This is a genomic window from Pseudomonas sp. NPDC047961, from assembly GCF_050272435.1.
Classification (GTDB): Bacteria; Pseudomonadota; Gammaproteobacteria; order Pseudomonadales; family Pseudomonadaceae; genus Stutzerimonas.
Map to the genome: position 1 here is coordinate 399,041 of NZ_JBNNMD010000004.1, position 56,362 is coordinate 455,402.

At 60.6% G+C, this 56,362-nt stretch carries 54 protein-coding genes (3 of these 54 running past the window's edge); 28 read left to right on the forward strand and 26 right to left on the reverse strand.

Features of this window, described 5'->3' with window-relative positions; all coding sequences use genetic code 11:
* From ACQKIK_RS16090 to ACQKIK_RS16100, 3 genes are all read right to left on the reverse strand, one after another.
* Positions 1 to 135, reverse strand: partial view of a MerR family transcriptional regulator gene (locus ACQKIK_RS16090; RefSeq protein ID WP_499136668.1) — the 5' end (the start) only. The gene continues 807 nt to the left of window position 1, outside the view; 135 of the gene's 942 nt are visible here — the first part of the coding sequence; it begins with the start codon at positions 133 to 135; the stop codon falls past the left edge of the window.
* Position 136: 1 nt separating this feature from the next.
* Entirely contained in the window at positions 137 to 1,099 is a 963-nt protein-coding gene (locus ACQKIK_RS16095; protein WP_499136669.1) for a YbgA family protein, read from the reverse strand.
* Positions 1,100 to 1,239: 140 nt separating this feature from the next.
* The gene (locus ACQKIK_RS16100; protein ID WP_064482340.1) at positions 1,240 to 1,455 is read right to left on the reverse strand and encodes a TIGR02450 family Trp-rich protein; all 216 of its coding nucleotides are present in this window, start codon (positions 1,453 to 1,455) and stop codon (positions 1,240 to 1,242) included.
* Positions 1,456 to 1,635: 180 nt separating this feature from the next.
* On the opposite strand from ACQKIK_RS16100, the gene ACQKIK_RS16105 reads away from it, so the two are divergent.
* Both ACQKIK_RS16105 and hemH read left to right on the forward strand, forming a co-directional pair.
* The gene (locus ACQKIK_RS16105; protein ID WP_499136670.1) at positions 1,636 to 2,535 is read left to right on the forward strand and encodes a TIGR01777 family oxidoreductase; all 900 of its coding nucleotides are present in this window, start codon (positions 1,636 to 1,638) and stop codon (positions 2,533 to 2,535) included.
* A 72-nt stretch (positions 2,536 to 2,607) separates the two neighbouring features.
* Positions 2,608 to 3,633, forward strand: coding sequence for a ferrochelatase (gene hemH, locus ACQKIK_RS16110; RefSeq protein ID WP_499136671.1), 1,026 nt, complete (start codon positions 2,608 to 2,610; stop codon positions 3,631 to 3,633).
* A gap of 36 nt (positions 3,634 to 3,669) precedes the next feature.
* Here the strand turns inward: hemH and ACQKIK_RS16115 are convergent, their stop codons facing one another.
* The 5 genes from ACQKIK_RS16115 to ACQKIK_RS16135 all read right to left on the reverse strand — a co-directional run bounded on the left by ACQKIK_RS16115 (position 3,670) and on the right by ACQKIK_RS16135 (position 8,919).
* A complete protein-coding gene (locus ACQKIK_RS16115) occupies positions 3,670 to 6,306 on the reverse strand; it encodes an EAL domain-containing protein (RefSeq protein ID WP_499136672.1) in 2,637 nt (878 codons plus the stop codon).
* A 216-nt stretch (positions 6,307 to 6,522) separates the two neighbouring features.
* Positions 6,523 to 6,969: a PAS sensor domain-containing protein gene (locus ACQKIK_RS16120; protein WP_045427117.1), complete on the reverse strand. Its 447-nt coding sequence runs from the start codon at positions 6,967 to 6,969 to the stop codon at positions 6,523 to 6,525.
* A 335-nt stretch (positions 6,970 to 7,304) separates the two neighbouring features.
* Complete coding sequence (gene folX, locus ACQKIK_RS16125; RefSeq protein ID WP_127839331.1) at positions 7,305 to 7,676, reverse strand: dihydroneopterin triphosphate 2'-epimerase; 372 nt, start codon at positions 7,674 to 7,676, stop codon at positions 7,305 to 7,307.
* Positions 7,676 to 8,233 carry a GTP cyclohydrolase I FolE gene (folE, locus tag ACQKIK_RS16130; protein ID WP_148924327.1) on the reverse strand — a complete coding sequence of 186 codons (558 nt, stop codon included), beginning with the start codon at positions 8,231 to 8,233 and terminating at the stop codon, positions 7,676 to 7,678. The genes folX and folE overlap by 1 nt, the downstream gene beginning before the upstream one ends.
* 287 nt (positions 8,234 to 8,520) lie before the next feature.
* The gene (locus ACQKIK_RS16135; protein WP_499136673.1) at positions 8,521 to 8,919 is read right to left on the reverse strand and encodes a thiol-disulfide oxidoreductase DCC family protein; all 399 of its coding nucleotides are present in this window, start codon (positions 8,917 to 8,919) and stop codon (positions 8,521 to 8,523) included.
* A 94-nt stretch (positions 8,920 to 9,013) separates the two neighbouring features.
* On the opposite strand from ACQKIK_RS16135, the gene ACQKIK_RS16140 reads away from it, so the two are divergent.
* The 5 genes from ACQKIK_RS16140 (at position 9,014) to nahK (ending at position 18,022) form a co-directional block, all read left to right on the forward strand.
* The gene (locus ACQKIK_RS16140; RefSeq protein WP_064482334.1) at positions 9,014 to 9,970 is read left to right on the forward strand and encodes a MerR family transcriptional regulator; all 957 of its coding nucleotides are present in this window, start codon (positions 9,014 to 9,016) and stop codon (positions 9,968 to 9,970) included.
* A gap of 109 nt (positions 9,971 to 10,079) precedes the next feature.
* Positions 10,080 to 12,605, forward strand: coding sequence for a pyrroloquinoline quinone biosynthesis protein PqqF (gene pqqF, locus ACQKIK_RS16145; protein WP_499136674.1), 2,526 nt, complete (start codon positions 10,080 to 10,082; stop codon positions 12,603 to 12,605).
* Between the two features lie 280 nt (positions 12,606 to 12,885).
* Entirely contained in the window at positions 12,886 to 14,073 is a 1,188-nt protein-coding gene (locus ACQKIK_RS16150) for a porin (protein ID WP_045427131.1), read from the forward strand.
* Positions 14,074 to 14,316: 243 nt separating this feature from the next.
* Positions 14,317 to 15,456: a nitric oxide-sensing protein NosP gene (nosP, locus tag ACQKIK_RS16155; protein WP_499136675.1), complete on the forward strand. Its 1,140-nt coding sequence runs from the start codon at positions 14,317 to 14,319 to the stop codon at positions 15,454 to 15,456.
* Positions 15,374 to 18,022, forward strand: coding sequence for a hybrid sensor histidine kinase/response regulator NahK/ErcS' (gene nahK / locus ACQKIK_RS16160; RefSeq protein ID WP_499136676.1), 2,649 nt, complete (start codon positions 15,374 to 15,376; stop codon positions 18,020 to 18,022). Before nosP ends, nahK begins: the two co-directional genes overlap by 83 nt.
* Before the next feature lie 346 nt (positions 18,023 to 18,368).
* Here the strand turns inward: nahK and ACQKIK_RS16165 are convergent, their stop codons facing one another.
* From ACQKIK_RS16165 to ACQKIK_RS16190, 6 genes are all read right to left on the reverse strand, one after another.
* Positions 18,369 to 19,034 (reverse strand): response regulator transcription factor, encoded by a 666-nt coding sequence (locus tag ACQKIK_RS16165; RefSeq protein ID WP_046161347.1) that lies wholly within the window; start codon positions 19,032 to 19,034, stop codon positions 18,369 to 18,371.
* 334 nt (positions 19,035 to 19,368) lie between these two features.
* A complete protein-coding gene (locus tag ACQKIK_RS16170; RefSeq protein ID WP_045427139.1) occupies positions 19,369 to 20,160 on the reverse strand; it encodes an ABC transporter permease in 792 nt (263 codons plus the stop codon).
* A 49-nt stretch (positions 20,161 to 20,209) separates the two neighbouring features.
* Positions 20,210 to 20,938, reverse strand: coding sequence for an ABC transporter ATP-binding protein (locus ACQKIK_RS16175; protein WP_499136677.1), 729 nt, complete (start codon positions 20,936 to 20,938; stop codon positions 20,210 to 20,212).
* Positions 20,935 to 21,906: a YVTN family beta-propeller repeat protein gene (locus ACQKIK_RS16180; RefSeq protein ID WP_499136679.1), complete on the reverse strand. Its 972-nt coding sequence runs from the start codon at positions 21,904 to 21,906 to the stop codon at positions 20,935 to 20,937. Before ACQKIK_RS16180 ends, ACQKIK_RS16175 begins: the two co-directional genes overlap by 4 nt.
* A gap of 31 nt (positions 21,907 to 21,937) precedes the next feature.
* On the reverse strand, positions 21,938 to 22,420 hold the full coding sequence (locus ACQKIK_RS16185) for a tetratricopeptide repeat protein (protein ID WP_499136739.1): 483 nt from the start codon (positions 22,418 to 22,420) through the stop codon (positions 21,938 to 21,940).
* Positions 22,421 to 22,425: 5 nt separating this feature from the next.
* Positions 22,426 to 23,619: an ABC transporter substrate-binding protein gene (locus ACQKIK_RS16190; protein ID WP_499136680.1), complete on the reverse strand. Its 1,194-nt coding sequence runs from the start codon at positions 23,617 to 23,619 to the stop codon at positions 22,426 to 22,428.
* A 153-nt stretch (positions 23,620 to 23,772) separates the two neighbouring features.
* Between ACQKIK_RS16190 and ACQKIK_RS16195 the strand changes: the two genes are divergently transcribed.
* The 5 genes from ACQKIK_RS16195 (at position 23,773) to ACQKIK_RS16215 (ending at position 27,859) form a co-directional block, all read left to right on the forward strand.
* A complete protein-coding gene (locus tag ACQKIK_RS16195; protein ID WP_499136681.1) occupies positions 23,773 to 24,210 on the forward strand; it encodes a cupredoxin domain-containing protein in 438 nt (145 codons plus the stop codon).
* Between the two features lie 37 nt (positions 24,211 to 24,247).
* Positions 24,248 to 25,531, forward strand: coding sequence for a sensor histidine kinase (locus ACQKIK_RS16200; RefSeq protein WP_499136682.1), 1,284 nt, complete (start codon positions 24,248 to 24,250; stop codon positions 25,529 to 25,531).
* Positions 25,512 to 26,165 carry a response regulator gene (locus ACQKIK_RS16205; RefSeq protein WP_241528339.1) on the forward strand — a complete coding sequence of 218 codons (654 nt, stop codon included), beginning with the start codon at positions 25,512 to 25,514 and terminating at the stop codon, positions 26,163 to 26,165. Before ACQKIK_RS16200 ends, ACQKIK_RS16205 begins: the two co-directional genes overlap by 20 nt.
* A gap of 194 nt (positions 26,166 to 26,359) precedes the next feature.
* Complete coding sequence (locus ACQKIK_RS16210) at positions 26,360 to 26,677, forward strand: EthD family reductase (RefSeq protein WP_046161450.1); 318 nt, start codon at positions 26,360 to 26,362, stop codon at positions 26,675 to 26,677.
* A 165-nt stretch (positions 26,678 to 26,842) separates the two neighbouring features.
* Complete coding sequence (locus tag ACQKIK_RS16215; protein ID WP_499136683.1) at positions 26,843 to 27,859, forward strand: potassium channel family protein; 1,017 nt, start codon at positions 26,843 to 26,845, stop codon at positions 27,857 to 27,859.
* A gap of 34 nt (positions 27,860 to 27,893) precedes the next feature.
* On the opposite strand, the gene ACQKIK_RS16220 is transcribed toward ACQKIK_RS16215, so the two are convergent.
* The 4 genes from ACQKIK_RS16220 to exaA all read right to left on the reverse strand — a co-directional run bounded on the left by ACQKIK_RS16220 (position 27,894) and on the right by exaA (position 31,963).
* Positions 27,894 to 28,433, reverse strand: coding sequence for a DUF421 domain-containing protein (locus ACQKIK_RS16220; protein ID WP_499136740.1), 540 nt, complete (start codon positions 28,431 to 28,433; stop codon positions 27,894 to 27,896).
* Positions 28,434 to 28,538: 105 nt separating this feature from the next.
* Entirely contained in the window at positions 28,539 to 29,183 is a 645-nt protein-coding gene (locus tag ACQKIK_RS16225) for a 3'-5' exonuclease (RefSeq protein ID WP_499136684.1), read from the reverse strand.
* Positions 29,184 to 29,306: 123 nt separating this feature from the next.
* Positions 29,307 to 29,957 (reverse strand): pentapeptide repeat-containing protein, encoded by a 651-nt coding sequence (locus ACQKIK_RS16230; RefSeq protein ID WP_499136685.1) that lies wholly within the window; start codon positions 29,955 to 29,957, stop codon positions 29,307 to 29,309.
* A 146-nt stretch (positions 29,958 to 30,103) separates the two neighbouring features.
* The gene (exaA, locus tag ACQKIK_RS16235) at positions 30,104 to 31,963 is read right to left on the reverse strand and encodes a quinoprotein ethanol dehydrogenase (RefSeq protein WP_499136686.1); all 1,860 of its coding nucleotides are present in this window, start codon (positions 31,961 to 31,963) and stop codon (positions 30,104 to 30,106) included.
* A gap of 336 nt (positions 31,964 to 32,299) precedes the next feature.
* Between exaA and pedF the strand changes: the two genes are divergently transcribed.
* From pedF to ACQKIK_RS16275, 8 genes are all read left to right on the forward strand, one after another.
* Complete coding sequence (gene pedF, locus ACQKIK_RS16240; protein WP_045427171.1) at positions 32,300 to 32,737, forward strand: cytochrome c-550 PedF; 438 nt, start codon at positions 32,300 to 32,302, stop codon at positions 32,735 to 32,737.
* A gap of 5 nt (positions 32,738 to 32,742) precedes the next feature.
* On the forward strand, positions 32,743 to 33,642 hold the full coding sequence (locus ACQKIK_RS16245) for a substrate-binding periplasmic protein (RefSeq protein WP_045427174.1): 900 nt from the start codon (positions 32,743 to 32,745) through the stop codon (positions 33,640 to 33,642).
* Between the two features lie 268 nt (positions 33,643 to 33,910).
* Positions 33,911 to 34,000: a K(+)-transporting ATPase subunit F gene (kdpF, locus tag ACQKIK_RS16250; RefSeq protein WP_063880480.1), complete on the forward strand. Its 90-nt coding sequence runs from the start codon at positions 33,911 to 33,913 to the stop codon at positions 33,998 to 34,000.
* A gap of 8 nt (positions 34,001 to 34,008) precedes the next feature.
* Positions 34,009 to 35,706 (forward strand): potassium-transporting ATPase subunit KdpA, encoded by a 1,698-nt coding sequence (gene kdpA, locus ACQKIK_RS16255; protein ID WP_499136688.1) that lies wholly within the window; start codon positions 34,009 to 34,011, stop codon positions 35,704 to 35,706.
* Between the two features lie 11 nt (positions 35,707 to 35,717).
* Positions 35,718 to 37,769, forward strand: coding sequence for a potassium-transporting ATPase subunit KdpB (gene kdpB / locus ACQKIK_RS16260; RefSeq protein WP_499136690.1), 2,052 nt, complete (start codon positions 35,718 to 35,720; stop codon positions 37,767 to 37,769).
* Positions 37,770 to 37,809: 40 nt separating this feature from the next.
* Positions 37,810 to 38,376 carry a potassium-transporting ATPase subunit KdpC gene (gene kdpC / locus ACQKIK_RS16265; RefSeq protein ID WP_499136692.1) on the forward strand — a complete coding sequence of 189 codons (567 nt, stop codon included), beginning with the start codon at positions 37,810 to 37,812 and terminating at the stop codon, positions 38,374 to 38,376.
* 5 nt (positions 38,377 to 38,381) lie between these two features.
* Positions 38,382 to 41,036: a DUF4118 domain-containing protein gene (locus ACQKIK_RS16270; RefSeq protein WP_499136693.1), complete on the forward strand. Its 2,655-nt coding sequence runs from the start codon at positions 38,382 to 38,384 to the stop codon at positions 41,034 to 41,036.
* The gene (locus ACQKIK_RS16275) at positions 41,033 to 41,722 is read left to right on the forward strand and encodes a response regulator (protein WP_045427185.1); all 690 of its coding nucleotides are present in this window, start codon (positions 41,033 to 41,035) and stop codon (positions 41,720 to 41,722) included. Before ACQKIK_RS16270 ends, ACQKIK_RS16275 begins: the two co-directional genes overlap by 4 nt.
* Positions 41,723 to 41,787: 65 nt before the next feature.
* Here the strand turns inward: ACQKIK_RS16275 and ACQKIK_RS16280 are convergent, their stop codons facing one another.
* On the reverse strand, positions 41,788 to 42,987 hold the full coding sequence (locus ACQKIK_RS16280) for an MFS transporter (protein ID WP_052649184.1): 1,200 nt from the start codon (positions 42,985 to 42,987) through the stop codon (positions 41,788 to 41,790).
* Between the two features lie 190 nt (positions 42,988 to 43,177).
* Positions 43,178 to 44,413, reverse strand: a complete 1,236-nt coding sequence (locus ACQKIK_RS16285) for an ABC transporter substrate-binding protein (RefSeq protein ID WP_499136694.1) — start codon at positions 44,411 to 44,413, stop codon at positions 43,178 to 43,180.
* A 284-nt stretch (positions 44,414 to 44,697) separates the two neighbouring features.
* Between ACQKIK_RS16285 and ACQKIK_RS16290 the strand changes: the two genes are divergently transcribed.
* A complete protein-coding gene (locus ACQKIK_RS16290; RefSeq protein WP_499136695.1) occupies positions 44,698 to 46,476 on the forward strand; it encodes a PQQ-dependent methanol/ethanol family dehydrogenase in 1,779 nt (592 codons plus the stop codon).
* Between the two features lie 139 nt (positions 46,477 to 46,615).
* Here ACQKIK_RS16290 and ACQKIK_RS16295 read toward each other — a convergent pair whose 3' ends face one another.
* The 6 genes from ACQKIK_RS16295 to pqqA (ACQKIK_RS16320) all read right to left on the reverse strand — a co-directional run bounded on the left by ACQKIK_RS16295 (position 46,616) and on the right by pqqA (ACQKIK_RS16320) (position 50,660).
* Positions 46,616 to 47,461, reverse strand: coding sequence for a dihydroorotate dehydrogenase (locus ACQKIK_RS16295; protein ID WP_499136696.1), 846 nt, complete (start codon positions 47,459 to 47,461; stop codon positions 46,616 to 46,618).
* Positions 47,454 to 48,554, reverse strand: a complete 1,101-nt coding sequence (serC, locus tag ACQKIK_RS16300; RefSeq protein ID WP_499136698.1) for a 3-phosphoserine/phosphohydroxythreonine transaminase — start codon at positions 48,552 to 48,554, stop codon at positions 47,454 to 47,456. Before serC ends, ACQKIK_RS16295 begins: the two co-directional genes overlap by 8 nt.
* On the reverse strand, positions 48,535 to 49,038 hold the full coding sequence (locus ACQKIK_RS16305; protein WP_499136699.1) for a urate hydroxylase PuuD: 504 nt from the start codon (positions 49,036 to 49,038) through the stop codon (positions 48,535 to 48,537). The genes serC and ACQKIK_RS16305 overlap by 20 nt, the downstream gene beginning before the upstream one ends.
* A gap of 84 nt (positions 49,039 to 49,122) precedes the next feature.
* Positions 49,123 to 50,268, reverse strand: a complete 1,146-nt coding sequence (pqqE, locus tag ACQKIK_RS16310) for a pyrroloquinoline quinone biosynthesis protein PqqE (RefSeq protein ID WP_499136701.1) — start codon at positions 50,266 to 50,268, stop codon at positions 49,123 to 49,125.
* Positions 50,237 to 50,530 (reverse strand): pyrroloquinoline quinone biosynthesis peptide chaperone PqqD, encoded by a 294-nt coding sequence (gene pqqD, locus ACQKIK_RS16315; protein WP_319296853.1) that lies wholly within the window; start codon positions 50,528 to 50,530, stop codon positions 50,237 to 50,239. Before pqqD (ACQKIK_RS16315) ends, pqqE (ACQKIK_RS16310) begins: the two co-directional genes overlap by 32 nt.
* Positions 50,531 to 50,585: 55 nt before the next feature.
* A complete protein-coding gene (gene pqqA, locus ACQKIK_RS16320; protein WP_003282509.1) occupies positions 50,586 to 50,660 on the reverse strand; it encodes a pyrroloquinoline quinone precursor peptide PqqA in 75 nt (24 codons plus the stop codon).
* 411 nt (positions 50,661 to 51,071) lie between these two features.
* Between pqqA (ACQKIK_RS16320) and exaC the strand changes: the two genes are divergently transcribed.
* Positions 51,072 to 52,592 carry an acetaldehyde dehydrogenase ExaC gene (gene exaC, locus ACQKIK_RS16325; protein ID WP_045427207.1) on the forward strand — a complete coding sequence of 507 codons (1,521 nt, stop codon included), beginning with the start codon at positions 51,072 to 51,074 and terminating at the stop codon, positions 52,590 to 52,592.
* A 243-nt stretch (positions 52,593 to 52,835) separates the two neighbouring features.
* Positions 52,836 to 53,951, forward strand: a complete 1,116-nt coding sequence (locus ACQKIK_RS16330; RefSeq protein ID WP_499136702.1) for an oxidoreductase — start codon at positions 52,836 to 52,838, stop codon at positions 53,949 to 53,951.
* A gap of 160 nt (positions 53,952 to 54,111) precedes the next feature.
* Positions 54,112 to 54,183 carry a pyrroloquinoline quinone precursor peptide PqqA gene (pqqA, locus tag ACQKIK_RS16335; RefSeq protein WP_003253598.1) on the forward strand — a complete coding sequence of 24 codons (72 nt, stop codon included), beginning with the start codon at positions 54,112 to 54,114 and terminating at the stop codon, positions 54,181 to 54,183.
* A 49-nt stretch (positions 54,184 to 54,232) separates the two neighbouring features.
* Entirely contained in the window at positions 54,233 to 55,144 is a 912-nt protein-coding gene (gene pqqB, locus ACQKIK_RS16340) for a pyrroloquinoline quinone biosynthesis protein PqqB (protein ID WP_499136704.1), read from the forward strand.
* A gap of 91 nt (positions 55,145 to 55,235) precedes the next feature.
* Positions 55,236 to 55,988, forward strand: a complete 753-nt coding sequence (pqqC, locus tag ACQKIK_RS16345) for a pyrroloquinoline-quinone synthase PqqC (RefSeq protein ID WP_499136705.1) — start codon at positions 55,236 to 55,238, stop codon at positions 55,986 to 55,988.
* 116 nt (positions 55,989 to 56,104) lie between these two features.
* Positions 56,105 to 56,362: the 5' portion of a pyrroloquinoline quinone biosynthesis peptide chaperone PqqD gene (pqqD, locus tag ACQKIK_RS16350; RefSeq protein WP_045427217.1), read on the forward strand. Its footprint extends 21 nt past the window's final position; the window shows 258 of its 279 coding nt (coding positions 1–258); it begins with the start codon at positions 56,105 to 56,107; the stop codon falls past the right edge of the window.
* A protein-coding gene (pqqE, locus tag ACQKIK_RS16355) for a pyrroloquinoline quinone biosynthesis protein PqqE (protein WP_499136706.1) crosses the window boundary here: on the forward strand, positions 56,355 to 56,362 show its beginning. The gene runs 1,147 nt beyond the window's last position; 8 of the gene's 1,155 nt are visible here — the first part of the coding sequence; its start codon is at positions 56,355 to 56,357; the stop codon falls past the right edge of the window. Before pqqD (ACQKIK_RS16350) ends, pqqE (ACQKIK_RS16355) begins: the two co-directional genes overlap by 29 nt.

Consider the following 56,362-nt stretch of genomic DNA (forward strand, 5'->3'; position numbering starts at 1 on the left):
CACGATCAGCCCGTAACGACGTTCCCAAGCCCGCAGGGTGACCGGATTGACTCCAGTAAGGCGCGCTACCTCCCTGATCGGAAACCAGCCGTCTTCACGGCTGGGGTCGATCTCATCATCAATAGTCAGGGTCATGTTAGATGCCGTTGCGTAGGCTGAGGTCTTCTGGATGCGGCTGCATATACACCTGGCTGGCCACGTAACGGTCCGGATGACGGCGGAAGTGGTGCTTGAGCAGCGTCATCGGTACGACGAGGGGCACGATGCCCTCGCGGTATTGGCTGATGAGACGTTGCAGCTCCTGCTTGTCGTCGCCGCAAAGATCGTTCTTCAGATACCCGCTCAAGTGCTGCAAGACATTGCTGTGCGTGCCGCGCGAAGCTGTGGTTTTGAGCGCTGCCATCAGCCGGCTGAAATAGACCGGTGCGAACTCATCCAGCGCCTTATTGCCGACCGTCCCGACCAGCCGACCGAGGGCTTTGTATTGCAAGGGGTTGGTCGCCATCAGCTGGTACTTGTGTCGCGAATGGAATTCGACCAACGCCTTGCGGGTCAGCCCGGCTTCGAGCAAACGCTGCCACTCGGCGTAGGCAAAGATTCGGGTAAGGAAATTTTCCCGCAGCACAGGGTCGTTTAGCCGGCCGTCTTCCTCAATGGGCAGGTCCGGCCGCGCTTCCATTAGCGCATGAGCGAACAGGCCGGAGCCGCCACCGTCGATGGGATGCCCATTGGCCTGGTAGACCTTGACCCGCTCCATTCCGCAGGAGGGGGATTTCTGCATCAGGATATAGCCGCTGATATCACCCAGTTCGCGGGCGATCTGCTTGCCGTAGGCGGTCAGGGCTTCGCTGACATCCAGCTCCGGGTGCACGGTGCCGACTGCGCGAGGGCTGTCGGGATCGCCGACCAGGCGGATTGGCTCACGTGGCGTACCGAGACCTATGGCGACCTCCGGGCAGACCGCCACGAACTCGAAATGTTTAGCCAGCGTTTCGCTGCATAGCCGCGATTCCTTATGGCCGCCATTGAACCGCACCGGGCTGCCGAGCAGGCAGGCACTGATACCGACTTTGATTGCGGGACGAGAGGCATTGGGCATGGGGATGACCTCACTGTGTTCCTGTACAGATAAGGGGTTCTGTACAACATGTGAAGATCATAAGCGCTTACTTGTACAAGTCAATAGCATGTGTACAAGAAGCGTTGATGCGGCTATCGCCTAGCGAGCGCGATGGTCCGTTACCGCCAGCCAAACAGCCATTGCTGATCGTCGTGCAGCGCGTGCCAATCTATCCATTGGCTGCGTCGAGTGAGGACGGCCTGCAGCTCCACTTGTAGCAAAACGTCATCTTCATCCCGTAGGAGCTCCGTGACGAGAAAGTGCTTTTCCTTGTTCTGTGGTCGAGTAGCTGTCCATTTGGAAAGCAGCAGCTTGTCTGGATTGAATCGATTCATAGCGACTGGACGCCGGTGAGAGACTGGATGTGCATTGGCCACCTGTTTGCCAAGTTGTACATAGACTACGCTTGCACTACTAAGTTATACAGCAATCGATGGCTGTATAGGTGTAACATCAGAACGTAGCAGCTCGCGGAGTCATAGGCGCGAGCCCACAGCTGACTTGCGGAGGCCGCAATGAACATATTGCTCACCGGCGGGACCGGCCTGATCGGTCGTGCATTGTGTAAACACTGGTTGTCTCAGGGCCATCAGCTCTGGGTCTGGAGTCGGTCACCCGAGCAGGTGGCGGACCGTTGCGGCGAGTCGGTAACGGGCATCGGCGATCTGGGCGAGCTCGATCAGGTCCGGCTTGACGCGGTTATCAACCTTGCAGGTGCGCCGATTGCTGATCGTCCCTGGACCAAATCCCGCCGCCTGTTGCTTTGGAACAGCCGTATCAAGCTAACCGAGCAGTTGGTCGAATGGCTTGCAACCAGACAACAAAAGCCTGCGCTGCTGATTTCCGGCTCGGCCGTCGGCTGGTATGGCGATGGTGGTGAGCGGGAACTGAGCGAGGATGACAGCGCGGTCACCAACGATTTCGCCAGCCAGCTCTGCGCCGCCTGGGAGGAAAGTGCCACGCGAGCTGAGTCGTTGGGCATTCGTGTGGTGCTGGTCCGAACGGGGCTGGTGCTGGCAGCTCATGGCGGGTTCCTAGAACGGCTCAGACCCTTGTTCGCGCTCGGGCTGGGAGGCAGGCAGGGTAGTGGTCGTCAGTGGATGCCGTGGATCCACATCAACGATCAGATCGGCTTGATAGATTTTCTGTTGCACCAGCCAGATGCTGCTGGGCCCTACAATGCCTGCGCGCCTCAGCCAGTGCGTAATGCCGACTTTGCCAAGGCGTTCGCAGCGAGTTTGGGGCGACCAGCAGTTCTGCCGGTACCGGCGCTGGCCTTGAAGGTCGGTCTGGGTGAGCTGTCGGGTTTGATTCTAGGCGGTCAGAAAGCCCAGCCGTTGCGATTGCAGGCCGCGGGGTTCCAGTTTCGCTTCGTGACGTTGGATGCGGCATTGGCGGACCTGCGCAAGGCGTAGTCGCTATGTGAAAATAGCGCCGCGGCCAACGGGTTGCGGCGCGCTCCATTAAATCAGTAGTTGGAAATGTGCATGTCAGAGCAGGCGTTGTTGTTGGTCAATCTGGGTTCCCCGGCGTCCACTGAAGTGGCTGATGTACGCCGCTATCTCAACCAGTTTCTGATGGATCCCTATGTCATCGACCTGCCTTGGCCAGTTCGCCGGTTGCTGGTCTCGCTGATCCTGATCAAGCGCCCGGAACAGTCCGCACATGCCTATGCTTCCATCTGGTGGCCAGAAGGATCACCACTGGTGGTGCTCAGTCAACGCCTTACCGACGCCGTCCGCCCGTATTGGAAAGAGGGCTCCGTGGAACTGGCGATGCGCTATGGCGAGCTGTCCATTGAGCGCTCGCTGCTGAAATTGGCTGGGCAGGGCATCCGGCAGGTCACTTTGGCGCCGTTGTATCCACAGTTCGCCGACAGCACCACGACCACCGTCATCGAAGAGGCGCGGCGGGTGATTCGTGAGCGAAAGCTCGACATTCAGCTGTCGATACTGCAGCCGTTTTTCGACCAGCCGGAGTACCTCGATGCGCTGGTTGCGAGTGCCCAACCGCACCTGGAGCAACCCTTCGACCACCTGCTGCTGAGCTTTCACGGCTTGCCTGAGCGGCATCTGCGCAAGACGGATCCAACCGGCGCGCATTGTCTGAAAACGGTTGACTGCTGCCAGCGTGCCGAAGGTGCCGTCCTTGCCAGTTGCTACCGCGCGCAGTGCATCCAGAGCGCCGCTGCGTTCGCCGAGCGCGCCGGCCTGCAGCCCGAACGGTGGTCGGTGTCGTTTCAGTCGCGACTGGGGCGTGCCAAGTGGATCGAGCCCTATACCGAGGCGCACCTGGAAGAGCTGGCTGCCAGGGGGGTGAAGAAGTTGTTGGTGATGTGCCCAGCGTTCGTGGCCGACTGCATCGAAACGCTGGAGGAAATTGGTGATCGAGGCCGCGAACAGTTCGTGGCGGCCGGTGGCACGGATCTGCAGCTGGTCCCTTGCCTGAACACCCATGAACAGTGGGTGCAGGCTTTGATTACTCTGTGCCGCCGGGCGCCACTGGCGTTGTAAGCGGCCCGTCTCGGCGTGTGGGTGCGGGAACGACCCTCACGTCACGGGTTCTAGCGCGAGCGCTTCGAATGCTTCCAGCGGAACGGGGCGGCTGAACAGATACCCCTGAAACATGTCGCAGCCATTGGCGATCAGCAATGTCCGCTGTTCCTCCGTCTCGACCCCTTCGGCAATCACCTCCAGCTTGAGCCCGGACGCGAGCGCACAGGTGGCTCGGATGATGGTCTGGCTACTGGCATCTTCGACCAGCTGACGGACGAACGACTGGTCGATCTTCAATTGATCGAGTGGTAGTCGCTGCAGATAGGCCATTGATGAGTAACCTGTGCCGAAGTCGTCAATCGAGAACCGAATGCCGTGCTGCTTCAGGGTTCTCATCCGAACCACCGCTTCTTCCATGTCATCGAGTAACAAGGACTCGGTGATTTCAAGCTTCAGCAGTCTCGGATTGGCGCCGGTACGCTGCAGCAAGGCTAGCACCCGATCGACGAAGTCGGCTTGGTAGAGCAGGCTCGCACTGAGGTTGACCGCGAGCGTCAGTGCCGCCCGGGGTGGCTGTTTGGCCCACGTGGCGAGCTGCTCGCAGGCCTGGGTGAGGACAACGAAATCCAGTGCTTCGATCAGCCCCGCACGCTCTGCAGGCCCGATGAAGTGAACCGGGGTGAGCAAGCCGCGTTGCGGATGCTGCCAGCGCACCAGCACTTCAGCACCGACGAGTCCACGATGACGTTCGATCTGGGGCTGGAAATGAATCACGAACTCGCCGGCCGTCAAGCCACGCCGGATTTCGTCTTCCAGGCGCAGGCGCTCTTGCACGGCCTGCTGCATGCGCGGGTCGAAGAAGCGCAGGGCGTTTCTGCCGGCTTGTTTGGCTTCGTACATCGACATGTCGGCGCGCTTCATCAGCTCTTCCGCGTCACCGTCGTTGCTGTTGAGCAGTACCACGCCAATGCTGGCGCTGCTATGCACCAGTAGCGAGCCCAGTCGGTAAGGCTGACCAAGGGCTGAAAGGATCCTTTCGCCTATCTGCTCGGCCTGGGCTGCTGCGTATTCCGCCTTGGCATCCAGATCCTCGAGCATGACCACGAACTCATCACCTCCGAGGCGGGCAACGGTGTTGACGCCGCGGACCTCACCGCTCAGTCGTTCGGCGACCATGCAGAGCAGCTGGTCGCCGGCCTGGTGACCATGAAGATCATTGATGTTCTTGAAGTTATCAAGATCGATGAACATCAACGCGCCGTACTGCTGGCTGCGTACAGTCGCGGTCAGGGCCTGCTTGAGACGATCAAGCAGCAACCGGCGGTTGGGCAGCCCGCTCAGGGGGTCATAGAACGCAAGATTATGGATGCGCTCTTCGGCTTGCTTGCGCTCGGTGATATCGGTAAAGGCGGCCACGTAGTTGGAAACGGAGCCCTGGGCGTCGAGCACCGTGCTGATCGACAGCCATTCAGGGTACACCTCGCCGGTCTTACGTCGGTTCCAGATTTCACCCTGCCAGGCGCCGGTTTGCTGGATGCTGCGCCACATGGCCAGATAGAAATCGGGCGAGTGACGACCCGAGGCGAGTAGGCGCGTGTCCTGTCCGATGGCCTCGTCAGCACTGTAGCCGCTGATCTCAGTGAATGCCTGGTTGACCCGCAAGATGCGGTTCTTGGCATCGGTGATGATCATGCCCTGCTGTGACTCGAACGCGATCGAGGCGATGCGACGCTCCTGTTCGGCGCTGGCACGCTCGCTGATATCCCGGCTCAGGCACACCACTGCCGGCTTGTACGGTTGCGCCAATTGCAAGCGCTGGGCGCGCACTTCAAATACCTTCAGGCCGTCCACGGTCTGAGTGGAATATTCGAGCAGGCCGGGTGCGCCGCGGGACAGTGTTTCACGAATCAATTCGCGGAAGCGTTCTGCCTGAAGGGGCGGGAGCACGTCCTCCACTGTCTTTCCGATCAGGCTTTGGTCGCCTTCTTGAAGCGGCGCGGAGCCGTTGGAGATCACTTCCAGGTAGCGGCCATCCTCATCGAGCACCAACAGCACGTCGGGAATCGCCTGGGTGATAGCCCTTAAACGCGCCTCACTGAGATGCATTGCTCGTTCGATCTGGTCGCGTTTGAGCAGATCTGCCAATAGCAAGCCCAACAACATTACCGCCATTGGTAGTACCAGCAACATAGGCACCGCAACCTGCTCAAGGGTAGGTGCTACCAGCTGTGCGGGTAACAGCAGCAGCGAGGCTACAACACCGCCATGTAACACAAGGCCAAAAAGTAGTAACTGGCAGGCACCAATCCCGATCTGGCCCCGGCGGTGGAAATGCCGATAGACAAGGCCCAAGACGATCGGCAGCAGTACGTTGATCAACCCGACCCAGACGCCCGCGCCGCCGACCCAAAGCCGATACGCGCCGGCAATCAGCCCAGCGATGCCCGCAGCGATCGGGCCTCCGAACAAGGCCGCCATGCTCAGCACGACAGTGCGCGCATCGAAGATGACCCCGTCCTGCACGGAAATAGGCATCAGCATGCCGACGATGCAGGCACCGCCGAACCAGATGCCGGCAGTACATTGCGCCCATCGCTGATGGCTCTGCCCCCAATGGCGCGCTGTAACGGAAAGCAGCCAGCAAAGCGCAAGGAGCACCGTTGCGTTTTCAACGAAAGCATAGGAAGTCAAGGAAGCGGATCCGGATTCAGCCGCCGTCCAAGTTGGCGGGAATGTAGTGGCATATGGCAATTATTCGTGTTTTCTCGGCAGTCTGCATCAACAAATGCACTTGCCGGTCACAAACAAGGTGCCGCGACCTCAGGGTGTGGCTTATACCAAGCCTTATCGGCACCCCTGAAGCAGGCTGAAGCGTCGTCGGGCGATAACTGACCTACGGTAAATTGGTTAGCTCTGCAGGGCCGCCAGTTGCTCTCGGAGCTGCTGGACTTCGGCTTCAAGCTCGCGGACCCGCTGCTTGGCCTCGACTTCAGGGGTGACGTCTTTCTGGATGCCGATGTAATAGGTGAGCTGGTCACCTTCGTTGAATACGGGCGTGATGGACAGTTCGTTCCAGAACGCACTGCCGTCCTTGCGGTAGTTACGGATGATCTGGCGGCACGGCGTGTTGTTGCGAACCGCTTCGCGTATTGCCGCAAGACCTGGCTGGTCGCGGTCATCCGCCTGCAGGAAGCGGCAATCCTGGTAAAGGATGTCGTCGACCTCGTATCCCGTCAGGCGCTGAAATGCGGGATTAGCGTAGATCAGGATATTGTCGTCACCTTCCTGCTCGGCTACCACGATACCGTCGTTGGAGGCTTCGATTACCAGTTGCAGCAGCTTGGCGTTGATCATCAGGGTGTCTCTTGTGCGTTTCACGGCATTCTAGAACAACTACCTGAAAGCTGGCACACGGCTTTTTGTAGCGAGGCGGTTCTGCCCTTTGGCCGCAACCATTGGCCGCCGAACAACTGGCCGCGAAAGAGGTGTTCGCGAAACGGCGGAACTGCTCGCTACGACGTGGCCGCCGTCGGCTGAAGTGCGGGGCGTCAATGCCGAGTCCTCGGCGCGGGATAGGCAGCATGCCGGCGCCGAGCCAGAACGGTAGCAAGAATATTGATAACGAAAAGGCATCGGCGCGTATCGGATAGAGGGTTAGCCGCAGGTTGTCGTTCAGTTATCAAACGGCCTCAGCGGCTCCCGGCAAGTGTGATCGAAACCGATTCGGCAAACCGCAGTGCGTGCGGCTTGTCGACCTCGACCTCGGCGTACTCGACGCTGGGCCGGCTCATGACCAAGTCCAGGATCTCCTGGGTCATGCGTTCCAGCAGGCTGAACCGGTTGCTCTCGACGTGGCCAATGACCGCTTTGGTCAGGGTCCGATAGTTCAGTGCGGTGTCTATGTCGTTGTCGCGTACCGCATCGACTGCCTTGTAGAGGACCGTCAGGTTGATCAGCACGTCCTGCTTGTTGAGGATTTCATCTTCGTTGATGCCGATGTAGGTGCGCAGACGCAAATCCTTTACCCGGATACGCGCCAAACCGGGTTCCAGCCGAGACATCAGCGATTTCCTCCGATCAGCTGCAGGAACTCCATCCGGGTGGTACAGGATTCGCGGAACGCACCCAGCATCACCGAGGTGTTCATTAGCGAGTTCTGCTTCTCAACCCCGCGCATCATCATGCACATGTGCTTGGCTTCGATGACCACCGCAACGCCAGCCGCACGCGTCACTTCTTGAATCGCCTCGGCGATCTGGCGAGTGAGGTTTTCCTGAATTTGCAGGCGGCGTGCATACATGTCGACGATGCGTGCAATCTTGGACAATCCGAGCACCTTCCCGGTCGGGATGTAAGCGACGTGTGCTTTGCCGATAAAGGGCAGCATATGGTGTTCACAGAGAGAGTAGAGCTCGATGTCTCGGACGATGACCATCTCGTCGCTGTCCGAGGCGAACAGGGCGCCGTTGACCACTTCCTCCAGGCTCTTGCCATATCCATTACACAAGTACTGCATGGCCTTGGCGGCGCGCTTCGGGGTGTCGAGCAAGCCTTCGCGCTGGGGGTCTTCGCCGACCCCCAGAAGTATTTGGTGAAAATGGCCGGGTAGTTCGTTCATGAGTGATCCTCTGGGAAGCCGTCCATAGGCAAACCATGCATGTTATTCGTGGCAAAGGCGCCAGCTGAGCGCGGACCTGATCCTCGTCACTGGTTGATGCAAAGCTATACCAAATACTCATTCTGTACAAGAATTAGCGGAAATCTGGCGCGCTGGAACTATCGCCAGGTTTCTCGCAAACCTTTGTTCACCGGGCGGCTGGCGATCCCGAGTAAATGCAGGACGAACGGTGCGGGCTCAAGTGAGCTTGCAGACTGTAGAGGTTTCGTTGCGCAACGGCCTGGGAGTCAACGAGGACCGCAACGGTCCGTGCAGCGGCTGCTGCCGTCGGGATGGGGTAGCCAGCCGAGATAAGACCGCGCCAGACTGAACAGCCAATAGGCAAGCAGCAGCAATGGCCGCAACGGCCGCCAGCCCAGCGGCGCGGCCCATTTCCCGAGGCCTGCCGCGCGCCAGCTCCAGTAGGTTGCGTCGAGGCCAGTCAGCCAGTGTCCGTCGGCGCTGCGCGCATGTAACTTACTGCGGAGCTGGTCGAGGGATCGGTCCTCGCTGACGAAACCAGGCGTGCTGATATCCACCAGCTGCAGGCACTCCAGCGTGGCATGGCGCCGCAGCCAGATGACCTCGCGGGCGCAGAGCGGGCAGGCACCGTCGACATAGAGCGTAAGCGGTAGTTTCGGAGACATTGCACAATCCTGTACTTGTATAACCTCTGTACAGCCTATGCCTGCAGACCCTGAGTTACAATGCGCCCATTCCCTTGCATGAGCTGTCCGCGTCATGACTGAATTTGCCCGTGCTTCTTCGCTGCTTTCGTCTTCATCGCTCAAGCAGGAAGAGTTGTTCCCGATCCGAGAGGTATCACGCCTGACCGGTGTCAATCCGGTCACCCTGCGTGCCTGGGAGCGCCGCTATGGCTTGATCCAACCGACCCGCACCGAGAGCGGCCATCGTTTGTATTCGATGGCCGATGTCGAAGCGGTTCGCAGTATCGTGGCTTGGACGGAGCGCGGCGTGGCAGTGAGCAAAGTGGGTAGCATTTTGTCGCGCAGTGCCGCAACCCGAGCGGCGGTGCCACCAGAGCAGCAGGAGGCCGTCGCTGGCGAATGGGGCGAATGGCAGGCTCAGGTACAGCGGGCAATAAGCAGTTTCGACGAGAGCCGCCTCGATCGGGTCTATGGACAGATCTTCTCGACCTATCCATTACCGGTCGTTTTTCAGGATGTGCTGTTGCCGTTGTGGCAGCAGTTACTGGTGCGCCAGGATGAGTTCGGTCAAACCAGCGAGTGGCTCTTTCTTGACAATTTCTTGCGTGCCCGCGTGCTGCAGCGACTGCAACTTGCGCGAGCCCAGGCGGAAGATCGCGTGCTGCTGGCGGCTGTGCCAGGGCAATGCCGCGAGCTGGAGTTATTGATTGCCGGCCTGCTGCTTTCCAGTGACGAGGTTGCTGCCAGTGTGCTGGCCATCGGTCAACCGCTGGATGAGCTGACCCTGATCTGCGAAAAGGTTCGCCCGCGCGCATTGGTGCTGTATTCCAATGTTCCGCCCAACGCAGCCTTGCTCAAGCAGTTTGCCAAGCTTGCACTCAGCCTCGACTGTCCTCTGGCCATGGCGGGTGAGGCCGCCGAGTTTTCCCAGGAAGGACTGCGCGGGTCGCCTATTGCCTGCCTTGGTAATGCTGGCAAGCTGATGCAGCGCCGTCTGCTGCAGTTCCTCGATGGGCATCTGGACACCTGAAGACGGCCGGACTTGCGGAGCTGGCCCCAGGGTTTGATGCTTAAGCATGATTGTGCCAAGCGAACCTCGGCGCGATCCTCCCAGACTCACAGCCGGAACACGTCGCCCAATGCACTCGTCAGCCGATCCTGTCCAGCAACCGTCGCAAACTGTTCTTCCCAACGGGCTGCGCGTGCGCCTGATGCCGTTGCTTGGCAGCTCGCAGGCCGCAGCACTGGTGCGAGTCCACGCTGGCTCGCATGACGCGCCGAGTGCCTATCCTGGGTTGGCGCATTTTCTTGAGCATCTGCTGTTTCTCGGCAGCCGGAATTACACTGCGGCAGAAGGTCTGATGCCCTTCGTTCAAGGATGTGGAGGGCAGCTGAACGCATCGACCCGTGAACGACATACCGACTTTTTCTTTCAGCTGCCAGCCGACCAGCTCGAAGAGGGCTTGCGTCGTCTCGTAGATATGCTCGCCAATCCGTTGCTGGACCCTGGTGCGCAGCTGCGTGAACGCGAGGTGCTGCAGGCCGAATACCAAGCGCGTGCGCAGGACGCCGAAACGCTATGCGACGCGGCGCTCGGATACGCGATCGACCCAACCCATCCGTTCGCTGGCTTTCATGCAGGCAACCGCGACACGCTCCCGGTAGAGGACGCAGCCTTTCAGGAGGCGCTGCTTGGCTATCATCGGCGGTTTTACCACGCCGGCCAGGTCGAGCTGCTATTGGCAGGGCCTCAGCACGAAGAGGTCTTGCAGTGTCTCGCCGACCAAATGGACGCTGGGCTCGCCAGCCATCCCTTGGTGCGGCGCGAAGTCCCGCCTTTGCGCTGTGAGGCTAACGGCTGGTTTCGCTTGCAGCTCAGCAATGCTCAGCCACGCCTGTTGCTGGCGTTCGCGCTTGACGGATTGTCGGAGCACGCCGTACCGGCGCTGGATTACCTGTCCGCCTGGCTCGCGTCCGAAGCGCCAGGTGGGCTCACGCAACGCCTGCGTGATGCCGAATTGGTTCAATCGGTAAAGCTGCGCATCCCTTATTGGTATGCGGGGCAGGGCGTTGTGGTCGTGGAACTGTTGCCGACGGAGCGAGGAATGGCGGCGCCGGCTGAGCTGGTCGAAGCCGTGCTCGACTGGTTGCGTTTCTTTTCCGACGATGCACGTTGGCAGCCATGTCATGAGGAATATCAGCGCATCCGCCATCGAAGCCTGCAGAACGCCGAACCGCTGACACGGCTACGGTACTGGGTGGATCCGCTGGCCTGGAACCTCAACAGCGATGAAGCTGCGATCAAACAGGCGCTTTCATTGCTCTCGGCGCAGATGCTCGGTTGCGCGCCGCTGGTCCTTATCACCGACAAGACCAGCTGCGCGGCCATTGAAACCAGCGGCTTTCCGCTGCGCCTGCAGTCCGAACCGCCGCAGCGGACAGTGCCCGCTGACTGGGGCTGGCAACAGCCAGCTGCGAATCCCTGGTTAACACCCGGATTGCTGCGCTATGAAGCGGCTGATATCCCGCCTGCACTGCGTTGGCAGGGTCCGGAAGACATGAGCGGACAGGGCGCTTTGTTTTTACGCTGGCAGTTCATGCGAGGCGAGTCTTTCCCCGCCTTGTCGCACACCCTGACGCATGCGCTGCAGTCAGCTGCTTGGGCTGCCCAACAAGCCGGTGTAGCGCTGCGTTTCGAGGATCTCGGGGATGCCTGGTGCCTCAGGCTGGAAGGCTTTGCCGAGGCCATACCGGCAATTCTGAGCGACATAACGCCCGTGCTTAGCGCGCCGCCAGCCGCGGCGTTTACCGAGGGCCAAGCACTGGCTGAACGCGACGCGGCACTCAGCAGCGATGTGATGCTGGTTCGGCAGCTGCTCAATCGCCTGCCTCGGCTGCTGATGGATCCGACTGCGGCCCCTGGCCAGACCGCAGCTTCATCCTCACTGGCTCGGCTGTGGCAAACGGCACAGTGGCAAGGCCTGGCCATCGGCTTCGCGTCGTCCATAAGCGGACCGCTGACCGATGCGATCCACACGCTGCCAGGAACACCCGCGCTATTCCCGGTCGCTCGCAGCGTGCCAGCAACGGTGAAACGCTGGCATGACGTCAGTGGCGCGGCCGCGATGCCCGAAACAGCATTTCTGCTGTTCTGCCCGTTGCCAGACCGTACCGCCAAATGCGAGGCCTCCTGGCGTGTGTTGGGGCGGCTGATCGAAGCGGACTTCTTCCGACGGTTACGGAGCGAGCTGCAACTGGGGTACGCCGTGTTCTGTCGCTTCTGTCAGTTCGACGAGCACGCCGGGATGCTGTTCGCCGTGCAGTCACCGACCGCCTCGGCCAACGCGATTCTCGATCACGTCGAGCAATTCCTCAGCGACAGCACAGTGAAACTGGCCGAACAAGATGACGATGTGATCGAGCGAGCCGCACGCCAAGCCAGCGACCGGCACGTAGCCAGCGCATCGGACTTCCGCGCCCAGGCCGAACAGGCATGGCAGAGTCTGCAAGCAGGACATGAGATTGATCGACCCATCGAGGTTGCCGCTGCGATGCGGACCCTTCAGCGACAGGATCTGACGGCGGCCCTGGAGGCACTGCGCTTGGCCCGCGCGGGCTGGGTGGCTGTCGCCAATGCGCCAGCACCTGATTCAGGCTGGACCTGACGCCCAATCCCACCGCAACTTCACTCGGCAGTTTCGCTTTCTGACCAGCCTCCGGCGGCTTCGGCGCTGTTGTCTTGCGTCTGATGATCGACCTAAGCGTAACGGTGTACGACCTAAGCGCTAGTCCGAACGGAACGGCAGGGAGGGCCTTTCCGCTCGCATCAGTGGTCGTGGCGAAAGTAGTAGCCAGTCGCCGCTATTGGAGCGTATGGCCCTTCGGTTGTGCTTTCGATAATCCGCCTCGACACGACTGCCTGTCGTCACATCAGCGGAGAGCGCCATGCACAACAAGAAGAAAGCGGTTACCACCTTACTGCCGTTGGCCTTAGCCAGCGCGATTGGCATGACCCTTAGCCAGTCGGCCGTTGCCGAAATCATGCTTTATGACAAGGATGACACCACCTTTACCGTCGACGGCTACTTCAACACCTTCTACGTCAGCAGCGATGTCGATCGTGCCGGGGAGCGGTTCGACCGGGACCAGTCCCGCGTGAAGATGGGTTTCCTGCCTAACTACATCGGTTTCAACTTCGGCAAGCAGCTCGAAGAACTCAAGGTCGGCGGTCGCTCCTCCTTCTGGGTCACGATCAACGACAGCGACACCAACGGCACCGAGACCGGTATCGACGTGCGCCAGTTCTACGGCACGGCGTCTAACGACCAGTGGGGCGAGGTGCTCTTCGGTAAGGATTTCGGCTTGTTCGGCCGGTCCAACATATTCCTTGACGAGATGCTGACCGGATACGGCCAGGTCAGCGACACCCTGGGCCTGGTTGATTTCGGCGGCGTGTCCTTCGGCAACATCGGCACGGGTTACCCGTACCCGTTCCCGACTTCCCAGGTGACCTATCGCTCGCCAGTAATGAGCGGCCTGCGTGTGGCAGTCGGCATCATGGACCCGGTCGATACTACGAACGATGCCAGCAGCGCGCTGGACGAGGCCTATCAGGACAGCCCGCGTTTCGAAACCGAGATCACCTACCAGTTCGAGGTGGCAGGCGCTCAGATTTATTCGTGGGTCAACGGCATGCAGCAGACCTCGAAGAACACCGACAGCACCGTCGACGAAGTCGACTCCCAGGGCATCGGCTACGGCGTACAGGCCAAGATGGCTGGGTTCTCCGTCACTGCGTCAGGCTTCCAGGCCGAGGGTATCAACCCGTTCTATACCAACAACGCAGGCGAAGCCCAGCTGCGTGACGTCGACAGCGACGGCTACCTGCTGCAAGGCTCGTACTCGTTCGGCAAGAACCGCATCGCGCTGTCATCCGGCAAGACCAAGGATGACGGCAATGGTCTGGGAACGGCGGCCGATTACGAAACCCGGGGCATCGCGTATTTCCGCACCATCAATGACAACCTGAAACTGGTGGCGGAAGTGAACCAGTTCGAGTTGACCGGTCGGGATACCAGCGCCATCGACGAGGACACGCGTACCTACGCCATTGGTGCCGCGTTGAGCTTCTAACCCAGCCTGCGACAATCAGACGGATGCCTTTCGAGGGCATCCGTTTTTTTTATTCAGTGCGCCACGAGCAGTTGCGGCAATAAGCCCCGTACTGTTTCGCCGCTTTGCTACCTTGGCAGGCCGCAGGTGGTACTGAAGTAGCATGTTCGTACCCTATGCCCTGACCAAGAATGGGGTCATACGATAACGGTGTATGGGGTGGCGTGCGTGGTCGAGCAAGAATCCTTAGCGGTGCGCACAGCGATGTCTGAATCGCGGGACGCCGAAACGGTGGCCCAGGACCTGGCTCGCCAGCTGATTCACCCGTATCTCGGCTTCGTCTTGTTTTTCTGCTCTGCCGAGTACGATTTGCCAGCACTGGGTAATGCGCTGCACCAGTACTTCGGTGGTGTACGCATGGTGGGCTGTACATCGGCTGGAGAAATCACCCCCCAGGGCTACGGCCGCAGCTGCGTAACGGCGGTCGGCTTCGATCACCGCAACTTTTCCATCGCCTGCGAGCTGATCGATGAGATGGACCGCTTCAGCCTCACCGATGCGCAGCAATTGGTCGAACGGCTGGGCAGCGATTGCCGCAGCAACTCGCTGGCGCCGATCAAGGACCACAGTTTTGCCCTGACCCTGCTTGATGGGCTGTCCAGCCGTGAGGAGATCGTGCTGTCGGCGCTCAGTGCCGCCTTTGGCAGCATTCCGCATTTCGGCGGCTCGGCCGGCGATGACAATCACCTGACCGACACTCATGTCTATTACGACGGCAAGTTTCACAGCGGGGCGGCGGCGGTCGTGCTGATCAACACCTGGATGGATTTCGAGGTGTTCACCACACATCACATGCTGCCGCGCACTGAGAAGCTGGTGGTGACGCGCGTGGACAGTCACGCGCGTCGCGTCTACGAACTGAACGCAGAACCCGCTGCCGAGGAATATGCACGGCTGGTCGGCGTCGAGGTCAGCGATCTCGATCACCAACTGTTCGCTGCGCATCCGCTGGCAGTGCGCATCAACGAGAACTACTACGTCCGCTCGATCCAGAAGGTCAACGATGACCTCAGCCTGACGTTTTACTGCGCCGTGGAGAACGGCATCGTGATGACCGCGATGCGTCCTGGCCCGCTGATGCCCAACCTCGAAGCCGTATTTGAACGTCTCGAACAGCGTCTCGGCCCGCCCTTGCTGACCATCGGCTGCGACTGCTTTCTGCGGCGGCTGGAGATCGACGGTAACGGCTCCAGCGACGACATCTCAGCCTTCCTACGACGCCAGCAGGTGATTGGCTTCAACACCTATGGAGAGCAGTTCAATGGCATGCATATCAACCAGACCTTCACCGGCGTCGCCATCGGACGGCCAGGTGGACGTGCTGGAGAAAAAAGTGCTCGTTGAGCGACTCGATCGGCAGGCCGAACTCGAGCGCGAAAACCACAAGCTGCGGCGGATCAATGCGGCACTGATCGAGCGTATCGAGTCCAGCAGTACCGGGCGCGATGCGTCTTACGCCGCCTTCCAGCATTCAGTCGAACTGGCTGAACAAGTGCGCGAACGCACCGATGCGTTGAATCAGGCGATGGCAGAACTGAAGGCCAGCAACCGTTTGCTCAGCGACGCACGCCTGAGGGCGGAAACCGCTCATCAGCATTTGGTCGACGCGATCGAGAGCATTTCCGATGCCTTCGTGCTGTTCGACAAGGATCAGCGCATCGTTCTGTTCAATAAGCGCTTCAAGTCGCTCTGGAGCAGAACGCGCGCGCGCATCAACAGCGGTACGCGGCTGTCGGAGCTCAAGCGGTTGGCCGAGAGCAGCGGGCTGATCGCCGAGGAACATCGCGGTAAGGCCAACGAGCCCACCGTCTACCGGCTGCAGAATGGCCGCTGGGTGCAGGTCAGCGAGCGTCCCACGCGCGAAGGTGGCCTGGTGATGCTCTACACCGATATCACCGAGGTGAAGATCAGCGAGACGATGCGTCGCGAGCAGGCCCTGGCGCAGAAGTCCCGCTTGTTGCAGCGTGCCGTAGATAACCTCTCGCAGGGCGTGGCGATGGTCAGCGCCGATGGGGGGCTGGAGCTGTGGAACGGCCGCTTCCTGGAACTCTGCGGCTTGGCGCCCATCGAGGCACACCGGCCATTCGATGAAGTGATGGCTGACAGTGAGCTGAAACTGCTGACACCCAACACTCGGGACGCCGATGGTCAGCCTCTGACTGAGCTCGAACAGCACCTGTTCGATGGTCGCACGCTTGAGGTCCGCACCCATCCGCTACCCACCGGCGGCTTCGTCAACACCTTTACCGACATCACTGAGCGTTACCGCCACGCCGAGGCGCTGCGCGAGAGCGAGCGCTGGATCCGCCTGATTACTGACCACGTGCCGGCGCTGATCGCCTATGTCTCGGCTGACCTGACTTACGAATTCACTAACAAGGTATACGAGGAGTGGTATCGCTGGCCCAGCGAAGGCATGCTCGGCCAATCGTTGCGTGACATCCACAGCGGTGAGCACTGGCAGCAGCTCGAACCCTATATCGACCGTGCTTTGTGCGGCGAAAGCGTCAGCTTCGAGATGGCCGAGCACAACCACTCGGGGCAGCAGCGTTACATGCTGCGCTCTTACGTACCGAACCGTCAGGCTAGCGGCGAGGTCGTCGGCATCTTCGTGCTGATTCAAGACATCACGGATCGCCGGCGCACCGCGGAGGCGCTGCACCAGGCCTACCAGAACCTCGAACAACGCGTCCGTGAGCGCACGGCTGAGCTCACCAGCCTGAACGACCAGCTGCTGTGTGAAATCGACGAACGCGCCCATGCCGAGGCGCGGCTGCGTGAAGCCAAGCGGGAGGCGGAGCTGGCCAACCTGTCGAAAACCAAGTTTCTTGCCGCAGTGAGTCACGACCTGCTGCAGCCGTTGAATGCTGCTCGGCTGTTCACCAGCGCATTGCTGGAGCAACCCACCGCACCCAGTGGCGGGCTGATCCGCAACATCAGCAACTCCCTGGAAGACGTCGAAAACCTGCTTGGCACGCTGGTCGATATATCAAAGCTAGATGCCGGCGTGATCAAGCCGGATATCGCCCCGTTTGCCGTCAGCCAGTTGCTGGAAAACCTGGCGGCGGAGTTTCACCAGATCGCAGGCAGCGAGCAGCTGCAGCTGGACTTCATACCCTGTTCAGCGCTGGTGCGCAGCGATATCCAGTTGTTGGCGCGGATCCTGCGCAACCTGCTGACCAATGCCATTCGCTACACCCCGCATGGCCGCGTGATGCTGGGTTGCCGCCGCCGCAGGCAGAGCCTGTCGATCGAGGTATGGGACACCGGCATCGGCATTCCTGAGGACAAGCTCGAAGAGATCTTTCACGAATTCAAACGCGGCGAGGGCGTGCGTCCTCAGCAGGATCGCGGGCTTGGTCTGGGTCTGGCGATTGTGGAGAAGATCGCGCGCATGCTCGGTCATCGGATTCAGGTGAAGTCGGTTCCGGGGAAGGGGTCCAAATTCGCTATCGAAGTGCCGCTGGCCAAGCGGGCGCCGAAGGCGAGCGTGGAGCCGTCTGTTACTGATCTGCTACTCGAACGGCTCAAAGGTGCGCGGGTCTGGGTGCTGGATAACGACACCGCGATCTGTGCCGGCATGCGCACCCTATTGGAGGGCTGGGGGTGTCATGTTGTGACGGCGTTGTCGGAGCAGGATTTGGCCGGGCAGGTCGATAACTTCCATGCCGATGCAGATCTAATCATCGCCGACTACCACCTCGACAACGGCTGCAACGGCGTCGATGTGGTCGAGACAGTCAACGCGCGGCGTGCCAGCCCACTACCGGCGCTGATGATTACGGCCAACTACAGCAACGAACTCAAACAGCAGGTGCGGGAGTTGGGCCACATGCTGATGCACAAGCCGGTGCGGCCGATGAAGCTGAAGACTGCCATGTGCCACATGATGGAGCACGGCCATTCTTAGAACAGCGCCAGGATCGATCGACAAGTGCTCGGCGTCGCTGACGCCGTTAGCCAATCGCTAGGCGCGAGCCCCGTGATCGCCAGCAAGCTGGCTCCTACATAGGGTGGCGGAGGCCGTATCGTATTACGGGAGGTCCTGCGTTTACGACTTGGTGATCGTCACGCACAAAGCAGACGGTAGGGCGCAGTCTCTTAAGAGCGAGCTTGCTCGCGATCCGCTGCTACGCGGGATCCCCTTGATCGCCAGCAAGCTGGCTCCTACGGGATGCGGCGTCAGGCAGTGATCCGGGTCCTACAAGGGATTAGGTTTATCGCAGAGGCGAGCGTAGCTGCGTGGGTGTTGGTTATCACCTGCGCAGATACGCGGTGAAGTCGATATCACCCGCCGAGAGGATGGCTTGTACACGGTTGTGCACGTTGAGCTTGCGCAGGATGGCCGAGACATGAGCCTTGACCGTGGTTTCGGCGATATCGAGGTTGTAGGCAATCTGCTTGTTGGATTCGCCCTTGGTCATGCGTTCCAGCACCAGTAGCTGCTTGCGGGTCAGTGCCTGCAACAGCTCGGGCGCGATGCTCTGTTCGTTATGCTGGGAGCGGCGGGTATTGGCTTTCTGGCTGCGAATGATGTCCGAAGGCAGGTACACATTGCCATTGAGGATCTGCTCGATGGCTTCGGTCATCTGCGCGCGTGGCGATGACTTGGTGATGAAGCCGCACGCGCCGTAGGTGATGGCCTGCAGCACCACTTGCTTGTCCTGCTCTGCAGACACGATCACCACTGGAATGGTCGGCGCCTCGTTGCGCATGTTGATCAGGCCGTTCAGGCCGTGCATGCCGGGCATATTCAGGTCGAGCAGCACCAGGTCGAGATCGTCATTTTCCAGCGTCATCGCCAGCGCACTGTCCAGATCGGCGGTTTCAAGGATCTCGCTGCCTGGAAAGCCGTCCTGGATGACGTTATGGATGGCTTCACGAAAAAGCGGGTGGTCATCAGCGATCAGTATCTTGTACATGGCCGGTCACCTCATTGTTGTGATTATGGTGGGGTAGATCGGAAGAGACCTTTGGTGTGCGCGGCTTCGGTCGACAATGGCAGCCATTGTGCGGCGCCTATTCGATCAGAAGCTGTTCACCCACAAGCTTGCCCAGTCCGGGGAGAGAAAACCATCGGCGCAAACAGCCGTGGCGTCTTCTGCACTGCAAGCCCCTGCGATCTGCAGCGAACCCGGTTGGCTTTGGCATGCCCAGCTTTTCAGTACTTCGGTCGGCCACATTACAGTGCAAAGTGCAGCGGTTTGAAATCCTACGATCGACAGGGAAACCAGCACTAAAGTAGTAGAGAACGGCTCAGGTAGCCCGGCGTAGCGCGGCGTGCTGCGGATTGAAACTGAGCACCGCAAGCAGACTGAACAGTAGCGTCAGGCCAAGGCACACCGCCAGCGCCAGCGGATTGAGCCGTTCATACAGTGCAAAGCGAACCAACTCCACGGCGTAGGTAAAGGGATTAAACGAGCAGATCCAGAACAACCATTCACTGGCTTCGCGCATTTTCCAGAGTGGATAGAGCGCCGACGACAAGAAAAACATCGGGAAGATGACGAAATTCATCACCCCGGCGAAGTTTTCCAGCTGCCGAATACCGTTGGATAACAACAGCCCCAGCGCACTCAGCAGCAGCGCCACCAGCAAGAGGGCTGGTAGCGCTGTCAGCAGGCCAGCCGCAGGCGGCTGGACGCCGTAGAACCAGGCGATCAGTAGGAACGCATAGACCTGCAGCAGCGAGATCAGCGCAGTCGCCAATAGCTTGCTCGCCAGCAGAAAACTGCGCGGCAGCGGACTGGTCAGCAGCACGCGCATGCTGCCCATCTCGCGGTCGTACACCATAGAGAGAGAGCCCTGCATGCCGTTGAACAGCAGAATCATGCACGCCAGCCCCGGCACGATCCAGGTCTCGTAGGTGATATAGGTCTCGTAGGGCTCGATAATCGCGATGCCCAGTGCGGCACGGAATCCGGCTGCAAACACCACCAGCCAGAGCAGCGGGCGCACCAGGGCGCTGAAGAACCGCGAGCGCTGCTGAACGAAGCGCAGCCACTCGCGAAACACGATTGCTCGCAGGCATTCCCAATAGGGGGTCATGGCCGGGATTCCTGAATTGAGGCGGGGCATTCGGTTTGAACGGGACACATCACGCCGGCACCGCGTTGCGAGTGAGACGGGCAAAGGTCTGCTGCAGGCTACCATCGGCAGCAGCCAGCTCATCAGCGCGACCCTGCGCTACGAGGTTCCCGCGATTGAGGATGATCAGCTCGTCACTCGCCTGGACCTCATCGAGCAGGTGGGTCGTCCAGAGCACGCTCATGCCTTGCTCGTTGCAAAGCGATCTCACATGATCGTTGAGGTTCTGGCGGCTGGCCGGATCGAGCCCCGCACTGGCTTCATCGAGCAGCAGCAGGCTCGGCTTGTGGAGGAGGGCACGGGCGATTTCCACCCTTCGGCGATGGCCGCCATTGAGTTCGCGCACCTTGCTTTTGCGGCGCTCGCTCAGTTGCTGGCGATCCAGCTCCACTTCGATCCGGTCATTGGCAACCTTGCGCGGCATGCCATGCAGGGCGGCGTGGTAGCGCAGGTTCTGCTCGACACTGAGATCCAGATCCAGCGTGCTTTGCTGGAAGACCACCCCAAGTCGCCGCAAGGCTTCGCGCGGCTGGCTGCGCAGACTGAAGCCGGCCACCTGAATGTCGCCCTGCTGCAAGTCGTACAGGCGCGTCAGCAACGCGATCAGCGTCGATTTCCCAGCTCCGTTGGGGCCGAGCAGGGCGGTAAAGCCTCCGGCCACCGTGTTGAAACTCACGTCGTGCAGCGCCTGACGTTCCCCGTAGGCGAAGCTGACGCGCTCAACCCGCAGCGCGGTCATGGCGCGACCACCACGCCCCAGGGGTAGCGTCCGACCTTGATCGATTTGATCACCTTGAGCGAGTCCACATCGATCACCGAAACATCACCGCTGACGCCATTGGTGGTCAGCAGCCGGCTCTCATCGAGGTTGAACGCCATGTGCCAGACCCGGCGGCCCACCAGCAGGTAGTCGAGCACCTCATAGGTCTTCGCATCGACCACGGCGATATGGTTGGCCGGGCCGAGCGCGACGAACGCGTATTTGCCGTCCGAGCTGAGCTTGATGCCGACCGGCTGGACCTTGTCCGGATGCACGCCTTTGATCTTGAAGTTCAGCGTCTTGATGATTTCGCGCTTTTCAACGTCGACGACGCTTACCGTTCCGCCGATCTCCGACGAGGCCCAGAGCAGCGTGCTGTCCTTGTTGAATTCGACATGGCGCGGGCGCTGGTCGACCAGGGTGTTGTCCACCAGTTGGTTGGTACTGGTGTCGATCCAGTGCAGCATGTTGGTGGTTTCGCTGGTGTTCACCGCCCATTTGCCATCCGGGCTTACGCCCATGCCCTCTGGCTCGACGCCAACGTCGATCTGCGCCAGTACCTCCTCGTTGTCGACGTCGACCACCGTTACCAGCGCATCGTCCTCGTTGGAGATGTACAGCCACTTGTTGTTCGGGTGCAGGGCGAACTGCTCGGGGTCCGCGCCGGACGGCAGTTGCTTGATGATCTTCCGGGTTGCCAGGTCCATGACCTGAACCGTGTCCGAGTCGCTGGCGCAGATGTAGAGCAGCTTGTTGTCGCGTGACAACGTCAGACCGCGCGGACGCTGGCCAACCTCGAGCGTCTCGACCGTTTCCAGCGTATCCAGATCGATCACACTGACGGTGTCGTCTTTTTCGTTCGACACATAGGCAGTGGCCGCCAGAGCGGATGCACTGGTGCAAGCGAACGCGCAAGAAATGGCAGCAGCAAGGAGTGTTCGGGGCATGGATAGATTCTCTTGTTGTTGTGTGAACCGCTCAGCGGGCAATTTGATTCGGTGATTGATCCATACGCAGCAAGTATTCGTCCGCTTCGCTCTGACCGCCTTCGGATGCACGTTCCAGCCACATTCGCGCGGCCTTCGGGTCTCTTTTCACACCGCGCCCTTCGGCTAGCGCTGTACCCCAGTGGTAGCGGGCCAGGCTTACATAGCTGGCCTCATCGGGCTGATTGGCGCCGCGTTCCATGAGCGCAGCGGCTTTGTCCAGATCCACCGGCACGCCCGAGCCAGACTCGTACATCTGCGCCAGCCAGATCATCGAATACACGTCGTTCCAGCGCGCGATGCAGTCCTCGAATATCTGCCTGGCGACGTCGAAATTTCCGGTCTTGGCAGTGACGTAGCCGTACATGCATTTGATCCGCTTCGGGCTGTCGATGTAGGCGTCATACCCTAGCTCGCTGGCGCTCGCGGTGTGCGCCATACCGCTAAATAATAGACCGCAGATGCAGCGGGACATGGTGCTCATCGGCTCGCCTCGCTCAACCGGCATTTGCTCTCCGGACGATCGAAGCCCAGGGTATCCAGTTCACTGGTGGGGTGCAGGAAGCCCTCCTGGGGCGAGTTGGATACCAGGCCGCGTGGATGCACGAGCGGGATCGGCTGGCGCAGCTGGCCGTTCCAGGGCCGGAACGTCAGCTTGCGGCCTTTGAATCCATCGACCGGCAGCGTCTCGCTCAGCGATATGTGGCGTATTGCGTCGGGGTCGGCGGTGCCGAGCTTGGTGATTGCCGTGGCGAGGCTGCGCACGCCGATCCAGACAGCGAAATCGCGGTCGTTCATCCAGCGATTGGCATGCGCTTCGAAGCGCTTCTGGAGCTGCGCAGCGCCATAGGTTTCGACCGTTTTGTGCCAGCCTGTCGGGATCAGGCCCTGCGTGCCCACTACCGGCCGCGGAAGCCAGGTGTGGTAGGGCACGTACTCGCCGAAGTCGCCGCGCTCATCAGCCACCACGACCACGTCGTACTCGCCAGCTTGAGTGAACAGGGGCATGTCGGCTTGAGCTGTGCGCCGCTGGTCGTTATCGAAGGTCCAGGGCTTCTCTTCAATGATCTTGTGGCCGAAACGCTTGGCGGCACGCTTGATCGCGAGGGCGTAGGCCTGATCCTCCTCGGTTGGCCCGCTGATCAACAGCCAGCGGTTCCAACGGCGCACGGCAAGGAACTGACCCAGCGCGTCGGCCAACATACTGCGGCTTGGAAGGGTATGCAGCACGTTACCCAGGCAGCGCGTCGTTCGCAGTTCGTCCGTTGGGCTGCCGGCATTGATCAGCAGGCTGTCCGGCATGGCAGCGGCTAGCGCTTCCAGGCTTTTAGCGGGCGCATTCACGACGAACAAGCGCACCCCCTGCTCATGCAGCTGCCGGGCCTCGTTCTGGAGTTGCTCTGGTGTTTCGGCCGTGATGATATTCAAGGCATAGCTGTGCTTGAGGAAACGTCCTGTGCTGTTGCTGTCGGCAATGGCCAGTTCGGCACCGCTCAAGCCGGCATCAACCGGCTCGGGGATCACGTTGGATAGCAGAGGGCCTGGGTCCGGGCGGTAGCCTAGGTAACCGATGCGCACCGAGAGTTCTGGCTCCGCTGCGCCTGCGTCACTGACGAAAGCGGCGCAACAGGCGAGGGCGATCAAGCAACGGCTGCGGAAAGAAAGAGGGCGCATGGACGACTCCTATGGCGTTGCGGTCAGCATAGGAACCCTGTCGGGGCGGGGGAATATGCAGAAAGTACCAGCTGCTGTGTACCAAGGTAGTAAACCGGCGCCCGACGGCCGCCTCTAGCATAGGGCCGTGCATAACAATAACGAGAAGACCCCATGCCTCCATTCAAAGCGCTCACCCTTCAGCTCCTGTTGCTCGCCAGCCTGATTGGCTTCGACCAGGTGCTTGCCGCCGGTGACCTTACCCGTCGCACGCAATCGCTGCCGGATCTCAGATTCGGTTCCGAAGAAAGCGATTACGCGGTCTCGCAGAAGGAGTACCAACTCGAGACTGGCGTTGCCTATCAACTCAAGGTCATCGCCGAAGGCCAGAAAGAATGCGCTTTCCAGGCACCGGAGTTTTCGCAGGCAATCTTCCTGCGCAAGGTCGAAGCCGGTGGCGTGGAAATCAAGGCCGTGACTCTGGTCGAGCTTGAATTCGAAGAAGCCGGTGAGGCGGAAATCTTCTTCCTGCCAATCAAGCCCGGCCGTTACCCCTTCTATTGCAAAGGGCTGCAGAACAAGGGCATGGAAGGGAGCTTCGTGGTCAAGTAGCGCATCAACCTGCTGCCCTTAAAAGCGGACATTGAGCATGTCAGCACTCTGGCGTATCAGCCTGCTGGTCTCGCTGTTTTTTAGCCTGGTTGCGGCCGTCTGCTTGGCTGTACTGCTGCGTCAGGCCAGTCAAGACGTAAGCCGTGAACTGGCGGCGGCGGGTGCCGTGCTCAGCTATCTCAGCGATGTAGCGGAGCGCGATCCCGCTGCACTCCAGCCTGAGCTGACGCGGCACTTGCGGCATGTTCAGGTTCGCTGGTTGGGCCCGGGCGTTCCGAGCCGGGAGGTCCACCCGCAGCGAAGCACCTGGCTCGAGACCCTGTTGTATCCCGCCGAGCTGCCCGCGCCGCTGACTGTGCAGATGCCAGAAGGCCGAACGCTGCAATTAAGCGTCGACCCCCGAGACGAGATCGAGGAAGTCGAGGAGTCTCTGCTACAGCTGTTGGCATGGTTCGGCAGTGCGTTATTGCTGAGCCTGCTGGCGATCCGGTGGGCTGTCAGGCCAGCGCTGGGCGTGCTGAATGAGTTGCTTGCCGCCTTTGGCCAGGTTTCCCAAGGCAGCCTCGATACGCGTCTGCCGAGCCACTCCCTGCTGGAGGCACAGCAGTTATCCGGGCATTTCAACCGCATGGTTAGCGCCTTGGAGTACACCCGGCGAGAAAACGATGACCTGACGCGCTCGCTGCTAGAGCTGCAGGGGCGTGAGCGCACACAGCTCGCCCAGGCGCTGCATGACGATCTTGGGCAATACCTGGCCGGTATCCGCGCCCAGGCTTGCTTGCTACAGGCGATAAAAGACCAGCCGCAACTGGTCAGCACAACCGCACGCACTCTGGATGATCACTGTGAACAATTGCAGGACGGTTTTCGCAGGCTGACTCGCGAGCTCTATCCCGTGATGCTTGACCATTTGGAATTGCCTGAAGCAATACACCTGTTGGCCGAGCAGTGGCAAAGCGCGCAAGGAATCACGTTGCGCGTGCAGATCGACCGGCGCATTCCATCCCTTGCGCTGAACAAGAAAGAACAGCTGTACCGTTTGCTGCAGGAATCGCTCACAAACGTGGCCAAGCATGCCTGTGCCAGCTTCGTGTTCATTCGCCTGCGCATGAACGGCGGTCGGCTGCGGCTGCTCGTGCGTGACAATGGCCACGGACACGGCGCACTCGGACGGCCCGGCATTGGCCTGCGTTCGATGCATGAACGTGCGCGGGCGCTGGATGGCCGGTTGATCGCGTGCGGGCGAGTAGGTTACGGCTGGGTGGTTTATCTGGACATTCCGATCAGGGAGTCATGCTCCAATGAAGATCCTTCTCGTTGACGATCACGCCGTAGTCCGCCAGGGCTACGCTGCGCTGCTACGCGTCTTGCTACCCGAAGTTCAGGTCATTGAGGCCTGCGATGGCGAGGAGGCCCTGGCCAAAGCTCTGGAGGTGGCCCCAAGCCTGGTCATCATGGATGTAGGACTACCCGGCATCAGCGGCGTCGAAACCACACGGCGCTTATTGCAGCGGCTGCCACAACTGCGCGTGCTGTTCTTTAGCATGCACGACGAATTACCCCTGGTGCGTCAGGCACTGGATGCCGGAGCCGCCGGCTATATCACCAAGAGCTCATCGCCGGAGGTGCTGTTGGACGCGGTACGCCGTACCTTGGCCGGTCACGCCTACATCGAACAGACGCTGGCCACCCAATTGGCACGCAACCCGGTGGCGGCTAATGCGCAGGATCCACGCTTGCAAGGAATGACACAGCGTGAATTCGAGATCTTCGTAATGCTCGCCAAGGGCACACCGGCGCGACTGATCGCCGAACGGCTTTGCATCAGCGGCAAGACAGTGTCCAACTACCTGACGCTCCTCAAGAGCAAGCTGCAGGTCAGCTCGCATGCGGAGCTGGTTCATCTGGCCATTGATACCGGTATTGTGCGGGTGGGTGATCGAGCAGCCAGTTAGCTCGGTCCGCAGCGTTTTGATGGGCCTGACTTCGCTGGTAACGGTGCGGGTTAGCAGTACGTTCTGTAAAAACCTTAATCCTCTGCGATTGTCAGAGCTCGGGCATTTCGGTGTCGTATCTGGCCGACGATGCTGCTTTGGAAACGGTAGCAAGCGATCCCATTTCTCCACTCTCTAGATAGAGGCAAATGAGCATGATCAAAGTCAGCGTGATGTACCCCAATACCCCTGGTGCGAGGTTCGATCACGATTACTATCGCGACAAGCACCTACCGTTGCTCAAGGCCCGTATGGGCGATGCCTGCCTCTATTACACGATCGACAAGGCCATTTCCGGGCGCACTCCAGATGAACCGGCGCCCTACGTTGCGATGTGCCACATTTTCAGCGAATCGGTCGAAGCCTTTCTGGCGGGTATCGGTCCTCATGCAGAGGAGATCGTTGCGGACATCGCCAATTACACCGACCTGACGCCGGTCCGGCAGATCAGTGAGGTAGTGGTAGGGCACTGACGGTCGCTGGCTGCGCTGGAGCGCAGATAAAGCATTTGCTTCAGGGCCGCTGTTCCTTCCCGCGTCGCTCCAGCGAGCGGACATTTTTAGGTCCAGTCACTGGAAGCGCTAACCAGCTCTGAACTAACAACGGCTGGCTACTTCATAACTTCTGAACACTCTGCGATGGAGCAATACGGCGGCCCTATGGTTTTTCTTGTCTTGGGAATTTTGCTTTTTCTGTTCACGGCGGCAGATATCACCAAAACCACGCTGTCGACGCGCGGTGGTGGGACTATCACCAATATCGTTTCCAAGAGCGTATGGCGTTGTTTCTTCGCCGCGGCCGGTCGGCGAGGGGAGGCGAAGTTGCTGGAGTATGCAGGCCAATGCGTGCTGCTGTTGGTGCTGCTGACCTGGATTGTCTGTCTATGGCTCAGTCTGTTTCTGATGCTTGCGTCGGACCCGGCCTCGGTGATCAATGGCACGACCAAGGCGGCCGCGGACCTCTGGGAAACCTTCTACTACGCCGGCTTTACGCTTTCGACGCTGGGCGTAGGCGATTTCGCAGCCTCAAACGACGCCTGGCGGGTATTGACCAGTGCTGCAGCCTTTTGTGGGCTGACCTTCATCACGGCTGCGATCACCTACATCGTTCCGGTACTGTCGGCTGTCAGCTTGCAAAACCAGCTTAGTCTGCTCATCAGTAGCATGGGACGGACACCGCAGGAGATCTTGGTCAACAGTTGGAACGGGTCTGATTTTTCGCGTTTTTATGACAATGCCAGCGACATACGGCAGATGCTGGTCGAGCACACCCTCAACCATCACGCCTATCCGGTGATTCGTTGCTTTCATAACAAACAAGCAGAAAAGAACGTCATCCCCGCTGTGGCGAGCCTGAACGAGGTGCTGCAGTTACTTGAAGAGTTCGCTGAAGACGTGCCGCAGGACACGCTGAAACACAAGATGCTCGTGTCGGCGCTGGACCGCCATCTTGAGATGCAGCGTTCCAACTACCTCGGCCAGGCGAATAGCCACGCCCAGCCTCCGATCGTGGATCTCGTGTCGCTGAGCGATGCCGGAATACCGCTTAAATCGGATGCGGCTCAAATGCTCAACGCACCGGAGCGGCGCCGGTTGTTGGGCGCATTACTGGAAGCGGATGGCTGGGGATGGCACCACGTTTACCCGCGCGACTGACGAGCCAGTGCGTCAATCGCAAAGCTCCGATGGCCTAAAGCTCAATGTTCCGGGGGCCCGGCGTCATGACCCCGGATAGGCTCGAACGGCTATCGCCAGAGCCTTTTTTGATCACACTGAAGCTGCCATCGGTCTCCAGAATGACCGCTTCAACCTCATCGATAGCAGAGAATCCGCTAGAGCGTATCGCCGAGCGGACCTCATCTTCAGTGACCCGAGCCACGCGCATGGCACTGCCTAGCATCTGCCCTTGATATAGCAGCAGCGCTGGTTCGCCAGTGACCAGCTTGCGTACCCAACCGACTCTTACGCTGGACCAGGTGACGAGATACTGCAATCCGATCAGCAGCGCCAATGCCAGGGTTCCTTCGGCAAGCGATACATCGCGGTTCAGCAAAATGGTGGCGAACGTCGATCCCAGGGCTACCGTGACGATCAGGTCGAATGCGTTCATCTTGGAGAGCGTACGGCGGCCGGAAATACGCAACAGTACGATCAGGTTGATATAAGCCAGGATGCCAATGACCAAGGTGCGGACCAGTGTCGACCAGCCGCTGAAAAACATACCTTCCACATCTATCTCCTTTGGAGTCTGCCCTTGGTAGACGCCATTGAGGTAGATGGGTTGCACCTTCAGCAGGAGGAAGAGGGTATTCCTTCGCATCGACCAGCTGCGCTGTCAGCTGTCCAACTGTTTGGCCGGGACGATCCGGTCATGCAGAACGCGTTCGGCGTCGTCGCCCAAGGCAAGGAATACTCTAAGTGCGGCGTAGGCATCGTTCGCCGCATACAGCCGCTGCGCATCGGTAAGAGAACGGTTGCTCCAGTTCGACGTGGATACGCTGCGCGATTTGCTCACTCGCGTACCCAATACCGCTGCAACCGCACCGCGTAGTCCGACCTGTCCCTTTTTGCCCTGGTAGCGCAGGGTTGTGCCCAGGTCGATGAAGTGCATCATCTCGATACCCAGGCGGTTGCGCAATCGGCTGCGGTCGGTGCTTAGCCCGAATCCCACCTTTAACACCCGGGTTGACTGCAGCACTGCTCTGACGGCTTCGCTGCAGCCATCCAAGCCGACCTTGAACAGGTAGCCTTTCTCGGGGCTGGCAAACTGAATCAAATGCGGCCCCGTCGATACTTCACCCACCTTGAAGGTCGGTTTGGATTCGGTATCGAAGCCGACCTGCGGCCAACCGAGCAGCTCGTCCTTGGCTTGGCTGAAGGCTTCGGGGGTTTCGGGGGTGATGATCTGGTCCAGGTGAAGGCCATCGAAGCGGGGCAGGGCGTCCAGCTCGACGAACTGTGGGATATGGATAATGGGCATCGAGGGGTTCCGGCGAGCGCTGACTAGAGCAGCAAAGTGCAGTGGTGTCGTTGATGCAGGCGAGACTAGCGCACAACGCCCCCAGAAGCATGTTTGATGCGGATGACGAGGCCGGCGTACCCCTTACTTTTCCCAGTCAATCGGGCAATCGATGCAGCTTTCCATATGGGTGCCTTGAAAGGTTGCATAGTGACGGCGTGCCCCGGTCAGGGTGGCCTCTGCGAGGTTGGCATCATTGAGCTTGGCTTCTTGCAGGTTCGCGTCGGTCAGCGTTGCGCGTGCGAGATCGGCCTTGCTCAGCCAGGTCATCTCAAGGTTGGCAGCGGTTAGATTTGCGCCCTGCATTTTCGCCCCACTCAAACGCGCAAACTCAAGATTTGCTGCGGTCAGGTTGGCCCCGTTCAATCGTGCGGCCTGAGCGAACAGGCCCCATCCCTGAATTGCCACCAGGTGGGCATTGGTGAGATTCGCCACCCGCAGGTTGGCTTGTCGCAGGCTGGCGCGGGTGAGGGTGGCGCCGGTCAGGTCTGCCTTTTCCAGATTGGCCAGATCCAGATTCGCATGACGCAGGTTGGCACCGGACAGATTGGCACCGGTCAGGTCCATCTTGCGCATGTCCTGATTGCTCAGGTCGGCATTACGGAGGTCGGCGTTGGGGCATCTGCTTTCCGGCTGGATGACGCAGCCATTGATGATGGTCGGCTGATCGTCATCAGCCAGTAGCGACGCGCTGGCGAGCAGTGCAAGGGGCAGCAAAAGAAGGGTCGGGTTCATGGCAATTCCATATTCGAAATGAGGAAGGACAGCCGACGTGTGACGGATCGGTGAACCGGAGAGCGCCAACCCTTGCGGTTCAACCGAGCTGGCTACGCCAGCCGTCCAACGTGGGAGGCTGCGCCGCATCACGGCGCAGCCCAGACTTAGCGTTTGGCGGTCTGCTTGTCCCAACTCGGGATCCGGAACACCCAGAACGAACCGCCCTGCGCAACAGGCTTGGTCAGCGCTGCCATGTCGCCGCCCCACAGCGGCACGGCGCCACCGTAGCCGACGGTCACTCCGATGAATTGCTCACCGTCCTGCTCCCAGGTGATGGGCGGGGCGATGATTCCGCTGCCGGTCTGGAATTTCCACAGTTCTTCGCCGGTTTTAGCGTTGAAGGCTTTCAGGTAACCATCACCGGTCCCGGTGAATACCAGGTTGCCCTGGGTGGCAAGCACACCCGCCCAGAGTGGCAGCGGTTCCTTGTGCTCCCAGGCGACCTTGCCCGTGGTGGGATCCATGGCGCGAAGAATGCCGACGTGATCGTCGTACATGCGCTTGATGCGGAAGCCCTGACCGAGATAGGCATTACCCTTCTTGTAGCTGACCTCTTCGGTCCAGTAGTCCTCTTTCCAATGGTTGGCGGGGACGTAGAACAGCCCGGTGTCCTGGCTGTAGGCCATGGGATTCCAGTTTTTACCGCCCAGAAAGGGCGGTGAAACCTCGACTGACTTGCCGTGCGCTTCGCCTGGCTCCGGCAGCGGTGGGCGCTGACCTTCATTCTCGACAGGTCGTCCGGTCTTCAAGTCGATGTGGCTGGCCCAGGTGATGTTGTCGACGAAAGGGAAGGCGTTCTGCAACTTGCCATCCTCTCGATTGACCACGTAGAAGAAGCCATTGCGGTCGGCGTGGGCCGTCGCCTTGACGGTTTTTCCATCCTTGTTTTTGTAGTCGAACAGCACCAGCTCATTGTTGCCAGAGAAATCCCAGGCATCGTTGGGGGTGTGCTGATAGAACCACTTCACTTCGCCCGTGGTGGCGTCGACACCGACCTGCCCGGAGGTATAGAGGCTGTCGTAGTCCTTCGGCTCGCCGCCATCGGCCGTGCGCGACCAACCGTTCCAGGGCGCAGGGTTTCCCGCACCTACGATGATGGTGTTGGTTTCTGCATCGAAGCTCGCGCTCTGCCATGGCGCACCGCCGCCCTGACTCCAGGCCTCTTTCTTGCCGGTGGGCGAATTGGGGTCATCAGGCCAAGAGGGCGCCTTGACGTCCCCGGTCGGTGTGCTGTCTTTGCCGTTGAGACGGCCCACATGGCCCTCGACGAAGGGACGCATCCAGACCTCTTCACCGGTCTCCGGATCGCGGGCGAACAGCTTGCCGACGATTCCGAATTCGTCACCCGAGCTGCCATGAATCAACAGCACCTTGCCGCTTTTTTGATTCTTGATCAGGGTTGGTGCGCCGGTCATGGTGTAGCCCGCGCCGTGATCACCGAACTTCTTCTTCCAGACGACCTTGCCTGTGTCCTTGTTCAGCGCGACTACCTGCGCATCCAGCGTGCCGAAGTAGATCTTGTCACCATAAATCGCCGCACCTCGGTTGACGACGTCACAGCAGGGCCGGATATCCGCAGGCAACCGGTGCGCGTAGCTCCAAAGCCGTTTGCCTGTGCGCGAATCGAGCGCGAACACGCGCGAGTAAGAGCCCGTCACGTAGATCACACCGTCATGCACGATGGCCTGGGATTCCTGTCCCCGCTGCTTCTCGTCACCAAAGGAAAAGGACCAGGCCGGCGTCAGTTTGAAGACGTTCTCATCATTCACCTGATTCAGCGGGCTCCAGCGCTGGGCATTGGTGCCCAGGCCGTACTGCAGTACGTTTTCGGTCGAAAGATGGTCGTTGGCAATGTCGTCCCAGGTGACGTTCTTGGCGTCTGCCAAGCCGCTGAGTGAGAGACCGCCAATCAGAACGGCGATGGCGAGAGGGCGTTTGCTGCCCAGGGTGGTTGTTGTTGTCATGGTTGGTTTCCCTTGGTCGATTCGGACAAGGCCAGTTGCTGTGCTCGCTACATGGGTTGTGCGAGAGGCTAGTCAGGCGATTCGATTATTGGGATGGGATCGCGACGGCAGATACGGAAAAGCTCCCGCTGATTCAGGGAAATCTTCCCAATCCGCCTGTGTTTTCGGTCTGCTACCTGGGTGCTGCGCCGATGCCGCATCAGGCCCTACTACCAAGGGAGGAGAATCCGACAACCAAAGCACGATTCTGCCACGTGGTCGCAATGCCCAAGATGACCACCATGCGCTCCAACTGGGGCTGCCTTGCTCAGGTATTCGAAAACAACGGTGGTAGTCATGAATAATAAAACTGAACTGCGCGCTCTTTTTGCTGCTGGTCTGCTCGGCTTCGCCGGCTTTGCCTTCGCCCACGGTGACGTCACGCCGCAGAAGGTGGAGACCAAGGGGTTATCCCCGCTGGGTGAAGAGTGGGTCGATGAAAACCCGTACCGGGCGCCCAGTGAAGACCATGACAGGGCCGTTGAAATTGGCTCATCGGCCTACAACCAGAACTGCGCCCGCTGCCATGGCCTCGAGGCAATCTCTGGCGGCATCGCACCGGATTTGCGTGAACTGGAAGCCAGCTATGACGGCGACGAGTGGTACAAGGAGCGCGTGATCAACGGTGCTGTTCGCGATGGCGCCGTCTACATGCCCCGCATGGCCGATTACCTCAGCCAGGAAGCGCTCTGGGCCATCCGCACCTACATCGAAAGCGAAGCTGCCAAGCGGTGACTACGATGCGCCAGTTGCTTGCGGGGCTCTGCTTGTGGATGGCTTGCGCGCTGGTACAGGCGGAGGTGGTCAAGGTGCGCGCGTTCGATGACATCATCGATTCGGGCGTGCTCAAGGTGGCGATGTACGAGAACTTTCCGCCCTACAGCTTCATGGCCGATGGCAAGCCGCGCGGGGTCGATTTCGAGCTCGCGCAAAAACTGGCGTCGGAACTCGGGCTGAAGGTCGAGGTGTTGTGGGTAAGGCCTGACGAGACACTGGATGACGACCTGCGCAACTTCATCTGGAAAGGCCACTACCTGCGACCGAACGTACTGGCCGACGTGATGATGCGCGTGCCCTACGACCGCGAGTTTTCCTACAAGCAGAACGAGCTGGGCGAGCTGATCAACGAGCTGGTGGTCATGTTCGGCCCATACCAGCGCGAGCGCTGGCAGTCCGCCTACGATGATCGACGCCTCGAAGAGCTTTCCAGCGTGGCCGTGTTCCGCTACCACCCGGTCGGTGTGGAAGTGGAAAGTGTCCCCTCGTTCTATCTGTCATCGGTATTCAACGGCAGCATTGCCAAGATGCTGCATCACTACCCAACCGCGCAGGCCGCATTTGCCGCGATGCAGGCGGGGGAGGTTGACGCGACCATGGCCATGCGCGGTGAGATCGACTGGATGCTCAGCCAGGCCAACGACAGTCATCTCAAGGCAGCGCAGAACGCCTATCCAAACATGGGCAAGCAGGTCTGGGAGCTTGGCATGGCCGTGCATGAATCCAACCGTCAGCTGGCTTACGCGCTGGAAGGCGAGTTGGAAGGCCTGATCAAGGCGGGCACTGTCAAAGCCATCTACGAAGGCTACGGCCTGCAGTATGAGCTGCCGGAGCTGTACCAGGTGCAGCTGGGCGAGAACTGACGCCCAACGGTCGAAATTTTCCTTTCGATTGGTCTCGCCATCCTCATGGCGCTGTACAGGTTGCTTCAACCGGACACCGCCAAGGTGTTGGGTTGAAGCAGCGCTTAAGCACATCCGGCCAGGCCGATGCGCGTGCATGAGCACCAGCCAAGCCGTTTAAAAAATACGCTTTCTTTACGTCGCTGCGCTGAAGGCGCAATCGAATCTTTACGCCCCTCGCTCTGAAACTCTCCGTACCGCACTGATGCGACCTACGGAGCTGATCCCCATGACATTTCTCGACGGGCTATCGCTGGCCTTGGCCATCGCCCTGTTCATCTACCTCCTGGTTGCGCTGTTGCGCGCCGAACGCAGCTAGGAGAGCCAATGAACACTCACGATTACTGGATGATCGCGGCCTTCTTCGCGCTGGTCCTCATACCTGCCCCCTGGTTGGGGCGCTACCTGTTTCGAGCCATGGAGGGTGAGCGTACCTGGTTGACGCCTGTTCTCGGACCCATCGAGCGCCTCTGCTACCGCACTGCAGGGATTGACGAGCACAGCGAGCAGGATTGGAAAAGCTACAGCCTGGCGTTATTGGCGCTGACTGCGGCGAGCCTGTTAGCGCTGTTTGCGGTTCTGATGATGCAAGCCAGTCTTCCGCTCAACCCGCAAGCGGTACCGGGCATGACGTGGGATCTTGCGCTCAATACCGCTGTGAGCTTTGTCACCAACACCAACTGGCAGGCCTACAGTGGCGAAGCCCAGCTCAGCTATTTCAGCCAGATGCTCGGCCTTGGTGTGCAGAACTTCATCAGTCCGGCGGTGGGGCTGGCCGTGTTGGTGGTGCTTTGTCGCGCACTGTCACGGCGATCAGCGAATGCAATCGGAAATTTCTGGGTCGATCTGACTCGAGCAGTGCTTTATTGCCTGTTGCCGTTCTGCGTCGTGCTCGCCCTGGTCTTGGTCTGGCAGGGGGTTCCGCAGAGTTTTGCGAGTTATGTTCAGGCCTTCACGCTGCAGGGCGGCGAGCAGACCATTCCTCTAGGGCCAGCGGCCAGCCAGATCGCAATCAAGCAGCTGGGGACCAATGGCGGCGGTTTCTTCGGCGTCAACTCAGCGCATCCCTTCGAGAACCCGACCGCCTGGAGCAACCTGTTCGAGATGGTTTCGATCATCCTGATTCCCGCTGCGCTGGTCTTCATGTTCGGTCACTACGTGCGTGATCTACGGCAGAGTCGGGCCATTCTTGCCTGCATGCTGACCGTGTTCGTCCTGGGTCTTGGCGTCACGCTGGCCGCCGAGCATCAACCGAATCCAATGCTGTCCAGCCTGGCGGTTGAGCAGGTCGGGTCGATGGAGGGCAAGGAAAGCCGACTCGGTATCGCGGCCTCGGCGCTATGGGCGACAACAACGAGCGCGGCGTCCAATGGCTCGGTCAATGCGATGCATGACAGCTTCAGTGCGCTGGGCGGCATGGTGCCTCTGGTCAATATGATGCTGGGCGAAATCATCTTCGGCGGCGTCGGCGCCGGGCTGTACGGCATGCTGCTGTTCGTCCTGATCACGGTGTTCCTGGCTGGCCTGATGATTGGTCGCACGCCTGAATATCTGGGCAAGAAACTTGAAGCGCGCGAGGTTCGCCTGCTGGTCGCAACGCTGCTGGTGATGCCGGTGGGGGTTCTTGTGCTCACGGCTCTCGGCGTCAGCCTTTCAGGCCCTGCCGAGTCGATCACCAATCCGGGGCCGCACGGCCTCAGCCAAATCCTTTACGCCTACACCTCTGGCACCGGAAACAACGGATCGGCCTTCGCCGGGTTTGGCGCGGCCACGCCTTACCACAACCTCATGATCGCGTTCGCCATGCTGTTGGGCCGCTTTGGTTTCATCCTGCCGGTGCTTGCCATTGCAGGCGGCCTCGCGGCCAAGAACCGTGCGCCGATCGATGCAAACAGTTTCCCCACCAACGGGCCGATGTTCGTGATCCTGCTGACGCTGGTGATTCTGCTCGTCGGCGGGCTCACGTTCTTGCCTGCGCTGGCACTCGGGCCGGTCGCCGAACATTTCTTGCTACAGGGCTTCTGAGGAGCGTCATGATGAACGTCCATCAAACGGCACTCGAGGGTGCCGAGCAAACCACCGCCACGTCCTTCGCTTCGTTATGCAAGCCTGCGCTGCGCCAGGCCTTCATCAAGCTTGATCCACGGACGTTGGCACGTTCGCCGGTGATGCTGGTGGTAGAACTCACCGCGGTGCTGACCAGCGTGCTGTGCCTGCTGCCCAACGCGGCGGTCAGCACGGGTGTCGCTGTACAGATCGCACTCTGGTTGTGGTTCACGGTGCTCTTTGCCAACTTTGCCGAGGCGCTGGCTGAAGGCCGCGGCAAAGCCCGCGCGGATAGCCTGAAAGCGGGATCGCAGGGGCTGGAGGCGCATTTGCGCACGGAGACCGGCGCGTTCCGGAGCGTTGCGGCCGGCAGCTTGCGCCGCGGAGATGTGGTGAGAGTCGAGGCCGGTGAACTGATACCGGGCGATGGCGAAGTCATCGAGGGCATCGCCGCCGTCAACGAGGCAGCGATTACCGGTGAATCGGCCCCGGTTATCCGCGAATCGGGCGGCGACCGCTCGGCGGTCACCGGCAATACGCGCGTGGTCTCCGACTGGTTGCTGGTGCGTATCAGCAGCGATCCAGGCGAGTCCACACTGGACCGTATGATTGCGTTGGTGGAAGGCGCCAAACGACAGAAGACACCCAACGAGGTTGCGCTCGACGTTTTGCTGATCGGGCTCACGCTGATCTTTCTTGTCGTGGTTGCCACGCTGCAACCCTTTGCACGGTTCGCAGGCGGGGATCTCCCGCTGGTGTACCTGGTGGCGCTGCTGGTCACGCTCATTCCTACCACCATTGGTGGTCTGCTTTCTGCCATCGGGATCGCCGGCATGGACCGGCTGATGCGGCTCAACGTGATCGCCAAGTCTGGACGGGCAGTGGAGGCCGCCGGCGATGTTCAGGTGTTGCTGCTAGACAAGACCGGCACCATCACCTTTGGCAATCGTCGTTGCACGGCCATGTTCAAGGCGCCTGGCGTTTCTTCGACCGAGCTCTCATGGGCTGCGCTGCTGTCATCGCTGGCCGACGACACGGCAGAAGGCAAATCCATCGTTGAATATCTGCGCGGCCTTGACCCGGTAAAGGCGCCGGCTGGGCATGAAGTGGCCGGTATCCCGTTCACTGCCGAAACCCGTTTGTCGGGTGCGGATCATGAGGGTCACTGCTACCGCAAAGGCGCTGTCGATGCCGTGCTGGGTTATCTGGGGCTTGTGCGCGAGCAGATTCCAGCTGTGCTGGCGAGAGAGATTCAAACGATTGCACAGAGCGGGGGGACGCCCTTGCTGGTATGCGCGGATGACCGTCTGCTCGGCGCGATTCATCTCAAGGACGTGGTCAAGCCCGGCATCAAAGAGCGCTTTGCCCAGCTTCGCCAGCTGGGTATACGGACCGTCATGGTCACCGGAGACAACCCCCTGACGGCCGCTGCAATTGCCGCCGAAGCGGGCGTCGATGACGTGATTGCCGAAGCGACACCGGAAAAGAAATTGCAGCGGATTCGCCAGGAACAGGCCGATGGCAAGATGGTTGCGATGTGCGGTGATGGAGTCAACGACGCGCCTGCGCTGGCTCAGGCGGACGTGGGCATGGCCATGAACGATGGCACCCAGGCAGCGCGCGAGGCTGCGAATCTCGTCGACCTCGACTCGGACCCGACCAAACTGCTGGATGTGGTGCAGGTGGGCAAGCAACTGCTGGTAACCCGAGGCGCACTGACCACGTTCTCGATTGCCAACGACGTGGCGAAGTACTTCGCCATCCTGCCGGCACTGTTCATTGGCCTATACCCGCAGCTTGCCGCGCTGAATGTGATGCAGCTTCACAGCGCATCGAGCGCGATCCTGTCAGCCATTGTCTTCAACGCACTGATCATCATTGCCTTGATTCCGCTGGCGCTGCGGGGCGTCAACGTCAAAGCGGCCGACTCGGCCAGCCTGTTGCGGCGCAACTTGCTGGTCTATGGCCTGGGTGGGTTGGTCGCGCCCTTCGTGGGGATCAAGCTGATCGACATGCTGCTGACCGCGGTGGGTCTGGTCTGAACTCTGCCGCGCCTGACGGCGCGGCTTTTGGAGAAAAAACATGTTCAAACACATCCGTCCGGCGCTTGCAGCGCTGATCCTGATGACGCTGATAACCGGCGTGCTCTATCCACTGTCTGTTACGGCCGTGGCGCAGTTGGCGTTCGCCGAGCAGGCCAACGGAAGCTTGGTGCGCGACCGGGAGGGGCAGGTGAGAGGCAGTGCGTTGCTGGCCCAGCCTTTCGAAGGGCCTGAATGGTTTCACCCACGTCCGTCCGCCGCCGACCATGCAACCGTTGCCAGCGGCGCGAGTAATCTGGCCCCCAGCAACCCGCAGTTGGTCGATCAGGTCCGCGAGCGCGTCAGCGAGTGGAACGGCACGGCTCAACAGCCCGTGCCGATGGAGTTGGTGACGACGTCTGGCAGCGGCCTGGACCCGCACCTCAGATTGGCCGCCGCGAAGTTTCAGGCTGTCCGTGTCGCAGCCGCCCGAGGGGTTTCTGAGCAAGCACTGGATCGGCTGATTCAGGCGCAGCTGACGACGCCCCTTGTAGGCCCCGCCATCGTCAACGTACTGGCTCTGAACCTCGCCCTGGCGGACAATCCGCAGCCTGATTCCGGCGAGTGAAATGAATGAGCGACGCTCAACGTGCCGATGCCCTGCTTGATGACGCGCCCCGCGAAGGACGCGGGCGGCTCAAGGTATTCCTCGGCGCGGCACCTGGCGTAGGCAAGACCTACGCGATGCTTCAGGCCGCACAGCGCCAGCGACAGCTAGGGCGCGATGTGCGGGTAGGGGTGGTCGAGACCCACGGTCGGGCGGAAACCGAGGCGATGCGGGTCGGATTGGCGGAACAGCCGATGCGCCGCAGCGAGTATCGGGGCGTGACACTGCTCGAAATGGACCTCGACGGCCTGCTGCAAGCGCGGCCAAGTCTCGCGCTGGTCGATGAACTGGCGCACAGCAACGCGCCCGGCAGCCGGCATGCCAAACGCTGGCAGGATGTCCTTGAGCTGCTCGAAGCGGGTATCGATGTCTACACCACCGTCAACGTTCAGCACCTTGAGAGTCTCAACGATCAAGTGCGCGGTATAACCGGTGTGCAGGTCAGGGAAACGGTCCCGGACTGGGTGCTTCATCAAGCCGACGACATTCTGCTGATCGATCTGCCTCCGCGTGAGCTGTTGGAGCGTCTTCGTGAGGGTAAGGTCTACGTGCCGGAGCAGGCACGTGCCGCGATCGATGCCTTCTTCACTCAAACCAACCTGACCGCGCTCCGCGAATTGGCGATGCAGACCGCCGCGGCGCGAGTGGATGCAGACCTGTATCGACGCCACCGGTTGCAGGGGCAAACCGCTCCGGCAGTCCGTGGCCGTTTGCTGGTAGGGATCGATGGTGATGCCTATGCGGAAGGGCTGGTCAGGCATGCAGCCCGGGTCGCTGAACGCCGGCATCTCCCATGGTCAGTCGTGCATGTCGACACCGGCGTGAGTCGAGGCGAGATTCAGCTGGGTTATCTCCAGTCCGCCCAGCAACTGGCCGAACGTCTTGGCGGAGAGGTGGTGGAGCTGCGTGACGAGCGGGTGGCGCGAACGCTCATCGAACATGCCATTGAGCGTCGCGCCACCCTCGTGCTGGTAGGCAGCGGCCGAGTGCGTCGAGGTTGGACGTTCTCAATGCGCCGATCGGTAGCTGAGCAACTGATCAAGGGTGGGCGCGGACTGGAGATCAGTGTGCTTGGCCAAGAGCCTGCACTGGCGGCAGCACCCGTGAGAACTACCGCCACTCTGGATTGGCGTCAGTATTTGCTTGCTGCGCTGGCGACCTTGACCGCCACAGGCGTGGCACTGATGTTGTCCCGCTATCTGGCGTTGCCTAACATTTCGCTGGTATTCCTCGCGGCCGTGCTTGTGGTTGCCGTGCGCAGCAGTCTGGGCCCGGCACTGGCCTGTGCGGGGCTGTCGTTTCTTCTTTACGATTTCCTGTTCATTCCACCGACGTTCACGTTCATCGTCGCGCGTCAGGAGGACGTCCTGACGCTCCTGTTTTTTCTGTTGATGGCGGTGCTTGCGGGCAATCTTGCCAGCCGCCAACGGCGACAGCTTCAGGCGTTGCGTCAGACTCAGGCGGAGACCACTGCTTTGCTCGATCTCTCGCGGCAGTTGAGTGCTGCCACTGATGTTCAGGCCGTAGGCGCGGCCGCTGTTCGCCAGTTGCAACTGGTGGCGAAGCTGGAAGCCGTCATCGCGACGCGCGGCAAGCAGGGGAAATGGATCTTCATCGGGTCTGAGCCGCTGCTGGCCGAGCAGGAGCGGGGGGCTGCTGAATGGGCGTTCAAGCATGGTCAGCCAGCGGGGAAGGGAACGGATACCTTGCCGAGTGGGCAATGGTGGTGGCTGCCCTTGAGTGGCGACGGTCAGCCGCTGGGCTTGCTGGGCATTCGCCAGCTGGGCGCAGACCAGGCAGGGCTACAGAAGCGTCGCCTGATCGCTGCGCTCGCTCAACCCTTGGCGCAAGCACTGGGTCGCGCCACGCTGGCCCAGGAGTTGGAGGCGGCCCGACTGCACGGCCAGACCGAGGAGCTGCGCAGCGCGTTGCTTGCTTCCGTGTCCCACGATCTGCGCACACCGCTTACAGCCATGCGTGGCTCTATCGACAGCCTGGCGAGCCTGGGGCACAGCATGAGCGAGGCGGATCGGCAGGAGCTGCTTGAGGCGACGCGTGACGAAGCCGAGCGCCTTGACCGCTACATTCAAAATTTATTGGACATGACGCGCCTCGGTCACGGCGGCCTGAAGCTGATCCGTGACTGGACGACGCCTGCCGACATCGTTGCCAGTGCGCTGCAACGCCTGCACCGTGTGCTAGCAGAGCTGCGGCTTGAGGTGCTGGTACCCGATGATCTGCCGCTTTTGTACGTCCACCCTGCATTGGTTGAGCAGGCGCTGGTCAATGTGCTGGAGAACGCGGCCCGTTTTTCCCCACCTCAAGGCAGGCTGCAGATTGCTGTCGCGACAGGAGCCGGCAGCCTGCGTTTCATCGTCAGCGATGAGGGCCCAGGCGTGCCCGAGGCCGAACGCGAACGCATTTTCGACATGTTTTATACGGCAGCGCGCGGTGATCGGGGCGGGCCGGGCACCGGGCTCGGCCTCGCCATCTGCCAGGGCATGATCGGCGCGCATGGGGGGCGGGTGTTCGTTGGAGACGGGCTCGGCGGACGAGGCGCGAGCGTCACCCTGGAGCTTCCGCTACAGCCTCAGCCTGAGATGGAAAAGGACCTCACGTGAGTCAGCAAGCCAGCATATTGATCATCGACGACGAGCCGCAGATCAGGAAATTCCTTCGCATCAGCCTCGGCTCGCAGGGCTATCGCGTGAGCGAGAGTGGAGACGGTCAGGACGGTCTGGCCTCGGCAGCCTTGAACAAACCTGACCTGGTCGTGCTCGATCTAGGCCTCCCGGACATGGACGGGCAGACCGTGCTGCGCGAATTGCGCGAGTGGAGCCAGGTGCCGGTTATCGTACTGTCGGTACGGTCGAGCGAGACCGAGAAGGTCATGGCGCTTGATGGCGGAGCGAATGACTACGTGACCAAACCTTTCGGCATCCAGGAGTTCCTCGCTCGGGTCCGTGCACTGCTGCGTCAGAACCAAGGCGCGTCGAGCGGGCCGGCGCTGGCGATGTCTGGTCCACTATGCATCGACTTCGCGTACCGACGGGTTAGCGTGGACGGGCAGGAGGTCAGCCTGACACGCAAGGAGTATGCAGTACTGGCTGAGCTTGCCCAGCACACAGGCCGGGTCGTCACGCAGCAGCAGCTGCTCAAGGACATATGGGGCCCCAGCCACAGCGGCGATACCCATTACCTGCGCGTGGTCGTCGGGCATCTGCGGCGCAAGCTTGGGGATGACCCGTCCGCGCCGAGGTTCATCATTACCGAGGCGGGAGTTGGCTACCGCTTGGTCGCCGACTAGGCGTGCCGGGGTATATCTGATGCTCGTTGGCCTGAGTGTCGGTTCGCAGCGCGATTCTTTACCGGTCAGGCTGGCTGCATCCGCGGATGCCGGAAAAACCAAAACGCCAATGGCGTGGCGAGTGCGATTACTACCCAGCCGAGCAAACTGATTGCGACAGGCAGGCCATAGTGATCGGCGACCCAGCCGACGCCGAGCAACGGCACGATGCTGCCAACGTAGCCGCACACCAGGTAGGTTGAAATCAGGCCCGAACGCTCGGCGGGGCTCGCGATACGGTTGACCATGCTGATGCCGGCCAACAGACACATGCCATGTCCCGCCGCTGCAGCGCAGACGCCGATGATGAACACCAGCGAAGAGCCAGCGGTAAAGTTGAGTACAAGCATCGCGTTGCTCAACACAACCGACAGCAGGCCGAGCAAGCCGCACCAGCGCAGACTCATCCGGGCACAGGCCAACTGCATCATGGCCGAAGCTAGCAGAATGACCCCGATGGACGTGCCGCTCACTACCGGCCCATGCCAGGGCAGCATTTTTTCCAGGAACAGCGGTGCCATCGACGCGTAGATGCCGAACACGCCAAACGCAAAAAACGGACAGGCACACGTCAGCATGAACGCCAGCGAATCAGGGCGGGTGGCCCAGGTCAGCCGCGGGATGAACGTTCGCAAACCGAGCGGTGCAGCTGCGCTGAGTTCGGGATGTGGTTTGAGTTGTACGCGCAGCAAGGCATAAACACCCAGCACGCCGAGGATCAGGGTGGGCACGTAAGTGACCGTCAGCGGAAACGGCAGCCACTGGCCAATGACGCCTCCGGTCAGCGGGCCGAGGCCGAAGCCAAAGGCGAGCAGAAAGCTGGTGATCATCGATATCCGCTGGGAGGCTCCGTCCCGGGAAATCTGTACCAGGCCGACCGACGCGCTGGTCACGATCAGGCTAGAAGAGAGGCCGACTGCAAAACGACCGATGTTGAGGCTAGGCAGGTTCCACGCCAGCATCGTCACCAGGGTCCCGGCCCAGCCAAGCAGCAAGCCGGTGAGCATTACTTTGCGAAAGCCCAGGGTGTCTGACAGGCGGCCCATGAACAACAGCCCGAACAGCGCGCCCGCCATGTAGACGACATAGATCATTGAGATGTCGCTGGTACGAAGCTGCCACGCTTGTTGATACAGCGGATACAACGGGGAAATGAGCGCCGTACCCATGACACCGACGCACATGGCGAAGCACACCCAGGGAAACGGGGACCACGTTTGTTTCATTGAAAGAACCCAGCTTGACGAAAGAATGGCGTCATACGTATTGCCTAGCGTGGCGGGATGACGCCCTGGTCATTAGGTGCCTACTGTATCGGCTCGGCGTGATCTCCGCGCAGTCATTCGTTCCGTGATTAACAACCCATTGGATCAGGCGCGCCGGCCCGCAGCCCTCTTGCCGGCAGACGGCATGGCGCTAGCGCAAGCTCAGCTCGTCACCGCGTTCCTCCTGCCACTCGTCAAGGCTCGGGGCCGCCGCTTCGCCGTCCATGCGATGGATGATGTTGAAATAATCCTGCTTGAACCTGTCCTGCATGATTTCGCTACGCGACCGGACCCGTACCGCATAGATGCTCTGTACGTTCTGATGGTCGAAGCTGCGCCAGTACTGTTCATCCTTGAGCAGGCTGTAGCGGTGATCTTCCAGCGCCTTGATGATCTTTTCGCTGTGCAGACTGCCAGCGCGGTTAGCGGCTGCGGCCCATTGCTGAACGATGGCATAGGCCGAGGCGGCAGTACTGTCCGGGTAGCGCTGATGCTGAGCGATATAGGCATCTACGAATGCTTGGCCCTGTTCACTTTTAACCAGCGCAGGAACGCGCCAGGTCCAGGCTGCCGTGCCAATGACATGCTCCATCACCTGCGGGCCGGCCTGCTCGACGATGCTGCCGGTCAGGTTGGGCACGATAATCTGCATCCGCTGGTCGAGCTTGAGGTCATGCGCCAGACGCATGGTCTGGACCAGATCCTGGCCGAGCAAGACGATGACCAATACATCCGCGTCGCTGGAGGCGGCTTTTTTCAGCGCAGCGAGGTACTCCTCATTGTGCGCGCCCCTGGGGCTGATCCGCGAGAATCCGTGGCGTGCTCGGTCACGGCTGCGGGTGGCTTCGCGCAGTGCCTGCTCCATGCTGTGGCCCCAGTTGTCGTCGAGGCTGACGTAGTGGTAGCGGCGGTTCGGTAGGTGCCAGCTGAGGTACTCACCAAGCACGCGCGCACTCATCCAGGCACTGTTGGTTTCACGAAACAGGTAACGCTGGCCGTCGTGTCCGGTGATTGCGTTGGCGTACCCCAGCGTGGGGAAGAACAGCAGGCCCAGCTCGCGGGCGCGCTGGCCGGCGGCTATGGCCTCTTCGCTAGTAGCGCCGCCGAATGCCATCTCGGCGCCCTCGGCCGCGAATTTTTCGATGTTGGCTCGCGCCTTCTCTTCGCGGGCGGCCGTGTTGCGACTGATCAGCTCGAGCGGCCTGCCCAGTACGCCGCCCTGTCGATTGATGGTCTCGATAGCGAGCAAGGCGCCGCGGCGAAGCTCCAGACCTTCGCTTTTGTAGTTACCGGTGCTTGGGTAATTCAAGCCCAGCCGAATCGGCTGGGCGGCATTGGCAGTGGCGGCCAATACCAACAGGAAGCTGCAGATCATCAGGCGGCGCATGGCTCGTGTCCTTGTGAGCGGAGGGGCGTCCGTTGTAAGGCTCGAGCATTGCGCTAGGAATTGTCTTTTCGGGCACACCGGCTTCAACTTCGGTGCCGGTGCGGTAGCCCGGCTTGGCCATCATGACGCAAGGATGACGGGCCCTTCGTGGAGTATTGCTACCAAGGGAGGAGGAAAATCGGTACTGCGTGTAATTGTTACAGGAGCGGCTAGATCCAAGAATCGCTACTAGACCGGGAAAACTTCCCGGCGACGATAACAATGAACCCGTAGAGGTAGCCGCAATGAAGCACACCGGTCTTCGCAAGCCCTTCGCCCTGACAGCGCTTTGCGCCGCCATGGCCGTGTCCAGCGTGTCGGCATGGGCAGTCACCGATCAGGAAATCCTCGATGACGCCAAGTCCACCGATCAGATCGTTACTAACGGCCTGGGGCTGCAAGGCCAGCGCTACAGCACACTCGATGCACTGAACACTGAGAACGTCAGCCAGCTGCGCCCGGTTTGGGGTTTTTCCCTGGGGGGTGAAAAACAACGTGGCCAGGAAGCGCAGCCGCTGATTAAAGATGGTGTGATGTACGTCACCGGCTCCTACTCACGCGTATTTGCGATCGACGCCCGTACCGGCAAGGAACTGTGGCAGTACGACGCCCGCCTGCCGGACGGCATCATGCCTTGCTGTGACGTGATCAACCGTGGCGTGGCGCTGTATGACGACCTGGTGATCTTCGGCACGCTGGATGCCAAGCTGGTCGCGCTGAACAAGGACACCGGCAAGGTCGTCTGGAAAAAGACCGTCGCTGACTACAAGGCTGGCTACTCCATTTCTGCCGCGCCGATGGTAGTAAAAGGCAAGCTGATCACTGGCCTGGCCGGCGGTGAGTTCGGCGTAGTCGGCATGATCCAGGCGTTCGACCCTAAGAATGGCGAGTTGCTGTGGTCCCGTCCGACCGTCGAAGGTCACATGGGCTACGTGATGAAGGATGGCAAAAAGGTCGATAACGGCATCTCTGGCGGCGAAGCCGGTAAAACCTGGCCGGGCGATCTTTGGAAGACCGGCGGTGCCGCGCCTTGGCTGGGTGGCTACTACGATCCGGACACCGATTCGCTGCTGTTCGGTACCGGCAACCCCTCGCCGTGGAACTCGCACCTGCGCCCAGGCGACAACCTGTATTCGTCTTCGCGTTTGGCATTGGACCCGGACGACGGCTCGATCAAGTGGCACTTCCAGTCGACGCCGCATGACGGCTGGGACTATGACGGTGTCAACGAGCTGATCTCCTTCGATTACCAGGACGGTGGTAAGACCATCAAGGCCGCTGGTACCGCGGACCGTAACGGCTTCTTCTACGTGCTCGATCGGACCAACGGCAAATTCATTCGCGGCTTCCCGTTCGTGGACAAGATCACCTGGGCCAAGGGTTTGGATAAGGATGGACGTCCGATCTATGACGACGCCAACCGTCCTGGCGCACCAGGCGATGCCGACAAGGGCAAGTCCGTGACTGTTGCGCCGTCTTTCCTCGGCGGTAAGAACTGGATGCCAATGGCGTACAGCCAGGACACCGGACTGTTCTACGTGCCGTCTAACGAATGGGCCATGGACATCTGGAACGAAGGCGTCGCCTACAAGAAAGGCGCGGCTTACCTGGGCGCTGGCTTCACCATTCACCCGCTGAACGAGGAATACATTGGCGTGCTTCGCGCCATTGACCCGAAAACCGGCAAGGAAGTCTGGCGTTACAAGAACTACGCGCCACTGTGGGGCGGCGTTCTGGCAACCAAGGGCAATCTGGTGTTCACCGGTAACCCGGAAGGCTTCCTGATGGCGTTCAACGCCAAGACGGGTGAGAAGGTCTACGAGTTCAACACCGGCTCCGGCGTGATCGGTTCTCCGGTTACCTGGGAAATGGGTGGCGAACAGTACGTATCGGTCCTGTCTGGCTGGGGCGGTGCAGTTCCACTGTGGGGTGGCGAGGTTGCCAAGCGCATCAAAGACTTCAACCAGGGCGGCATGGTCTGGACCTTCAAACTGCCGAAGGAGCAGGTAGTCGCCAAGCGCTGATTAAGCGTCAAGAAAACGAGGCCGGCTTATGCCGGCCTTTTTTATGGGAAATTTACGGGTATTGGGCGGCAGCGTTGATCCTCGAACAGCCAAGTTTCGCGGATGGCCAAGCTCCTGCGCGGCTTTGCTGAGCCCGAACTCATCCGCATAGCCGCCGAGCAAGCCATGGCCCCTGACGAATCAGAGCTCCATGCACCTGGATAAGCTGAGCCCCTGCGTCGAGGCGCGCCTGGAGGTGGCCTGCGGTCTGTACTCCTCCGACGGAGATCAACGCCAGATCGGTGCCGCACAGGCGGTGCAACTGTTCGATCTGCATGCAGGCTTGCATCTGTTCTCGGTCATCCTGCCAGGCGCGGTAACGCTGCCGTGTCGCTGGCGGCCCTGGGTCATGCGCAGCGATCAAGCCGTCGAAACCCAACTCCAGCAGCACTTCGGTTAGGTACTCAGGCACCTGTCCCGGCAGGCAGCGCAACTTTGCGACCAGTGGCACACAGCGATTTCCCGCCGTGTTCAGCGCGTGTTGCTGATGTCGCAACAACGAGAGCAGTCGGTGCAACCGATCGGGGTCTTCGACCAGCCGGACGCTGGCAGGGCCGATCAGATTGAGCACCAGATAGTCCGCCAGCGGCCAGGCAGTCTGTAGCAGGGCGCAGGTCTCAGTCCAAGATTGGCTGGCGTCCAGAGTCAGGTTCAGGCCTAGACGTGCTTGACCATGCTTTACAGGCGACAGCCTGGCGAGACCATCTGCCGTCAGGCTGCCAACTTCATTGAAACCAAAGCCCAGCAACGCCGCGCGGCGACCGAGCCTGCTGTAACGGTCGAATCCTGCGGCGATACCTAACGGCGAGGGGAACGGTAGGCCCATTACCGTGACCGGTTGATTGGCTTGATAAGTCGAGAAGTGACACGCCAAGCAGCAAAGGTCCATCGCGAGCCTTTGCGCCAGACGGCTGCTGATTTTCCGGACACTGTTCGGCTTAGCCATGACGGCTCTCGAAATCACGCATGAAGGCGACCAGTCGATCCACTCCCGCCAGAGGCATGCCGTTGTAAAGACTGGCGCGGACGGCGCCGACATGGCTGTGTCCCTGCAGATGAAACAGGCCGTTGCGCTCTGCATCGGCAAGAAAGGGCTGGAGCAATCGCGCATCTGCCAGTTCAAAGCAGACATTGACGCTCGAGCGATCCGCGGCCTGTTGGGGGCAGCGGTAGAAGCTTCCAGCCTCAATGCAGCGGTATAGCCGCTGACTCTTTTCGCGCGCATGTGCGGCCATTACGGCGAGTCCGCCCTGAGCCTCGATCCAGCGCAGCATCAACGCAGCGACATACAGGGCGAAGGTTGGTGGCGTGTTGAAGCGGCTCTGTTGCTCGGCCTGTACCTTATAGCTGAATACCGCTGGGAGGCCGCGCTGCGGCGATCGCAAGAGATCCTCGCGCACAATCAGTAGACAGAGCCCGGCGATGCCGAAGTTCTTCTGAGCGCTGGCGTAGATCAGGCCGAAGCGCTCTACCGGAATGGGCCGGGTAAGAAAGTCCGACGTCATGTCAGCCACCAGCGGCACCGGCACATCGGGAAAATCGCGTAGCTGAAGCCCGTTTCCGGTTTCGTTGCTAGTGATGTGGCAATAACCCGCGTGGGGATCAAGCTGCCAGCATTCCCGCTTCGGCAGGGAGCTGAAGCCATCCGCCGCGCCGCTTGCGATGACATTGACCGGTGAATGTCGACGCGCCTCGACAATCGCTTTGCACGCCCAGTGGCCACTTTCGAGATAGTCGGCGCTCTGCCCGGGCTGCAGCAGGTTGAGCGGCACCAGGCCGAACTGCGCCGACGCGCCACCTTGAACAAAGAGCACCCGATAGTTGTGAGGAACCGACAGCAGCTTGCGTAGGTTCTGTTCGGTTTCGGCCATAAGCTGCTTGAATGCGGGGCTGGTGAACGGTTGTTCAAGTAAGGAGAAGCCGCTGTGGTTCCAGTCCGGCAATTCATTCTGAATCTGCGTTAGCACTGCACTCGGCAGCATTGCCGGGCCGGCGGCAAAACTGTAGCGCTCGGTCGGCTCAGAAGAGATGCACGCCATGACCACCACTCGCCATGAGGAACAGCAGGGGAAAGGACAGGATGGTGTTGCTGCGCGACGAGAGGAAGGTTATTCGCGAGCAGCGCACGCGCTCTTCCAGAGTCGCCGGGACGAAGCCGAGCAGCTTCTTCTGATGCGGCCAGAGCACCAGCCAGAGGTTGAGCAGCATCAGCGTGCCAATCCAGGCGCCCAGGCCGATCACCGCCAGCGGACCCTGCAGCAGCAGCGCATCGACCAGCCAGCCGCGTTGCCAGAGCATGAACATGCCGGACACCCAGACCACCACGGAGGCGTAGCGGAATATGCCGTGCTCACGTTTCATCCGCGCTTCCAGATCGCGGTTCAACGTGGCGGTGTCGATGCCGTTCTGCAGTGGCACGAAGCGTGGGTTCTGGATGAAGTTGGCATAGTTGTGGCCGACCCAGACCAACGCGAACAGCAGGTGCGCGTAGCGGGCCAGCAGATCGAGGATCAGCATCTGCATGCTCAGTTCACCAGCCAGAAACGCAGCAGCAAGTAGCAACCGAGCGTGAGTGCGAGGCCGGCGCTGACAGTGCCGCTGAACGAATCATGGGGCAGTTTCAAGTTCCACCCCCTGACTGGCCTGTCGGGCGATCAGCGTGCCTTGCGGGCGAGTGGCATCCTGCGCCAGTTCAACGGCCTGGCGAATCAGCTGATGATGTGGGGATTTACTGCAGGCCGGGTCGGTGTTGGCACCGTCGCCGGTCAGCAGCAGCGCCTGGCAGCGGCACCCGCCGAAATCCTTTTCCTTATCGTCACAGCTGCGGCAGGGTTCTGGCATCCAGGTGTCGCCACGGTAGAGGTTGAACACCGGCGAGTCGTGCCAGATCTGCTCCAGTCGTTGCTGCCGCACGTTGGGGAAGGTGAGGTCTTTGAAGTTGCTGGCCTGGGAGCAGGGCAGCACGTTTCCGTTTGGCGCGATGGTGACGTGAATCGCGCCCCAGCCGTTCATGCACGCCTTGGGACGACCTTCGTAATAGTCGGGGATGACGAAGAAGATGGTCAGGCGATCACCGAATCGCTCGCGTGCCTTGTGCGCCTCGTCTTCAGCTTTCTGCAGTTCGGCATGGGTCGGCATCAGTGCATCGCGGTTGAGCAGCGCCCAGTTGTAGTACTGCACGTTCGCCAGTTCGAGGTACTCCACTCCCAGCTCGACGGCGAACTCGATGATGTCCGGCACCTGGGCGATGTTCTGCCGGGTGATTGGTACGTTGAGCACCATGGGGAAGTCCATTGACTTGATCAGCCGCGCCATGCGCAGTTTGCGCTCCCAGGCGTCCACACCGGCCAGCTCACGCGCCACGTCACGGTCGGTGGACTGAAAACCGAGCTGGATGTGGCGCAACCCGGCATCCTTCAGGACGCGCAGGCGCGCCTCGGTCAGGCCGATGCCGGAAGTGATTAGGTTGGTGTAGTAGCCCATGCGGTCAGCCTCGGCGACCAGCGTTTCGAGGTCCTTGCGCAGCGTGGGCTCGCCGCCCGAGAAGCCGATCTGCATCGCACCCATGGCGCGGGCCTGGGCCATTACATCGATCCACTCGGCGGTGCTCAGCTCGTCTTGGCGGTAATCGGCGAAGTTGCGTGGATTGCTGCAGAACACGCATTGCAGCGGGCACTGATAGGTCAGCTCCAGCAGCAGCCAGACGGGGTTGCCGTTGCCATCAAGCCTTAGCGCGGATCCAGCCTTTGCCATGAGATACCTCTAGGAAATTCAGGACACCGTTACGGATCGCGTCGATATCGGATGCGTTGTAGCTTTGGGCCAATTGGTCGATTAGCTCAACGACACGGGTCTTGCCGTCGCAGCGCTTCAATATCTCTCCACCGGTGGCGTTCAGCTTGACGATGCCCTCGGGATAGAGCAGTACGTGCGCTTGCTGCGATTCTTCCCAGCGAAACAGAAAGGGCGAGCGAATCTCATAGCAGCTCAGCGGCGAAATACTTGTTGCGGTCATGTCCATTTCCTCGCTCGACCGGCGTGAAGGCGGTTGCGATCACGCCGGTGGGGGCTCAGCGCACGTAAACGTACGCGGTGACTTCAAAGCCCAGACGCAAGTCGCAGAAGTCCGGATCGATCCACTGCATGGCATATCTCCTTAAGCAAACGTTTTGGGAAAACCAATGTTGCGGCTCGAAGCTAAGGCGCTTTTGACGCTCGACTAATGAGACTTTCGGGCCGTTTTTCCGGGCATTTGGTCGTGTTTTTGTGGCATGAAAAAAACATTCGCTGGGCAGCGGACTGCCCTTGCGCATGGTCAATTGCATGTGAGCTGGGGCGGCCTAATCTGACGGTTTTTTTCAGGCGCATGGCGCGCCTTTTGGGGCGCTCAGATGCCTGTGGCGGCTGCGCACCGGTTTTGGCCTCTACTACCAAATGAGGAGCGCATCTGTCCCTTGGGGGCATTCCGGGCAAGCGGTTTGGCTGCCTAAGATCGTTCCATGTCCTGTCCATGTCCGGTCAGGCTCCGACAAGCAGAAAAATTAGAGAGGCCGCTCATGATCTACGCCCAACCCGGTACGGAAGGCTCCGTCATTTCCTTCAAGCCACGCTATGGCAACTACATCGGCGGTGAGTTTGTCCCGCCGGTCAAGGGTGAGTATTTCGTCAACACCTCGCCGGTCAATGGTGAAGTCATCGCCGAATTCCCGCGCTCCGGGGTCGAGGATGTCGAGCATGCTCTGGATGCCGCCCATGCCGCCGCCGATGCCTGGGGCAAAACCTCGGTACAGAACCGCGCCCTGGTGCTGCTGAAAATCGCCGACCGTATCGAAGCCAACCTCGAACTGCTGGCCGTGGCCGAAACCTGGGACAACGGCAAGGCTGTGCGCGAAACCCTGAACGCAGACGTGCCCCTGGCCGCCGACCACTTCCGTTACTACGCCGGTTGCATCCGCGCCCAGGAAGGCAGCGCCGCCGAGATCGACGAACACACCGCCGCCTATCACTTCCATGAGCCCCTGGGTGTGGTCGGGCAGATCATTCCGTGGAACTTCCCGCTGCTGATGGCCGCCTGGAAACTCGCCCCGGCCCTGGCCGCCGGCAACTGCATCGTGCTCAAGCCGGCCGAGCAGACCCCGCTGTCGATCACCGTGCTGATGGAGGTGATCGGCGACCTGCTGCCGCCAGGCGTGCTCAACGTAGTGCAGGGATACGGCCGCGAAGCCGGTGAGGCCCTGGCCACCAGCAAGCGTATCGCCAAGATCGCCTTTACCGGTTCCACACCGGTCGGTTCGCACATCCTCAAGTGCGCCGCCGAGAACATCATCCCGTCGACCGTGGAGCTGGGCGGCAAGTCGCCGAACATCTTCTTTGAAGACATCATGAACGCCGAGCCGCAGTTCATCGAAAAAGCCGCCGAAGGCCTGGTACTGGCGTTCTTCAACCAGGGCGAAGTGTGCACCTGCCCATCCCGCGCCCTGGTGCAGGAGTCGATCTACGACGCCTTCATGGTCGAGGTGATGAAGAAGATCAAGGTGATCAAACGCGGCAACCCGCTGGACACCGAGACCATGGTCGGTGCCCAGGCCTCCGAGCAGCAGTACGACAAGATCCTCAGCTACCTGCAGATCGCCCAGGACGAAGGCGCCGAGCTGCTCACTGGCGGCGCGGCCGAGCGTCTGGAAGGTGATCTGGCCAGCGGTTACTACATCCAGCCGACCCTGCTCAAGGGCAACAACAAGATGCGCGTGTTTCAGGAAGAGATCTTCGGCCCGGTGGTCGGTATCACCACCTTCAAGGATGAAGCCGAAGCCCTGGCGATTGCCAACGACACCGAGTTCGGCCTGGGTGCCGGCCTGTGGACCCGCGACATCAACCGCGCCTACCGCATGGGCCGGGCGATCAAGGCTGGTCGCGTATGGACCAACTGCTACCACCTGTACCCGGCGCACGCTGCATTCGGTGGCTACAAGAAGTCCGGTGTCGGTCGCGAAACGCACAAGATGATGCTCGATCACTACCAGCAGACCAAGAACCTGCTGATCAGCTACGACATCAACCCGCTGGGCTTCTTCTAAGCCCCGGTACTGCAACTCGTAGGACCCGGCGCGTTCGCTCCAGCGCGCCGGCTGACTTGCTCGCACGCTATCAGTGCGGGGACCACTGACCGACCGGGTTCGGGCGGTGGTCCATCAACGCAACGCGGCCCCAAAGGCCGCGTTTTTTTATGCGAGGCTAAAGCCCAGCGATCGCACGCAGCGAACTCCAACGCCCGTTGCACCTCAGATTCAGCACGACCCATGTTTCATGAGGACTTGCTGATGCCCCAATTGCTCGAACCCGTCCAGCTGAATCAGCTGCGCCTACGCAACCGCGCCGTGCTGGCTCCGATGACTCGCGTCAGCGCCGAGCCGGAAGGGCAATCCAACGAACTGATGCGCGACTATTACCAGGCATTCGCAGAGGGCGGCTTCGGCATGTTGATTACCGAAGGCACCTATACGGACACCGCCTACAGCCAGGGATATTTGAACCAGCCGGGCCTGGCCACCGAGGTTCAGCGTGACAGCTGGGTGCCGATCGTCAGCGCGGTACACCAGGCGGGAGCGGCGATCATCGCTCAGCTGATGCATGGCGGCGCGCAGGCTCAAGGCAATATCCACCACGCCCGCCACGTCGCGCCGTCGGCCGTTCAGCCGGGCGGGCGACAATTGAGCTTCTACGGCGGCGAAGGCCCGTATGCGACACCCGCAGAGATGACCGAAGCGGAAATTCATGAAGCGATTGCCGGCTTCGTCCAGGCTGCGAAACATGCGCGTGACGCCGGTTTCGATGGGGTGGAGTTGCATGGCGCCAATGGCTACCTGCTGCACGAATTCATGACCGCCGAGTTCAATCAGCGCACCGACCGCTGGGGCGGTGACTACAAGGCCAGACTGGCCCTACCGCTGGAAGTCATCCGTGCGGTACGCGAGGCGGTCGGGGCGGGGTTCGTCGTCGGTATGCGACTGTCGCAAAGCATGGTCACGGACAGCCAGCTTAAATGGGACGGTGGGGTTGAAGCGGCGCGCTATCGTTTCGCCACGCTAGCCTCCGCGGGGCTCGACTACATCCACGTGACCGAAGGCGACATAAGTGCACCGGCGTTCGAGGAAGGCGAAAGCCTGGCGGCAATCGCCAAAGGTGCCGTCGAGATTCCGATCATCGGCAATGGCGCCATCGGCACGGGCGAACAGGCGCAGCAATTGCTCGACGCCGGCGTGCTGGATTTCCTGGCGATCGGCAAGGCGGCGCTGGCGAACCATGATTGGCCGTTGCGGGTACAGGAAAAGGCACCCCTGAGCGCATTCGACTACGAGATGTTCTCGCCAATGGCGACCATCACCAACGAACTGGCCTGGCGGGGCACCCATGGTCGTTCCGCCGTGCGCCGCTGAATGCACGTGTCATCTCGGGTTGCTTGAAAACCGGCGACAGCCAAGGCACTACCAATGCAGAGCGCTGTCTCCTTCCAAAGTACCATTCCGCTTTTGACGGGGTAGGGTGCTTAATGAGTTGTCGGAATACTTCCGTCATCACAAAAGAGAGGAATCAGCCATGTGGACTAAACCTGCTTTTACCGACCTGCGCATTGGTTTCGAAGTCACCATGTACTTCGCCAATCGCTGATTGATCGGCCCCGGCCCTGGTCGGGGCTCCGTTTTTTTGGGAGCTGCCCATGTTCATCCAGATTTTAGGTTCGGCTGCTGGCGGCGGCTTTCCTCAGTGGAACTGTAATTGCGTCAACTGTGCCGGGCTGCGCAACGGTAGCTTGCGTGCCAAACCCCGCACTCAATCGTCGATTGCAATCAGTGATGACGGCGAGAACTGGATTCTCTGCAACGCCTCGCCGGACATTCGCGCTCAGCTTGAGTCCTTCCCTAAGCTACAACCGGCCCGCGGCCCGCGAGACACCGCCATTGGCGCGATCATCCTGCTCGACAGTCAGATCGATCACACCACGGGCCTGCTGACGCTGCGTGAGGGCTGCCCACACGAAGTCTGGTGCACCGAGATGGTTCATCAGGATCTCAGCACCGGCTTTCCGCTTTTCAAGATGCTTGAACATTGGAACGGCGGTCTGCGCTGGAATCCGATCGCGTTGGAAGGCAGTTTCACCATCGCGACCTGCCCAAACCTGAACATCACCCCGATTCCGCTGCGCAGTTCAGCGCCGCCGTATTCGCCGCACCGCAACGACCCGCATCCCGGCGACAACATCGGTCTGTTGATCGAAGACCGTAAAACCGGCGGCACGCTGTTTTACGCGCCGGGTCTGGGCCAGGTCAGCCCTGAACTGCTGGAACTGATGCGCAGTGCCGATTGCCTGCTCGTCGACGGCACCCTGTGGCGCGATGACGAAATGCGGGTGCGCGAAGTCGGCACCAAACTGGGCAGCGAAATGGGCCACCTTCATCAGAGCGGCCCAGGCGGCATGATCGAGGTGCTCGACGGCATGCCGGCTGCGCGCAAGATTCTCATCCATATCAACAACACCAATCCGATCCTCGACGAGGACTCCGCCGAACGGGCGGTGCTCGACGAGCACGGGATTGAAGTCTCGTTCGATGGCATGAGTATCGAGCTGTAGGTAGAGCGGCCCGAAGTTCACCGAAATCAGTGGCTGAAGGCGCTCATCTGTGCCTGGAGGAACAGCCCGCACAACCCGTAAGGAAGTTCTTATGACCCTGCCAGCCATGACTCCGTCCGAGTTCGAAGCAGCGCTACGCGCGAAGGGCGACTACTACCACATCCATCATCCCTTCCACCGCGCCATGTACGAAGGCCGCTCGACCCGGGAGCAGATTCAGGGCTGGGTCGCGAACCGCTTCTACTATCAGGTCTGCATTCCGGTGAAGGATGCAGCGATCATGGCTAACTGCCCGGATCGCGATACCCGCCGCGAATGGGTCCAGCGGATCATCGACCACGATGGCAGCCCAGGCGAGGAGGGTGGTATCGAAGCCTGGCTGCGCCTGGCTGAATCCGTGGGCCTGGACCGTGAGCAGGTGTTGTCGCAGGAGTTGGTGCTGCCGGGCGTGCGCTTCGCCGTAGACGCCTATGTCAATTTCGCCCGCCGCGCCGTCTGGCAGGAGGCGGCCAGCAGCTCGCTCACCGAGCTGTTCGCCCCAACCATCCATCAGTCCCGCCTGGACGCCTGGCCCCAGCATTACAGCTGGATAGATGCATCCGGTTACGACTACTTCCGCAAACGCCTGAAGGAAGCACGCCGCGACGTCGAGCATGGCCTGCGGATCACGCTGGAACACTACAAGACGCGCGACGCTCAGGAGCGCATGCTGAACATTCTTCAGTTCAAACTCGACGTTCTGTGGAGCATGCTCGATGCCATGAGCATGGCCTACGAACTGGATCGTCCGCCATACCACACGGTGACGAGCGAGCGTGTCTGGCACAAGTGCATCACGTTCTGACTGCTTGACTGAGCGACCTGTGATCGAGTGGCGGCAGCCCTCGCATATAAGCTGTAGGGTGGGCTTCAGCCCACCAGCCCTTACCGATGATGTTTTCACTGGCGAGACAGAGGACCATGAGCGATATCCAACTGACCCAGATCCCGGTTTTTCGCCGCGGTTTCCGCTTCCAATGGGAACCGGCGCAGAACTGCCATGTGCTGCTGTATCCCGAGGGCATGATCAAGCTGAACGAGAGCGCATCAGCGGTCCTGGGCGAAGTGGATGGCACCCGGAGTGTCGGCGCAATTGTCTCCATCCTGCAGAGCCGCTTCCCCGATGCCGAGGGCATCGAGGAAGACATCGTTGCATTCCTGGAGGTCGCCGTTGAACGG

Coding starts and splice junctions, on each gene's coding strand:
- ACQKIK_RS16095 (WP_499136669.1), bottom strand. CDS start 1,099: ATGCCCAATGCCTCTCGTCCCGCAATCAAAGTCGGTATCAGTGCCTGC.
- ACQKIK_RS16100 (WP_064482340.1), bottom strand. CDS start 1,455: ATGAATCGATTCAATCCAGACAAGCTGCTGCTTTCCAAATGGACAGCT.
- ACQKIK_RS16105 (WP_499136670.1), top strand. CDS start 1,636: ATGAACATATTGCTCACCGGCGGGACCGGCCTGATCGGTCGTGCATTG.
- hemH (WP_499136671.1), top strand. CDS start 2,608: ATGTCAGAGCAGGCGTTGTTGTTGGTCAATCTGGGTTCCCCGGCGTCC.
- ACQKIK_RS16120 (WP_045427117.1), bottom strand. CDS start 6,969: ATGATCAACGCCAAGCTGCTGCAACTGGTAATCGAAGCCTCCAACGAC.
- folX (WP_127839331.1), bottom strand. CDS start 7,676: ATGTCTCGGCTGGAACCCGGTTTGGCGCGTATCCGGGTAAAGGATTTG.
- folE (WP_148924327.1), bottom strand. CDS start 8,233: ATGAACGAACTACCCGGCCATTTTCACCAAATACTTCTGGGGGTCGGC.
- ACQKIK_RS16135 (WP_499136673.1), bottom strand. CDS start 8,919: ATGTCTCCGAAACTACCGCTTACGCTCTATGTCGACGGTGCCTGCCCG.
- ACQKIK_RS16140 (WP_064482334.1), top strand. CDS start 9,014: ATGACTGAATTTGCCCGTGCTTCTTCGCTGCTTTCGTCTTCATCGCTC.
- pqqF (WP_499136674.1), top strand. CDS start 10,080: ATGCACTCGTCAGCCGATCCTGTCCAGCAACCGTCGCAAACTGTTCTT.
- ACQKIK_RS16150 (WP_045427131.1), top strand. CDS start 12,886: ATGCACAACAAGAAGAAAGCGGTTACCACCTTACTGCCGTTGGCCTTA.
- nosP (WP_499136675.1), top strand. CDS start 14,317: ATGTCTGAATCGCGGGACGCCGAAACGGTGGCCCAGGACCTGGCTCGC.
- nahK (WP_499136676.1), top strand. CDS start 15,374: ATGGCATGCATATCAACCAGACCTTCACCGGCGTCGCCATCGGACGGC.
- ACQKIK_RS16165 (WP_046161347.1), bottom strand. CDS start 19,034: ATGTACAAGATACTGATCGCTGATGACCACCCGCTTTTTCGTGAAGCC.
- ACQKIK_RS16170 (WP_045427139.1), bottom strand. CDS start 20,160: ATGACCCCCTATTGGGAATGCCTGCGAGCAATCGTGTTTCGCGAGTGG.
- ACQKIK_RS16175 (WP_499136677.1), bottom strand. CDS start 20,938: ATGACCGCGCTGCGGGTTGAGCGCGTCAGCTTCGCCTACGGGGAACGT.
- ACQKIK_RS16180 (WP_499136679.1), bottom strand. CDS start 21,906: ATGCCCCGAACACTCCTTGCTGCTGCCATTTCTTGCGCGTTCGCTTGC.
- ACQKIK_RS16185 (WP_499136739.1), bottom strand. CDS start 22,420: ATGTCCCGCTGCATCTGCGGTCTATTATTTAGCGGTATGGCGCACACC.
- ACQKIK_RS16190 (WP_499136680.1), bottom strand. CDS start 23,619: ATGCGCCCTCTTTCTTTCCGCAGCCGTTGCTTGATCGCCCTCGCCTGT.
- ACQKIK_RS16195 (WP_499136681.1), top strand. CDS start 23,773: ATGCCTCCATTCAAAGCGCTCACCCTTCAGCTCCTGTTGCTCGCCAGC.
- ACQKIK_RS16200 (WP_499136682.1), top strand. CDS start 24,248: ATGTCAGCACTCTGGCGTATCAGCCTGCTGGTCTCGCTGTTTTTTAGC.
- ACQKIK_RS16205 (WP_241528339.1), top strand. CDS start 25,512: ATGAAGATCCTTCTCGTTGACGATCACGCCGTAGTCCGCCAGGGCTAC.
- ACQKIK_RS16210 (WP_046161450.1), top strand. CDS start 26,360: ATGATCAAAGTCAGCGTGATGTACCCCAATACCCCTGGTGCGAGGTTC.
- ACQKIK_RS16215 (WP_499136683.1), top strand. CDS start 26,843: ATGGAGCAATACGGCGGCCCTATGGTTTTTCTTGTCTTGGGAATTTTG.
- ACQKIK_RS16225 (WP_499136684.1), bottom strand. CDS start 29,183: ATGCCCATTATCCATATCCCACAGTTCGTCGAGCTGGACGCCCTGCCC.
- ACQKIK_RS16230 (WP_499136685.1), bottom strand. CDS start 29,957: ATGAACCCGACCCTTCTTTTGCTGCCCCTTGCACTGCTCGCCAGCGCG.
- exaA (WP_499136686.1), bottom strand. CDS start 31,963: ATGACAACAACAACCACCCTGGGCAGCAAACGCCCTCTCGCCATCGCC.
- pedF (WP_045427171.1), top strand. CDS start 32,300: ATGAATAATAAAACTGAACTGCGCGCTCTTTTTGCTGCTGGTCTGCTC.
- ACQKIK_RS16245 (WP_045427174.1), top strand. CDS start 32,743: ATGCGCCAGTTGCTTGCGGGGCTCTGCTTGTGGATGGCTTGCGCGCTG.
- kdpF (WP_063880480.1), top strand. CDS start 33,911: ATGACATTTCTCGACGGGCTATCGCTGGCCTTGGCCATCGCCCTGTTC.
- kdpA (WP_499136688.1), top strand. CDS start 34,009: ATGAACACTCACGATTACTGGATGATCGCGGCCTTCTTCGCGCTGGTC.
- kdpB (WP_499136690.1), top strand. CDS start 35,718: ATGAACGTCCATCAAACGGCACTCGAGGGTGCCGAGCAAACCACCGCC.
- kdpC (WP_499136692.1), top strand. CDS start 37,810: ATGTTCAAACACATCCGTCCGGCGCTTGCAGCGCTGATCCTGATGACG.
- ACQKIK_RS16270 (WP_499136693.1), top strand. CDS start 38,382: ATGAGCGACGCTCAACGTGCCGATGCCCTGCTTGATGACGCGCCCCGC.
- ACQKIK_RS16280 (WP_052649184.1), bottom strand. CDS start 42,987: ATGAAACAAACGTGGTCCCCGTTTCCCTGGGTGTGCTTCGCCATGTGC.
- ACQKIK_RS16285 (WP_499136694.1), bottom strand. CDS start 44,413: ATGCGCCGCCTGATGATCTGCAGCTTCCTGTTGGTATTGGCCGCCACT.
- ACQKIK_RS16290 (WP_499136695.1), top strand. CDS start 44,698: ATGAAGCACACCGGTCTTCGCAAGCCCTTCGCCCTGACAGCGCTTTGC.
- ACQKIK_RS16295 (WP_499136696.1), bottom strand. CDS start 47,461: ATGGCTAAGCCGAACAGTGTCCGGAAAATCAGCAGCCGTCTGGCGCAA.
- serC (WP_499136698.1), bottom strand. CDS start 48,554: ATGGCGTGCATCTCTTCTGAGCCGACCGAGCGCTACAGTTTTGCCGCC.
- ACQKIK_RS16305 (WP_499136699.1), bottom strand. CDS start 49,038: ATGCAGATGCTGATCCTCGATCTGCTGGCCCGCTACGCGCACCTGCTG.
- pqqE (WP_499136701.1), bottom strand. CDS start 50,268: ATGGCAAAGGCTGGATCCGCGCTAAGGCTTGATGGCAACGGCAACCCC.
- pqqD (WP_319296853.1), bottom strand. CDS start 50,530: ATGACCGCAACAAGTATTTCGCCGCTGAGCTGCTATGAGATTCGCTCG.
- exaC (WP_045427207.1), top strand. CDS start 51,072: ATGATCTACGCCCAACCCGGTACGGAAGGCTCCGTCATTTCCTTCAAG.
- ACQKIK_RS16330 (WP_499136702.1), top strand. CDS start 52,836: ATGCCCCAATTGCTCGAACCCGTCCAGCTGAATCAGCTGCGCCTACGC.
- pqqB (WP_499136704.1), top strand. CDS start 54,233: ATGTTCATCCAGATTTTAGGTTCGGCTGCTGGCGGCGGCTTTCCTCAG.
- pqqC (WP_499136705.1), top strand. CDS start 55,236: ATGACCCTGCCAGCCATGACTCCGTCCGAGTTCGAAGCAGCGCTACGC.